The following is a 56,770-nucleotide window of genomic DNA, read 5'->3' as shown; positions in this document are numbered from 1 at the left end:
CGCCAGATGGGATGACGCCCTAGAAGCTGCCGATGTGATGGCCGGCGCCCGTCACGATGTTGCAGGAGTGGCTACGGCGGTCGTAGTCGAGATGCGCAACAGGGATGCAGCCGTAGTCAGCGCCTACGCCTGACCGGGCCCACAAACCACGGTAGGCTACTCTCATATCCCCATGCGGGAGCCAAGCCCATGAAACCGATGTCTTCCCTAAAGATTGCGAGACTGCTCCGCGATCATGAGGACGGCATCCGTCTAAAAGAAATAGCGCGAAGGTATGGAATCACGATAGGTCACATTGGGTTTCTGACCAGGCAATACTCGGGCCTCGATGCCAAATGGATTGAAACGATTCGACGGCTCGAACACCAACTCACGATCATGACCAGCCGTGTCGAGAAGCTGAGCAGCTATATCGATATCTCCAGACAGGTCATCAAGCGCATGCAGCCGGCCCAGCGGCCTCGCTCGGTCATGGCCGCGACCCTCCGTGCAAACTTCGGCATTCCTCACATCGCCGCCAACAGAATCGTTGGCCTTTCCCCTTCCGCCGGCAGCGGCAAGGTGGCTGCCATGGCCGACGCCAACCTCATCGCAGACATGAAGCGATACTTCGAGCAGAATCCTGGCCAAGGATTTCATAAGGTCTTCAATGCCATCTTGAAGGATCAGCCCAATAGCAGGAAAGCCTGCTGGTTGACGTACAAAGCTGCCAAACTGGAACTACCGGATCGCAGTGGCAAGGGCGTCCCCAAGCTTCCGCCCCCGGCTCGTGTTCGCAAACGCATGCAGGCGCAGACCGCCCCCAACGACATGTGGTCGATGGACTTCATGGCAGACGGGCTGTTCAGGGGAAAGCGCTATTGGATTCTGAACATCATTGACGACTTCAATCGGGAAGCGTTGCTCACCCATCCTGCGGTTAGGCAAACAACCTGCTTAGTGGTTCGCTGTCTGGAAAGACTGCATTCGTCTGGTCGAGTCCCCAAGGCCATACGGACCGACAACGGAAGTGTATTCAAAGCCTCCGAATACGTCGCCTGGATGAAAAGAATAGGCGCTCACAGAGTGTATGGCCGGCCCTATGTCAGTGCTGACAACAGCCTTATAGAGAGATTCAATGGAACTCTGCGAAAAGAAGTCCTGGATCGATATGAGCTACACAACATGATTGAAGTTAGCCGCATGCTTGAAGACTGGAGAACGAGGTATAACTTATCGAGGCCGCATTACTCCCTCGGTGGACTTTCCCCATTGCAGTACTCTGCGCTCGTGAAGCCTAAAGTACCGATGCAATTGTAAACAAGCGAACCCTCCAGCAGCCTTGACGCGTCCCTGCTTCGGGCCGTAAGCGGCCACTCACGTGCTGGCTGCTCTCCAAGCGCTATGGGACCGCTATCGGCCATGCGCAGTCTTTTGGGACCCTGGTTGTGCGTCCCTGCCTAGGCACCGCTTTCGACTTGCCGGCGGACCTGATCCGCGATCGGGTGCAGCAGGTTGGCGGCAACCGGGCCTACCAAGCTGTAGCCGATTCCACGGTTCGCCCAAGTGAAGCCGGCTACGGCCCCTCGGGAGTGCAGCTCCATGGCCGTGTCGCGATCGATCGTCATGGGGCGACTGAGCATGACCAGCCGGGTCCCGCGATCATCGTCGTACATGAAAAGAACAGCTGGCCCATGCGCGGTGGCTACCAGCCGTCCGCCCATGAACCGGTACCCCGACTCCGACAGATCGGGCACGATGACAGGGCGACCGATCCGCTGCGACGCCCAGCGGACCAGTTGCGCACGGTCGTCGGCGCGAAGCTCCACCGGGCGAACCCGATCCGGGGCATGGACTTCGTAGCTGTCCTCCGCTTCCTGGGCCAGGGCTTCGATGCCGACGGGAGCCGGACGAAGCTGGGCGTGCGAGAGCCAGCCGACCACGACGCCCACGCCCACTAGCAGTACTGCGGCAGCGGCCGTGGGCAGCGCCGCCCAGCGCGGGTGACGCTGGCGTTCGATCAGATGGTCGATGTTGAGGTCGGCGGGTACCGGTTCCTGCGCAATCGGCAACAGAGCCGAGCGCAACTGCTCGCGTTGCCGGCGATAAGCGGATACGCGCTGCGCCACGTCAGTGTGTTGGGCTAGATAGTCGGAAACCTCGTCGCGGCGTTCCGCATCTAGCACACCATCAATGTATGCGTGCAGGTCGTCCTCGGTGATGGGGCGGCCGCTCATTTGACGCTCCTCAACTTTGTATTTCCGGAAGACGCGTGGAATCCTTCATCGATTGAGCGCCGCAACCGCTCGCGCGCTCGCGCCAAGCGCGACATAACCGTGCCGATGGGGACATCCAGCACCTTTGCCGCCTCGGCGTAGCTCATGTCTTCCACCGAAACCAGCAGCAGAACGCTGCGCTGGTCGTCCGGCAGTGCCTGCATGGCATGGACCACGTCGCGATAGCGTAAGGCATTCTCCTGCTCGGGTGGACGAGACAGTGCGGTGTCCTCGCTATCGTCGAGCGGCACATGCAGGCCCCGGCGCTTCGCGCCACGCAGATGGTTGATCGCGAGGTTGTGCAGGATTGTGTAGGTCCAGGCGGCGACGTCGCCTTCGGCGCGACGCTGGTGCCAGCGGCCGACCACGCGTTCCAGGCAGTCCTGCACCAGGTCGTCGGCGGTGGACGCATCGCGCAGCATGGTGCGCGCATACCGCCGAAGGCCCGGAATCAGCGGCTGCACCATCTGCACTAGGTCGCTCACGGTCAGCGCGCCTCGCGTATCAGCTTCGGGCCGATGCTACGCCTCTTTGCCATCACGGCGATTGCAGCTGGGCCGGAGCACCAGGCTGCTCGGTGGTGCCAGGTGCGATGACCAGATAGCGTTGTGCTGCGCCTTCACCACCACGCACCAGCTGCCGGATCGGACCTACCGCGTTGACGATGGCGGAGCCGCGCGGGTTGGTCTTGAATGCCGCCAGCGGCTGCAACGCGCCGCTGCCATCCGGATGGGCGGACAGGGCGAGCACGTACGCTTGCTTCGGTTCGAGCCCTGTAACGGATGCCTGCAGCACCTGCGTCAGGCCTTGGTCGAAGAGCGAAACGCTGGTGGGCGCCGGAACTCGGGCGGAACCGGTGCCGAACAGTTCCAGTTGGGTTGCCGAGGTGGCCGTTCCCAGCGGCTGCAGTACGGTCGGGTTGCCGGTAGCGTGGTCCTGCGCCACGGCATTGGGCACATACACCACCGCCTGCGGCGCCTGCCCCACTGGGACGGTGGCCACGACCCGATGGTTCGAAGTATCGATCGCGGTGAGCGCATCGGCGTTCTCCAGGCCCACGTACATCCGGCGGCCGTCGCCGGACGGCCACAGGCCGTGCGGGAGTTTGCCGACGGGAATGGTGGCCACCTGCTGGAAGTTGTCGGTGCGGAAAACCTTGATCTGGTTGATGCCTCCCACCGTGACATATGCGAAGCCGCCCTTGCGGGTGAAGGCGAAGTTGACGTGGTTGGTGATCGGGCCGGTGTCGATCGTCTTCAGCACCGCGAACGGGGGGCGCGCATCGAACACCATGGTCTTGCCGATGTCCTTCAGCGTCAGCCACACCTGACGCCCATCGGGCGTTGCCGCGATGTTGGGGCAGAACGGACTTTCCTGTTGCACGTGCCCGACGATCGTGTGGCTGGCGACCTCGATGACGACGGTTTCCGGATTGAACGAGGAGCAGACATAGCCGTAGCGGCCATCCGGCGAGAATATCTGCATGCCGGGCCCGGCGGGGACCTGGATGCGCGTCTTCTCCTGGAACGTCTGAGCATCCAGCACCGCAACGTAGTCTTCGCCGCGCACTGTAACCCAGACTTCGCGGCCATCCGGGGTGAAAAAGGCCTCGTGCGGCGAACGGCCCAAGTAGGTCACGTGCTTGACCGCGTTGGTGGTGGTGTCGATGAAGCTCACCGAGTTGCTGCCAATCGACACTGCGGCAAGCGTTTTTCCATCGGGGGAGAAACCCAGTCCGTGCACGAGCACCTGCCCCTTGTACAAGGGGCTGAGGTTGCCCGGCAGCGGATCGCCTAGGCGGATGACCCCGAGCAACGTATTGTCCGCCGGGTCGGTCACCGAAACCGTGTTGGAGAACTGCTCGGCCGCATAGACGCGGTCGCTGTGGCTGATCGCAATGTCCTTGGCATCGGCCGCGAACGGCGCCTGCCCAGCAAGGGCGGTGCCGAATGCGCCGATCGACCCAGCGAGAAGGAGAAGTTGTAGCTGTAGGTGCTTCATGGTCTAGCCGTCTGTGGGGAGTGGTGATGTGGGGTCGCGTTCGCGGGCTTCGTGGGCGCCGATGTTGGTGGCGGCAAGGGCGCGCCGATCGCCAGGTACATGGCGGCGATCTCCTGCTGCTGGGTCACGATGATTTCCTGCGCGAGGCGGCGGATCTGCTCGTTCCTGCCGTACTGCAGGACCAACTGGGCCATGTCGATGGCCCCCTGATGGTGCGGCACCATCATTGCGACGAAGTCGCGGTCCACGTCACCGGTGGACTTCGCGTCCATAGCGGCCATCATTCGATCCATGGCCATGGCGTTCTCGGCCAGGAATGCCGATTCAGCGGGAGGCGGCGCGTGCTCGACAGGCTTTGGCGGCGCGGCGGAAATCTGCGTGGTAAACAGGCACAGGCATGCGGCGAACAGGGGCGCGATGAGCGGGGTGCGAGGTTGCATCGGGGCTTCCAGTGGGGTCGTTCACAAGATAAAGACACCGGGAGGCCGGGTTTATTCCACTCGCGTTTGCGAACTGCCCGTGCGCTGGCCGCGCGCCGTAATAGGGGGTATGCGGCGTTGGGCGCTATGCACCACTTGCCTGCTGTGCTCGTTTGTGTGCACTGGTGCCGAAACGGAAGGAAGCGACATCGCGTCAATGACGAACGTCTGCTTCTGGCTGAAAGCTGACATTGATGTCGATAGTCCGCTTGACTCAACGACGAATTGATCGCTCGTGCAGCCTTTCGAGAAAGTTTGCTATGTAGGTACGACTGACTCGCAAAGGGGTGCCATCCCGCAAGCGAATCAGAGCATCCCTATTCGGCAGGGCTTGCATTTCTGCCACGCAATCCAGGCGGACGATCGTGGAGCGATGCGCTCTGATGAATGTGGCGGGATCGAGCTGCCGGGCAAGGTCTGCCAGCGATTCGCGTAGCAAATGCTCTTTCCTGCCGCTGTGTAGGATCGCGTAGTCGCCGCTGGCTTCGATCCATTCCACATCGGCTGCATCGATGAAGGTCACGCGCCGCCCAGTACGGATAGGGAACCTTTGCCTGTGTCCGCCTTGGGTTAGATCCAGTGCCGTGGCTCCGCTACGATGGCGGGAAGCGATGGCTTCGCGTGCCCGATCCAGCGATTCTGAGAACCTGTCGTCGTCGATCGGCTTCAGGATGTAATCAAGCGCCTTCAGATCGAATGCACGAACTGCGAAGTTGTCATGCGCGGTCAGGAAGACGATCATTGGCCGTCGCTCCTGTGGGATTTCGGCAAGCAGCCCGAGTCCGTCCAAGTTCGGCATCTGGATATCGAGTAAGACCAAGTCGGGCGGGGTTTCGAGGATGCCATCGAGAGCCGCCTTGCCATCGGTGTACTCGCCAACGAGATGCATGTCCGGATGTCGTGCCAGACGCGCGCGTACGCCGCTCCGGGCGAGCGGTTCGTCGTCCACGACGGCGACTCGGATCATCGATGAAACTCCCAGTAGGTGCCCGGTGTCGTGGCGTCGCGCAAGGGAATGTCGATCGACACGTTGAACCCGCCGTCCGTCCTGGGCGTAGCTTGCAGGTTGTGCGCGTCTCCATACAGTCGACTCAGGCGCTCGGAGATGTTGCGCATCCCTCCAGCCAGAGACGATCCATTATGCGGCGCCCCCATGTTGCCGACTTGCCCATCGTTACCGACGAACACCCGCAGCGTTTCCCTTTCCTGCAGTAGCCCGATCTCCAGGGTGCCCGGCTCGCTGCGCAGCGCGATGCCGTGCCGGATCGAATTTTCGACCAATGGCTGCAGCAGCAGGTGCGGTACCCGCTTGTCGAGGATGTCTGCGCCGATGTTCCAGTGCACGATCAGACGGTCCCCGAGGCGGGCCTTCTCGATCGCCAGATACGTTTCCGTGAGAGCGATCTCCTCTGCAAGGGAGACCTCATGCGATATTCGCTCGTCGAGGGTCGCACGCAGGAAATCCGCGAGCCTTGAGATGACCTGCTGGGTACGCTCCACCTGGCCGGACACCACCAGCGAAGAAATCGCATTGAGCGTATTGAACAGAAAATGTGGCTGAAGCTGGTATCTGAGCGCCCGAAGCTCCGCCTCATGCATGAACGCTTTGGCTTCGGCGACCCGGGTCTTCTCGTGGCCAAGCTCGACGTAGTAGCAGACCACGGCGTGAAGCGCACAAAAGGCCACCAGCGCGAGCCAGAACGCATCGATGCCTTTGACCAGTCGTGCCAGTTCCACGGTTTGGTACGGTATCCAGCCAGCCGATCGCGCAACCAGTAAGTCCATGATGTTGCTGCCGACGGACAGCACATAGCTGGCGACCAGAAGGGCGGGCACCAGCAGCCACCAGGGCGCTCGCCTGCGCCAGAGCGCGCGCTGCAGAAACAAAAGTGGTAGACACAATAGGAGGTAGAGCGCCAGACAGAGCATCCGCCGCCATTCCGCGACTTCGTCGCCGATGGACGGCAGGGTCAACACCACCATGCACAACCCGACGGGAATGCTGGCCGCGACCGGCAGCCAGACGGGAGGAAGGGGGACCTCGGATCTGGCATGGTGGGTAGGCATCGCAAAGAGCCTCGTAACGAACGACCTAATATACGTTAGCCGAGAGGGGCCATGGCGAGGCGTTACGGGGGAAGGGGGCGAGTCTTGCTAGGCCAGCACGGGACCCAGCACCTGCCTGCGCACGTCACGCAGAGGAAGCCCGGGATGGGTGTCGGCATTGCACAGGCAGGCGTATGCCAGGCCGCTGGAGGGATGGCACGCGAGATAGGCGGCGAATCCGTTGATGCCACCATGGTGGCCGGCGACGGGCTTCCCGTCGATCGTGTGCGCGTCCAACATGAAGCCCAGTCCATACTGCGTATCGCCCATGCCTTGCGTTTGGGGATCGTGCCGTTTCGTTCCGGCCAGCACGCCATCACGAAGCCGTGCAGGCACTAGCATGGATTGCACGCTCGACGCGGGCAAGTAAGTTCCGCCGAACAACGCCGCTAGCCACCGACACAGGTCGTGTGCTGTTGACCGCATCGCGCCTGCAGCTCCGGCCAGCGCTACATCGAGGTACTCAGCATTGTTGAATGGTTGAGCCTCTGTGCCGGTCGGTGTGTAACCCGATGCGCGTGCCGTGACGACGTTGGAAGGCTGGTCAAACGCGGTGTGGGTCAGGCCGAGGGGTTCGAACAGCAGCTTGGAGGCGGCGGTCGCCAAGGGGAGTGCCGTAACCTTCTCGACGATGGCGCCCAGCAGGATGTACCCGGCATTGCTGTAACGCCAAGCGGTGCCGGGAGCGAAATCGAAGAGTGGCGTCATGCGCGCGATTCGCTCGGCCTGGGTGAGTTGGGACGATACGCCTTCGGTGCCGTACTCGCCGTCGCTTATACCTGCCGTGTGCTGCAGAAGCTCGCGTATTGAGAACGGGGCATGCTGGGGGAGGAAGGTTAGATAGCGCTGTGCGGGCTCGCCGAGCGAAAGCTTGCCTTGAGACTCAAGTTTCAGAAGCAAGGCAGCGACGAACTGCTTGGTGAGCGACCCAATGCGGAAGACGCTGTCGGCGGTCACATGGCTTGCCGTCTCCAGGTTGGCGTGCCCGGCATAGTACGAATAGACCTCTTGGCCACCTCGCCAAACCGCCAGTGCGACGCCCGGCACCTGCCGTGATGTCACCGCCGCGTCGACAATGGCCCTCAAGGTCGAATCTGACGTGGCCGGCGCCGTCGCACGCGCGAGGGCTCCCAAGGGGCCTGAGGCGAGCAGCATTCCACCGGTGAGTCCTGCGCCTACAGCGATCAGGCGGCGCCTTGCGATCTTCATGCTTTATGCCTCTCGGGTTAAAGGTGTGGTCGTGCGGATGATCCGAACGATGCCAGATGTCGGCGTCGCGACCTCCCGAGAACCCCGACTTGGCGCTGACCCGTGCATTGCGTGCGCCAGGACGCCGCCGCCCCGCGACGACCTGCGCGACCATATTTCCAGCCCGTCCGCGTGCCGAAACGTTCTCGAGCGCGCCCACGGCATGTCGCCCGGCCTTCCGTTTGCAGAGGGCCGCGCAGGTTACCCACGGATCATCCACGGAGATTGGGAGAGAACAGATGACGGGAAAGGCGCGCATCGCGGGCGCGGCGCTGATGTTGACGGGTCTTCAAGGATGCGCGGCTTTGGGAGCCTCCTCCGCCGTCAGCGATGAATCGCTGATACCCAGGACGGCGACGGCCATCTGGTTGCCGAGCAGTGAGTTCACGTGCACTCGGCCGCGCGGCCAAGCGCTGCTGAAGCGCGTCATGGCGCACTGCGGCGCACCCATGTCCACCACGTCTCCGAGGCTTGTCTGACCCATGAAATCCATCACTCTCTCGATTCCCCTGTTCCTCCTCGCCGTGGCGCCGGCCAACGCCGGCATGTGGATGATGGTCTACGCCGAGGGGCAGAAGCCTGACAGGACCGCCTACTACGCGGCCTTCGACGACGTCCAGAGCCGGACCTCGCCAGAAGCATTCCTCGAAGCTTTGCAGCGTACAGGTGACCCCATCAAGGCCGAAGCCGCCACGAAGATCAATCAGATCCGCGTCAATCAGATCCACGAAGCTGCCGCAGGACCTTGGTTGACGATGTTCACTCTTGAGTTTCAATGTGGCAGTCAGCAGATGCGGATCACCCAGCAAGAGCAGCACTACCGGCAGAACGGAAGGTCGCAACAGGTGTCTGGGCAGGACTGGGGGGCTATTACCGCGCCTTGGCAAGCCCAGGCCAGGTTGCTGGCCTGCGATGAAGCCCGCTGGAAGAAGGCGCTCGAAGCCGATAGACGACGAGGCCAGGGTCAGGACGAACTGAACAAACTGGGCCTGGTGGTGGTCGGTGACCACGTTCTCCCGATGGAGCTCAACGATCTCTCGTTCGCCACGCTCTGGCGCGATGGAACAGAGCCCGCGTTCACCACCAACAAGTCACTCGCCGAACTCGACCGCTTGAGGCGCGAGACGATCGCGCGTGGAGACGCCCTGGCGGCGGAGATGCGCGGAAAGGAACAGAACCTCCGCCAGGACATCGAATCGTCTCAAGCTGAAGATGCATTCATGGCCCAAGTCGACCGGAACTTCGCGGCCAAGAAGTACCCGAAACAGTTCAAAGATCTCGTCCACAGCATGAAGGGATTGACTGAACCGGAGATCATCGAGGTCATGGGGTACCCCGATGGCGAGCGCCGTGTGGGCGGGGACCGTCTCTGGGTTTACTACAGCGAGAAGGACGAGCGAGTGGCAAACGTCGTGTCCAAGTATGGCCATGTCGCTGTCACAGGGGAGCTGCGCGAATGTGAGCTCACGTTCATTCTTCGCGAAGGTGGCAAGAAGAGTGGAGGTCGCCTGTTCGACTACCAGATGGCCGGAGACAACTGCAATCTTTCCACCATGAAGAGGAGCTCGCGATGAGCGAACAAGGATCTGTAGTCGCTTCGTCTTCGCCCGTGGAATCAATCGAGGCAGGCATGCGCATCAACCATGCAGCCAAGGTTTCGCGGCGCTCGCGTACTCGAGATATCCTGCTGACATTGCTGTCCTACCTGCTCGCAGTCGGCATGATCGGAACGGCCAACGCTGAGTATCCCATCACCGACACTAGGCGCGCACTCGATACCGTAAAGCTGATGCTTGCTGCCGAAGAAAGGGGTGATCAGAGGGCTCTGGAAGGACTTCTTGCTCCGGAGTACCTGCGAATCTCGCCTGCAGGCGAGGTTGAAACTCGCAGCGACATTGTCGGCTCCTTGGCTGGCGCCGGGGCCTCTGAGGTGACGAAACTCGCTGATCACGCTGATATGGCCCTCTCTGAGGTGACCTTCGAAGAGACTAAGGACGGTATCATCATCGTTGCCCTGCGGAAGAGCACCCGAAAGCGCTACGGTGACGGGCGGCATGCTTCGCTGCGGGTGACCTTCCTGCTGGAAAGGAGGCAAGGGAGGTGGGTCATCCTGCTCACTCACTACACGCCCTTAGCCCACGCCGGATCATGATGCGCACCTCAATAGGCGTTGCCCTGGTCCTGATGTCTTCGGTCGCGGCAGCAAAGCATGTCTATCCTAAGAGCCTGAAGGTTGTGGATGCGGGTCAAACGTACACGCTTTTGGAAGACTACGTTTTCCAGGAGAAGGCTGCGACGTTCACCCTCTTTGCGGGGCAATATGTCCAGAAGTATGAAGACGCCAAGGCCGTCTATCTGATGGGTGATGCAGGCTGCTTCCAGATGAGTGTGGTGCCCCCCAGGAATCCGGAGGCGCGTTGGTCCGATCGCTGGGATTGTGGCGTGTATGTCCCCAAGGATGCGACCAAGGGTGCCGCGATGTTCGTGGTCCGGCGGACGCCCGAGACGCCGCATGAAGGCAATGGCGCAATCATCGACGGCATCATCCGGGCGGGCTACGGGAGCTTTGACTTCCCGACGTCGGAGAAAGATGATCTGATCCTGCGCAGCAAGCTCGTGCCCCAGCAGCAGGGCATGGATCTTCCATAGCGTCCGGGGTGCGGCGTTTCAAATGAGGGTGCCGACATGAAAAGGCCTGTTCTCGCCCTTGCGATCATCTTGATCGCGTGCGGCATGACCAAGAGTCCGAAATCGTTCGATCCCGTGCCAAGCCCGAGTCACTTCGTGCTTGAGGCGGACGTCATGGTGGCCAACAAGGTATCTTCCGGCTTGGCAAAGGGGAGCTACCAGGCCGTTTTTCAGAGCAAGGACCACGTCTACTACCTGGGCGAGCCGGGCGCTCTGCTCATGCCCAATGGTACGAGGGTCAATGGCGGCATCGCGCTGCCGAAGCACGCGTTGGCGCCCCCCTGTCATCTTTTCATTCAGATCGGAGACGACTCAGAGCAGGCGCGGGGTATGCGACTTGGAGCGCTTGTGGTGGCCCTTGCGAGGCTCGAGAAGGGGCGGATCAGGGAGTTCAAGAAAGATCCGGCCTGCAGCGAATTCATGACGAGAATCGCTATCGTCGGTGGCTGAGGAATGCCCGCATGCGCGTGGTGACCAGGATCTTTCAAGTATTTTCCGTACGTGATCTTGACGTCGCTTTGGATTCTCATCGAGGCAAGCGTGGCTTATCAGTCGCTTTGATCTCGAGCTTTTGGAGTACAAACATTACATAGTCCTTCACGAGGTCAGGCTATATGCAAGTGCGAAAGGCGAGAGAAACAGATCTCGACGGAATTATTCGACTATATGCCTGCCTGCACCTCCATCACGTGGCTGAGCCGCATTTCGAGACCAAATGCGCATGGCGAAAGATTGTTCACAGTAGGACATCAACAGTTTTCGTTGCTGAACTGGATGGGCTGCTAGTGTCAACATGCATGGTTGCAATTCTTCCAAGCTTTGCAAAAGGCGGACACCCTATCGGGGTGATAGAACACGTGGTAACGCTAGAGGAGTTCCGGGGACAGGGGTTTGCCCGCGATACTATGTCTGCTGCAATTTCTTATGCGTAGCGGAGATCTTGCGGTAAGTTGCTATTGCTGTCAGGCGCAAGCCGTCTGGGGGCTCACAAGATTTACGAGTCGCTTGGATTCGACGGCAATGTAGAGCGGGGCTTTGTGATGAAGGCGCCGGGCGCATTTCTCCCTACTCATGTCCAGTAGTCGTCGCGCACGGAGATCCGTGGCCGCTGAATCTCTCACCTCTGGTACAAGATATGCCAGGCGATTCAATCTCTGACCCTAAGGATCGATGGGCGTCTGATTCGGCTGGTTGCTGCCGCGGAGGTGATCGGGGGGATGAGCGAGTGCTGGACTCGGGCGCCATTGGGTGAAGCCTTGAGAAGAGCGGGCCTGGACGATACGCAGGTGCCGTGCGTGTTCGCCTTACTCATTGATATCGGTGCGCTTGCGGCAGTCTTGTACACCTGGCCGCTGTGCGCCTTTGCCCATCGAGCTAGTGATCCGGTCTATACGAAGCTTTGCTTCATGGATGGTTGATGTCCGCTTCCGACCCAAAGCGGACATTCGCTAACGTCTGAATTTAGCCGGGCCGCGAAGTGGCTTTGGCTTGAATGAATTGTTGGGCCACGCCATTACTTGCAATCTCTAGTGCCCTAGGGACCCGACCCCTGCCTGTTCAAGCAACTCAACAGGTGAGTATTCTCGCCCGCCGAGGAAGACTATCTTTATCTTGCGCACATTGTTGATATCGGCTGTCGGATCAGCGCCGAGTACGACAAGATCCGCTCGTTTTCCCACAGCAACAGTACCTGTCTCGCCGAGGAGCCTCAAAGACTCAGCGCCGTTACGCGTTGCGATCCGGATGACCTCGGCGGGGGGAATACCCGCTTGAACCAGCAGCTCCATCTCGTCGTGCAGACCCGCGCCGGGGATCACGTAGGGGTTGGGGAAATCCGATCCGGTCGTCAACAGTGCGCCGGCATCGTAATAGCGTTTCACAAGTTCCAGCATGCGCGGCCAAGCAGCCGCGCCCCGTGCAAACTCTTCGTCAGGCCAGTCATCGAGCCATCCATCCCACGTGGCGAGAACCTCGCGCGGCGCGACATCCAGATAGGGACTGTTCCGGTAGCGCGGATCGCGACCGCGGAACTTGGTGACGTAGGCTATCAGTGTCGGGTCCAGCGGAGTGCGCGACCGCGCGACCGCCTGAATCGAGCCTTGTACCTGCGCACTGTCCAGATCAATCCAGTTGAGCCAGTCGATCCTCGAACGCATGAAGCCTACCTGCTGTTGCCGCTTTAAATAGGCGTTGCGGCGTTCCTCCGGCAGAAGTCCGGTCGTCCAGGTTGCGCCATGCGTGATTGCATCGATCCCTGCAGCGACGGCTTCCTCGGGCGAGGTGGCTTGCAGATGCCCCACGACACGCAAGCCGCGCGCGTGCGCCGCGTCGGTGGCAGCGCGAACCAGGCTCGGCGGCATCCGCGCATACACCTTGATGTAGTCGACTCCGGCATCCGCCTGCCGGTTAACTTCGGCGCGCACTTGATCCGGGGTTTTCTCCTCACTCCAATTGATGGGCGGTCCTGCTGTAAGCATCCGCGGGCCTAGCACCTGTCCGGCTGCGATGGCATCGCGCAACTGCACCGCGGGTTCTTCTGGCGCCGCCGGATTCAGGATGGTCGTGATCCCGTGGGCAAGCAATATCTTGAGGATGCGCTCCGATGTGGCCGCATCGTATCCCGAAAAAGTATTGGGTTCGCGAAGGAAGGTCACATGAGCGTGCGTGTCGAACAGACCCGGAAGTACGAAGCTCCCATGCAGGCGCTGGACCCGCCAACCCGGCAGGATCGATACGTCCTGAGTCCGTGCGACTTGCACGATTTTACCTTGGGATACGACAACGGACATCCCAGTACGAGGCGCAACGCTTTCCCCATCAAAGAGCGTCACATCTTCAAGCACGATCGCCACCGCTGGAGACGGCGATCGGTCAACCTCTGCCGTCGGCGCACAACCTATGTGCGCCAAAAGCAGCGCCAAGACAACGACTCTGCCGATACGTAAGGTCCACGCAGATGCGCGCCACCCGTTACGAGATCTCATACCACGAACCCTCTGGAAAATGTGTCGCGATAAGCACTGCTCATCTTACTTCCGGATCGCAGACTGGACTCGCCGAGCCGAGTACGCAGCACCCGTGATCTGGGCTGGCGCTCTTCACGGAATGGCCTGTCCATTGCCGGGAAGCCGCATATCGGACACGGCACCCATTTCCGCTTAGGGTCGCATCACGCCCAACTTCCAGGCCTAGGCGAACGCTTGCCAACCCCTCTACTAGGAGTTGGCCATGGAAATTCTTCACACACCCTAATCCCACGAGCCTTGGAACAAGGGCAAGCTGGTTGGCCAGAAGGCCCCGCTGAAGCTGAAGGACATCTGGGCAATTAGGGTCAGGCTTCAGCTAGGCCACAAGGTTCGGGACCTGGCTCTGTTCAACTTGGCGATCGATTCCAAGCTCCGTGCCTGCGACTTAGTTAAGCTTCGCGTCTCGGATGTCTCTCATGGAGGACAAATGGCGTCGCGCGCCATGGTGATGCAACAGAAGACAGGGCGTCCCGTCCAGTTCGAGATCACCCAATCGACGCGGGAGGCCGTGCATGCTTGGATTAGCCATGCCGATCTCAAGGCCTCGGATTTCCTCTTTACCAGCCGGGTGTCAGACTCGCCTCATCTATCAACGAGGCAGTACGCCAGGATCGTCCACCGTTGGGTCGAGGATGCCGGACTGGAGTCGGGTTCCTACGGAACTTACACAATGCGCAGGACAAAGGCCTCCTTGATCTACCGCCGAACGAGAAATCTGCGCGCCGTGCAGCTGCTTCTCGGCCACACGAAGCTGGAAAGCACGGTCCGCTATCTTGGCATCGAGGTCGATGATGCCCTGGAGATTGCCGAGCAGACGGATGTCTGAGTCAAATGGACTACGCCTTGACCGTAGAGGTTCGAGAAGCGGCCATCTAGCGACAATCGACTTGTTCCAAACGCACCCCAAGCAATTCGCCGTTCGGAATGCTCGGCGGTTCGCCCTTCAGGCATGCGGCTCGATACTCCGTCGGCGTGCTTCCCATGATCGTTTTGAATGCGCGGTTAAAGGGCCCTAGCGAAGCAAACCCGCTCTCAGCACTGACATGCAGGATATTATCGACACCGACGGGCATTGCTAGCAGTTTGCAGGCATGGGCGACGCGATGCCGGTTGAGCAACTGGTTGAAATTCCGTTCGCCCAGTTGCCGGGTGATCAGCTTGCTCAGGCGATATTCGGCGGTACCCAGTCGGGCTGCCAGTTCGGCCACCCTCAGGTCGGGCTCGCGGTAAACCTGCAGGACTTCCAATTGGTGCCGCAACAGCGCCGCCAGCCGCGCGTCGTCTTCGCATGGGGTCTGGACCTGCTTGCCCGGGGCGGTAAGATCGCGACGATTGGATGGTGCGGGAACCTTGCGACGATGGCGGAAAGCGAGGTGGGTGAACACGATCATCGCGGATGCGCAGAGCGCAACGATGCCGGCGCGCCACGGAGCCAATGCCGGGAATGCATGCGCGAGTTCACCGAGGAGGGTAGTGGACAGCACGGAGCTGCCATAGACCACCATGAACGACAGACGCAGTCGTCGTTCAGCGGGCGTCCACTTCATCGACCAGCCGCGCAAGGGCTCGAGGAAACTCAACGCCAGTAAGGATGTGCTCGTCAGGGTGAGCATGGCATCGATTGCCACCATTAGCATCGATGGCGAAGCGTTCGCTTGCATGGCGGTGCCGCGGTGGAGGGCGATCAGGAGTGCGACCCCAGCCGCCAGCAGGACATGCCGGAGGCGGACGCCATGGTCACCGCGGAACAGGACCCTCGACACGAGCCAGAAACCGTTGCAGGTTGCCGAACCCCCGATCGCGACGGTCCATTTGATCCATTCCGGCGCATTTCCCATCCAGGGCGACATCAAGGACAGCGCCAGCGATCCGCTGACCACCGCAAATAGAACCTCGGCGTCCCGCTTGGCCCGTCGCAGCAGCAAGATGAGCAACGACAGCAGCGACATCGTCACCGCTATCGCGGTCATCGCAATCGCCCCTCCCTGCATCGCCATGTTCTCCCGAGCGCCCGGGCAGGGATGGTAACAGACAGACTGGACTGCATCCGCCATCGGTCGCGGCTAAACGGCGCTTGAACGACGATTTCCGATCGTGCAATTCGGTTGGCCGATTCGCGAAACGGCGAGATGCACGCGGGGTTACCCGGCAAGGTTCTGCCCATCCACCATCCCGACGCCCCCGAATGACCCTAACCCCCACCTTTTCCCCCACGCGCGCCCTGCAAGTGGGCGCCTCGGCTTGGTTTGTTGCCGCAACACTGGGCCAGTGGGCATTCGTCCTGTTCATCCTGGCGTTCTTCGGCGGGCACACCTTGGGCGGCGACCTGGCCGGCCTCAACGACAAGCCGCACGTGACCGGCTACGTCCCCGGGGATACGTTTGGCAACCTCCAATTCATCGCACACGCTCTGATGGGAGGCATCGTGACCTTCAGCGGCACATGGCAGCTCGTTCCTGCATTACGTCGCCGCTGGCCGCACATCCATCGCTGGAATGGACGCCTGTTCCTGGGCATCTCCCTGCTGGGCGCATTGTCCGGGCTGTATCTCACCTGGATCCGCGGATCCCGACTGGGGACGGGAAGCAACGTATCGATCACCCTGAACGGGCTGCTGATCCTCGCCTTCGCCACGATGGCCTGGCGCAGCGCACTGCAACGCGATTTCGTTCGGCATCGCAGGCACGCCCTGCGCGCCTTCCTGCTGGTCAACGGTGTCTGGTTCCTGCGCATTGGCATCATGCTCGCCGGCTTGGTGCTGGCTCCGCTCGGGGTCGAGATCAATTACCAAGGGATGGTCTTCGTCGGCGTCAGCTTCGCCAGTTGGGTGCTTCCGCTGGCGGTGCTGGAGCTGTACCTGCGCGCCGAACGCTCGCAGCGGGCTGCGCCCCGATACGCCATGGGCGGGACCCTGGGCGTGCTCGCGCTGTTGATGCTGGCGGGCAGTGCTGCGGCCGTCGCCTTCATGTGGCTTCCGGCGCTGAGCCCGGGGAGCGCGCCGTAGTTCGCGCAGAACACGTTGTGTCGGTCCCGATTACGCGCTTCCCCCCTCCGCGAAAACGCATGGCCGATCGCTGGTCGGCTGGCCCGGGACCAGACCAGAACTTTCTTTGTGGAATACCAGGAGATTGAAAATGAAACGCAATGCTGCGACGACAGCGGTCCTTTTCCTGCTGCTTGCCGGTGGCGGTCCCACTACCTCGAACGCCGATGCCCGCGATGCGGAAACGCGGCCGGATGCCGGCGGATCCGGCGGTACGGATGCGATCGATGTCAGCGACAAGGCCGCGAGGAAGATCTCGATGGCACTCGGCGAGGAAATCAATGATTTCGTCGTAACCGGGCAGGAAGATGTCGAGTCGGCCGCAGGATCGAATGCCACCCAGTACACGGTGAGGACATCCGGCGGCAGAAACTACAAGTGCCAGATAATCGAGCCTTCCCGCGCTGGAAAGTTCTTTTCGTTCGGCACCGCTGCGGGCGCGGATGCGCTGTGCACCGAATTCGGCGACTCGAATGTCAACGAGACGCGAACGGCGAACACCTCGGGTGGAAAAGGCGGAAGTTCCGGCTCAAGGTCAGAACCCGTTGCCCCGGTCACGATCAGCGATAAGGCCGCGAAGAAGATCTCGATGGCGATCGGCGAGGATACCGACCGCTTCGTGGTGACAAAGCAGGAAGACGTGGAATCTTCCGTGGGCATGAAAGGCACCGAATACACGGTCAGGACGAACGGCGGGAGGACCTATAAATGCCAGGTCCTGGAGCCTTCGAAGCTGGGCAAGCTCGTGAGTTTCGGGACCGCCGGTGGCGCGGATGCCCTATGCACCGACTTCACCAAAGGTTCCCGTGACCAAGGCAAGACCAACCAGGCCAACTGCAACGCCCTACTGCGTGCGGCGCACAAGTGCGACTAACCTGCAGCGCGGCGCCGATACTATCGAGAACGCGATGAAATCAGCCAAGATACTGTTGCCGTGCCTCGTCGCAGGGCTGGTGTTTCCCACGCCGGTCTTCGCCTTGAGCGTGATCGTGCAATACCAGGGCGCAATCGACAATCGCGAGGCGTATTTCGCCGACATGCGTTCGTTTGCTAACCAGGCCCCGGCGGACATGGGGGGAACAGGGACGCAGGTCCGCGCCCTCCCCGTCACGGTAGTGTACGAAAACGCGAACAAGCCTGAGTTCGTGCACATGGAGTTGTTCTTCAAATGCCCGGAGCGGTTCACTCTGGATCAGGAGAAGCGGATAACCTCCGAAGACAAGAACGCCATTGGCACGGGCGACGCAGTGACATTCCGGATTGGTCCCGGCAGCTACATGCTGCGGCGTACCGACTTGAAGGCCGAGGACGTGCCCCAGAGTGACTGGAAGACGTCGAACGCCCCCATGCTCTCGAAGGCCGGCACCTTGGCCTGCAACCACATCGAGATCGATCAGGCAATGCGCGCAGCCATCAAGGACGACAGCTTCGACTTCGACGGCTTCGGCAAGCGCATCGCAAAACTGGGCCTACCGGCCGACATGGCCGTCATCGGCGAGCACTTGCCATCGGAGTACATGGATTTCGCCTGGGAGACCTTCTGGTGGGACAAGGTCCTGGCCAAGAAGCGCCCCGACCCCACCGGGAAATGGGCTCAGTCGCTCTCCAAAGCTGACGGCCACGCCGTCATGGAGGCGGTAAAAAAGGAGCAGCAGGGTCCCGATGCCGGTACCGCATCGATCCAGGCCAGTCTGCTGGACAGCATCAAGAAGCGTCGGGCGGACACGACGGCGGACCTGCAGGTGGCCCAGAACGCAGGCAAGCATCCGGACGGCTCGAAGATGAACAAGCGCGAGAAAAGACTCATGGCCGTCTTTGGCGGCCGGCCCGAGCAGGAGGTGGTCGCGACCATGGGCAATCCCGATGACTTCTACCAGGGCGCGGGCTCGCGCTTCCTTCGCTACAGCGCTTGGTGGGAAGAACAGGGCGTCACCGTCTACGGCGCCTACGGCGTTATCGGCGGCGAGTCGGGGGGTTATGCCGAGTGCTACGCCGAATTCAACACGCGCCAAGATGCCTACGGCGAATGGCGCGTGCACGACATTGTCGTCCAGGGAGACTACGACGGGACGGGGTCACGCGAGATCCGGCTTGTTTGCGACGACGCCACGAGGCCGAAGCGCTGATGCCCCGGCCATTCCCACCCCACTCGGCAGGGTTTTGTCACCCTAACCCGCCGTCCTGTAGCGACCAAATGCTTGACTCGAAGGGACTTATGACGATGATCAAACGTGTCGTTCTGGCAGCCGGCTTGCTGGCCGCAACGGCGTCCATGCAGGCGTTCGCCCAGGTGGAGGGCGGCTCATTCGACGTACTGGCATCCGTCATGGAAACCCACGACACGGAGATCAATGCCAACGATGTCCTCGACTCGAACCGGAAGCAGGCGCAGCAGTACCGGGAGAAAGTAATCGCCGGCTGGTGGGAGTTCATGCAGGCCAGTTCGAAGGCCGGGCCGGGCGAGTATTGCGCGGCGTCATTCCTGCGTGCCAAGCGCCAGACAAGACCCGGCAAGGGCGACGGGCTGAAGGAGGGAATCGTCGTAACCTTGTTCGGTCCCGGCGGAAACTACCGAGGTGCCTTGCTGGCCTTTTCGCCGTTGGGCAAAGACTCCGTCGCGGCGTTCCCCAAACTGGACAGTGGGAAGCCGGTTCGCGTCACGCTGACGCAGGGCGACATCAAGCCCGTGACGCTCAATGCGATCTACGTGCAAACCGGCCCCAAGTCGCCGCCGCTGCTGGCGTTCGCCGTGCCCAGCATCGATGCGCTGATGGCCGGCATGGAAGACAATTGGAGTTTCGATGTCAGCTATGACGGGAAATCGATCACCAACATCGAGTGGCACGATGGACTCATGGCCCGCGATGAACTCAAGAAATGCCTCGCCGGCAAGCCTTTCGACAATGAACGTCACTGGAAAGATTGAAGTCGATAAAATCGTGCAGTGGGCTCATTTAGGGTCGCGGCGTATGCACAAGGCCATCAACATCGGAGGCAAGATCTCCGCTAACCCAACGGTTGCCGACCAAATGAGCCGCGCCGCCCAGCAGGAACGTGTTCTAACGGCGCTTCCAGAAGGCAGCTTTAACTCTGGACTGAAGGATCGCTCCGGATTGCTCGCCGAGAAACCGCAATCCGCCACACCGCAGGGAGCGCAACAAGCGAAAGTCGTCAACAGGCTGGTGCGGTCTAACTGCGCATGGGAAGCTCCTCCTCCAGATTTACCGATGGTGAGAACCATCATGGTCCTTCAAGACCGAGCGGTTATCCGCAGGGATGGGGAGCTTCCTTTTTACTCGTTCAAGCCGATTCGCTTCGCGGCCTCGGCGCTGGCGCTGGCGCTGGCGCTGGCGCTGGCGCTGGCGAACAAGATTGAATCATCGTCGCGTCGGCTGCGCAGCCTAGCTTAACTCAGGTGTTAAACGGCAAGGAGATTTTGTGGACCATTCGACTAAGGTGACGCAAAGGCAGGTTGTGACGAAAAGTCTTGTCGTTTCGATGATGACGGCATTCTCTGGCGTTCTTGTTCAAACAGCAGAGGCAGAGCAAAGCATCCCCGCCTACGCTGACACATTGCGCCGAGCGGTCGTCTTTGAGAATGAGTCTGGCAACAAGCTGTCCCTTGCCGATCGCATGGAGCGATGGAAAGTCCCGGGCATAAGCGTTGCTGTCATCGACAACTGCAAGATTGTTGATAGACATGGCTTCGGCATCACCCGGAAGGACGGTGCCAAGGTCCAGAGTGACACACTGTTTCAGGCCGCATCGGTGACAAAGCCGGTGGCTGCGTTTGCCGCTCTCCGACTTGTCGATCAGGGGTTGCTATCGCTCGACAGTGATGTGAATGTCGAATTGCAGAGTTGGAAGGTGCCTGCGAGCCCATTTCTTGAGGGGCACCCAATTACGCTGCGAGGCATTCTCAGTCACAGCGCTGGCCTGATCCCCGGCGGGTATGGCGGGTATTCCCACGGTGAACTGATACCAACGCTGCTCCAAACCCTTAACGGAGTCGAGCCAGCCCGGCCGAAACCAGTGCAGGTCGCTTATGTGCCAGGTTCGGACTGGCGCTACTCCGGGGGCGGCTATCTCGTTGCGCAACTGCTGATGACCGAAAAGACCGGTCAGAGCTTCGACAAGATCGTCCATGATCAAGTCTTGGTGCCGACCGGAATGATCGAGAGTGGCTTTGCGGAACCCTCCGCGAGTGCGAAGGCCGACGTCGCCGCAGGCCACGTTGCAGATGGCACGATGGTTCGGGGGGGCTGGCACGTTTACCCGGAGCTGGCTGCGGCTAGCTTGTGGAGCACGGCACCCGATCTGGCCAGTTTTGGTTTGGCGGTGATGAAGGCCGTCCGCGAAGAGCCTAACGCCCTGCTCAGCCCAGCACTCGCCAACCAGATGGCTACTGTGCAATCTGGACCACGCAGCCTAGGCTTTGAAGTTGGTGGTGAAGGCAAAGCCCGCCACTTTGGACACGATGGCACGAACGAAGGTTACAACTCGTCACTCATCCTCTATCCAGAAACGTGTCAAGGCGCGGCAATCATGGCCAACTCGGACAATGCAAAGCCGCTTATCGCGGAGCTTCTTCGAAGCATCGCCGATACCTATCACTGGCCTGACGCCATGTCCTCAACTGTGATGAAGCTCGATCCGCAAAGCCCAATTGCAGTCGCTAGATTCCAGGGGACTTACAGCTTTACGGACATCTCCGGTGTCGCGCCATTCAAGATCATCTCGACCGGAAACGGCAGTTTTACCTTCCACCGCGGCGATGGACACCGCGAGCCCTTGTATACGTCAAACGAAGAGCTGGTGGGCCCCGATAGCGGCATCATCATTAAAGCCATTTCACCGGCAAGTGGTCCGGCTGAGATCATCACCTATTCCCGGATCGGCGGTCGCGGCGCCGCTAAGGCGAAACGCGTAGAGCCAAAGCGATGAGTGCAAACGCTTTGCCGCATAGCAATTCGTTCAAGCCGAGTCCGCTTCGGGTCGAAAGTGGCCCTTCTCTGATTGGCAGCGCGCTCAACAATCAGACAAAGCCCGCAATAAGCGGGCCTTGTCCTTCCAATGTACTGGCCGCACAGGTTTTATGACTCTCGACGTTTCGCCTCTAAGTGTTCATTGACCTGGTCCATGGTCCAACCTCGTTGCTCTGCCAGACTCATTTTCATGTAAGTGATACCGGCAGGCTCACGGCCTGCCGTCTCAATCCATTCGAGCGCTTGTGAGGTGGAGTCCACCTGGTCGTAGTACTTGCAGGCCGGAAACGAAATCAGCTCGTACTCGTATTCATCCCACCAGGGCGCGCTTTCCGGAAACCGAATGAAGCCATTCTCGATTTTTGGAGTCTGATTACGAAGCCGGATGACCTTGTCGCCGATGGGCTTGATGCCTTTGACCTGCGGAACCTCGCCGGATCGCAGCTCCTGAATCAGCTGCGTTCCCGATGCCTTATCCTCGATCAGTACGACCTTTGCACTCCACAGCTTGCACTGTTCGATCACTGCCCGTTTCAGATCCGGATACTCCATCCGCTTGCGAAAGACGTGTAGCAGCCAGGTTTCCTTGCCTTTCATGCCCCATGTGGTGCACACGCTGTAGTCCGATAGCTCCTTGGCGGTATTGGCCGTATCCCAGCTTTGGATGATGCGGTCGAACTTTTCGGGCCGCTCCTCTTCGCGGTACCGATGCAACCATGCCGTCTTGACGATGGCCCCTCCCGGCGGGACCGGCGACTGGAGATACTGGGCGGCATAGGTATAGCTACCTAGATTGTGCTGGATGGCTTCCAACTCGGCCCGCCCTTCCCGCCCCTCATGCAACAGGTCGCCTGGTTCCCTTATTTTGACCTGGGGACCGGCCAGGGTATTGAATCGCCAGACCTCAGGCTCTTGTGCCACGGCCGGCAGGCTAACCACCTCCCAGGACTCTTTGCTGAGGACATGGCCCACCAGATCGTCCAGATGCAGGCGCTGCATGATGATGACAATCGCACCTTCCTTCTTGTTATTCAGCCGGCTATACAGAGTGTTGTCGTACCAAGCGTTGGCCGACATCCGCTTTGCCTCGGATAGAGCCTCATCTGGCTTAACCGGGTCATCGATGATGACGATGTCACCCCCACGCCCGGTCAGCACTCCCCCTACCGAAGTGGACATGCGCCCACCTCGAGCGGTGGTTTCAAAGTCGAAGGCTGCCGAGCGACTGGAGAGCCGGGTCGTGAAGGCTCGCTGATAGAACGGGGACAACATAATGGCCTGGCAGTCCCGAGCCATCTTCTCGGACAGGTCCTGACCGTAACTGACACAGATCAGGCGCTTGCTCGGGTCCTTGCCAAGTACCCAGGCAGGAAACGCCACCGAAGCCGCCATAGATTTTAGGCTGCGAGGCGGCACGTTGATGATCAGGCGCTTGAGCTTGCCTTCGTGCATCTGGGTCAAGCGATCGGCGAGTAGGGCCAGATGCCAGTTGTTGGCGTATTCAGTATTGGGATCTAGGTGCTGGAACACCCGCTGGATGAAGGCGCTGAGGTCGTTGCGAAGAATCAGGTCGAACTGGTTCGGAGTCATTTGCATTTGCGGGGCTTCCTAATTGATTTGGGTTGGGGGTCTACAACTGGCGGCGCGAATTGCTGGAGGAGGTTGGCCAGGACGGCCGATTCGTTCTGATCGAGGGTGGGTGTCGAGGCTGCGGTTTCGACGCCGACAAGCGGGCCGAGGCCGAGCATCTGCTGCATCGCGCGGGAATCGCCCTGGACGGCCCGGTTGACCATCTGAATCACCGCGGCATCGAGCTTGGTGATGGTCTTGCGACGGCCGTGCTCGACGACAGTGATCTTTTCCCGCAAGGCGCGATTGATCGCAGTGGTAAGGTTCAACGAGCCTTTCGGCCGGCCCTTCGGATTGCCCGATTTCCCTTTCATGAATCGACTGTGTTCGGGTGGTTTGGCGTAACCCACCTCGTACGAGTTAGAGGGCTTGTCCTTCATGGGCACCCTCCCCTACCAGCGACACCGACTCCCGCTCCTCGAAGGTTTCGCCTGTGCTGCCATGGATAGCTTTTCCACCCGTCAGGCGCTGCCATCGTCGGATAGAGGTATCCACATACTTAGGATCCAGTTCGATGCCGTAGCCGACTCGGCCGGTTTTCTCGGCCGCGATGATCGTGGTGCCACTGCCCAGGAAGGCATCCAGAACGATGGAACCGCGTTCGGACGCATCCAGAACGGCGTCGGCGACCAGGGCTACCGGTTTGACGGTCGGGTGCCAGGCGAGCAGATTTCCCTCATCGGACTTGCGGGAGAAGGAATTGGCCCCGTCGTACGCCCAGACATTGGTGCGGTTGCGACCGAAGCGACCCAGCTGCACATTGTTGACATGGGCCTCGTCGCTGCCATTCTTGTAGACGAAGATCAGCTCGTGCTGACTGCGATACAGCGACCCCATGCCACCGCAGTTCTTGGTCCACACGCACAGGTTCTTTAGCTCAAGTCCCTGACTCTCCCCTGCCGTCGACAGCTCGACCAAGTGGCGCCAGTCCATACAGACATAGAGCAACGCACCCGGTACGCAGTTGGTCTTGATGCCCTGAATGGTCTTGTCGAGGAAGGCGGTGAACTCCAGCCGCGACATCTCCCCGGAGGCCATGACGAACTCGGCGTGCTGGATCTTGCCCTTCCCACCCACATTGCCGGCGATCTTGACGTTGAACGGTGGGTCGGTGAACGTGATGACCGCTTTCCGGCCCTGCATCAACCGCTCGTAAGTCTCAGCCTCCAGCGCATTGCCGCAAATGATCCGATGCCCTCCCAACTGCCAGACATCCCCTAGCTGGGTGACGACCGGCAGATCTTCCGAGGGAGAATCAACGTCGGGACCCTCGTCGCTACCGAACTCGTCGAGGCATTGGATCCGCAAGTCGATTTCGGGCAGATCGAAGCCGATGGCATCCAAGTCGAAATCCAGCTCGGCCTCTGACAGGGTCTTGAGTTGCTGACCTAGCAAACGTGGATCCCAGGTGGAACACTCGCTGAGGCGATTGTCAGCGACGCGAAATGCCTGGATCTGCAGTGGCGTGAGGTGTTCCAAGGTGATGGCTGGCACCTCCGACCAACCCAGTTGCTGGGCGGCTAGCAGCCGTCCGTGGCCGGCAATGACGTTACGCTCGGCATCCACCAACAAGGGAACGCAGAACCCGAACGCCGAGATGCTCTTGGCGAGCTGTCTGACCTGCTTATCGCTGTGGGTTCGTGGGTTGCCCGGATCGGGCTTGAGCAGGCGGAGGGGCTGTAGGTGAATCGAAAGATGAGGACCCGCCTCACTTGCGCCCTGTACCAGCGGCTTGGTCTTACTAAGTGACTGCATTGCGTTTCTCCGAGATCGCTACCAGGGAAATTCCTGGCCCGATCAGGGAACCGCAGTGGGTCCTTTTAGAGAATTGGCAGCGTCGGTCGTGAACGTTCTTCGCGCAGGATGCGTCGAACGTAGGCTATGGGCTCACCCAATTGCCGGGCAATCAAGCCGCCGCAGTCCCGGCCGCGCGCCCGATACTTGGGTATCAGAGCAAGCACACGGCTGGCGCGTGCTAGCGCGATGGCCTGGCGAGCAGAGACACCGGCTTCGGGTGGTGGCGGCTGTTTGAATGCCTCGTACAGCCTTACCCGAACCGCGGCCCGCGCCTGCGCCTGATCCCAGAGGACAGGCGACATCTCCATATCAGCGCCTCCCTTGCCGCCACGTCGATAGATGAGCTTCTTGGCCCGCCCCCGCAGCTTGCGCTCGGTCCTGTAGACCGCGATGCAGCCGGTTCGGCGCATCGTATGAAATCGTGCTTCCTGCTCGGCACCCAAAGGAATAGGTTTTCGCTGAGCCGCGCGTACCGCTGCGAGGGCGTCCGAGCCCATTTCCTCCAAATCCTCAGTAAGGAGGGTTCGCGACTTGCCTAGCCAGGTACCCGGCGTTTTGCCCTTGATGTGCAGGGGTGGCAATTGGATCAGGTGCATCATGTCGGTCATCCGGATTGGCGGAGGAGGTGCGCGCTTGGTGTTGCTAGAAACTTTGCGCCACCTCCCTCTTGTAGAACCGTACGGACCCCCTGTCAAACTAAAAAGAGATCACAATTTGTTATGCCGTTCATTACTGCGCCACCCCCGCACAAATCCAGCCCTAGCGACTTGCTTCCATTTCGACCGCCATCGCCTTGTGTGAATTATTTACGTTGCCAACTGGCTCGGTACGTATGCAGGATGCGTGGCGACAGCGATATCGCGCTGTACTCGCGGTTTCAGCATTGGGGAATGCTGGCTCCGACCGAGACCGCGGCCAAGCTTGCCGAGTCTTTGAAGGACAGTTGATTCAAGTAAGTCAGGGGACCTATGGCTACTTTCACGATTTATCTGCTGCGCGACAGCGTCGCTACTGCAGAAGATGCTGTGGTAGCAGGTACCACCAGGCACCTTATTGCTGAGGGCCCCTCAGAGTACGGCGTCCTTTTCACCAAGCAGAATCCTCCCAAGCCGCCTAAGTGGGCAAAGCTGTTCGCAGGCTATGTCGCAATTAAAGACCTAGGCAAGGTCCAATTATCGTCTGCAGTCTTTATCGTCAAGGTCGATAAAAGACTGTTCGCACTGACCTTTGGCCAAGGCAGATTTATCATCAAGCCTGAAGCTTACGAAGAACGATTCGGCCTTCTGGTAACTTTGAATTCAGTTAAGTCCGATGCGCTCAGAAGCATAGATAAGCGCACCTTCGTCGACGACCAGAATAGCCGGGTTCAAACTAGCCAGGCATCCGCCGCTCTGGACTTTGGGGTGGACATTGAGCGAGATCTGATACGGGGAATAGTAGGTCGACCCGACAAGGAGGAGCTTGGGCGCAAGATGGCGGGGGCAGACGCTCTCACCGTGACAGCCGATGTAGACATTCCAGCGCTACGCAAGCTATTACGCCATTATCTGAAGGCATTTCAATCAGACGATTACAAGAAGACCTTCCCTTGGGTAGACCAAGTTCGACAACTCCGTCCTAAAGGCGAGCTCGCCGCGCTGCTCAATGACAGGCTAGTTGAGATACTTAAGGCCGCCTGGCAAAACAACGGGTTGGCCGATGACTGCTGGCTCGCAGTGCCCGATATTGTCGATTGGAGCGTCGTGCATGGCTTCAAGTTCACCCGCCTGGCCAACGAAGGCGTGTCGACAGATCTTCACCTTCCTGGCCTAGTGCACCAGTTCCCAGACGAGACACCCAGCATAGAGTTTCTTCGGATGCATCATGCGATGTCGGTCAATGAAGAAGAACATGTCATCGACCGCTGGCCAGTTTATCGTTGTATCCACTGTGAGTTAGAGGTAGACGGAAAGTCGTACGTGCTATCGGCTGGCCATTGGTTTGAGGTGGATAAGGATTTCGTAAAAACTGTAGCCGACTATGTTGATGCGATTCCACGCTTAGAACCCTCACTGCCTATCTACAACCATGCCGACGAAGACCACTACAACAAAGATCTAGTAGATACAAGCAACGGCCACTGGACGTTGATGGACAAAAAAATGCTCCCCGTAGGCGGAATTTACGACAAAGTGGAATTGTGCGACGCCTACGCCAAGAACGTTTTTCTCCACGTAAAGCACTATGGCAGTTCCAGTGTATTAGGCCACCTGTTTAATCAAGGGCTGGTATCAGGCGAGCTTCTTAAAACACATGAAGAGTTTGTAGAGCTAGCCAATCAGAAGCTTGGCGCCACCCACCAGCTTGTGCTCCCCAAGGATGTGCCACGAGATGTTACCGACTATGTGATCGTATTCGCCATCATCAGCCAGTCTCAGAAGGCCGGCCTTCATATGCCGTTCTTCGCTAAGGTTGTGCTTAAGAGTGTCTGCACAAGGCTGTTGGGGCTGGGATTCGGATCAGTCATGCTTTCAAAAATCTCCTGCGATCCAGATGTTCTCATTAAGAAACTCAAACCTGGAAAGCAGCCTAAGAAGAGGGCGAAAGGCAAGTTTCGCTAGGCAGCAGCTTGATCCGACCCTCCCACCACTCGATGAGTTAGTGCGTGCCGTACCCCAAGCTTAAAGCAACACCCCTATCCCACTTTCGCAAGGATCTATCTGATGGCCACTAAGCAAACCGGACCCAAAGCCGCCAAGGCGGCCTCCCAAGTGCTTAAGTCTTCCAGCACGGGTAAAAACTCCAAGATTGCTGCCGGCAGTGCGCTGACCCAATCCAAGACCGTGCGCGAGAGTACTTCCGCTCGTGCCGCTACGGCAGCGTCTCAAGTACTGCGTGATGGACGCACTTCGAAGGCGTCAAAGTCCGCTGCGGGCAGTGCTTTAGCACAGGCCCGCAGCAAGAAAAAGAGTCCCTCAGGGACGTAGGTAACTATCGGCGTCGCAGACCACGGCACCGTTGGGGAGGATTTGGGTGGCCGGACAATGATCCACAAGTAGTACGTCTTCCGCGCGTACTGCGACAAATTCTCCACGCCTTGAGATCACGCACCATGCTGAGCTGCACTCGAGCAGAATTCCACTTTGCGTGGATGGTTCACCTCTTAGGTGAGCGATGGCGCGCGCATTCCCCACTGTGATGCTGGAAGATTGTCTTACGTATTTGACGGTCTGCTCAGCCGCATATTGACCCGCGCTATTGGCAGCCGCGACAAAGACCGCCAAGAGAAGAATGGCCAGCAAGAAAGTGAGGAAGGCGCCATTAATCCACTGCCCAATAATCAAAAGCGGCCGTCCGATTTGGACATGCCATTTGTCTTCGTTGGCCTTCCAGCTACGAAGCTTTTTCTCCATCGAATGCACAAAGCGCGTCAATCCGGTACCCAACCATCGACGCAGCGACACCACCAGGGCCAGTATCAGAGCCAACCCCAAAGTAGTGAGCAACCACGCGCCAAGCGGTCCCAAGGGCAGCCAATTAACTAAGCGAAACAGCCCGTTGGTAATCGCGACGAACCCGGAATAGAGATAGCCCTCCACCGGGTAGTCCAGCAGGCTATAAGGGATTTGCAGCTTTGCCCAGTAGGCTTCCTTGTACACCCGCCCCAGCACATACAAAACGGGTATGCCTATGGCAAACACGGGGACCACATAGGACAAGGCCGTGGTGAGCCATTTCTGCAAACTGCCTGGGGTGCCAGACTCAGCAGACATCGCTTTTCTCCCACGGAAACCCCGCCTCGGCTGGATGACAACACGCAACGCCTAGCCCATATCGCTCGTAGGTGTAACCGGACCGCAGATTGGCAATAAATCCCCCAATATCCTGGCTTTTACTCACTGACCTTCCTTTGCTTGACTACTTGCTCCCGAAGAGCGTCCATAGGTCGTCACCGAGAGCCGGAAGGCTCAATGCGCCTAAGCACATTATGGGGATCGGCTCCGACAAGCCTGCACAGTTCGAGGAACTCGACCACGTCGATCCGACGCTCCCCATTTTCCGTCTTGGAGACAAAGGACTGGGGTCTGCCGAGCTTGTCGGCCAGTTGCTGCTGGGTGAGACCCGCGTCCTTGCGCGCCTGGACCAAGACGGACAGTAGGGTCCGGTAAGAACGCTCGTAGATTGATTTCAACTTGGAAGACCGGTTTGAAAGCCGGTCTACCAATTAATCCCAATATAGGTTTATCCCAATTTAGGATAATATCCCAATGACTCAGGAGCCTCTATGCAAAAGCTACTTATCGCCTTAGTGATGATTCTTGCTGCCGGTGCTGCAACGGCCGCCCAGCCTGCCCGACCCACCGTCACCATCCACGGCGCCACTCTGGATCAAGTCAAGAACGGATTCACAGCTTGGTGCCTTACCCATGACATGGACATCGTCGAAGCCGAATCCAATCGGGTGGTCTGCACCAAACCGGTTCCCGGTGGGCGAGGCTTCCTGGTGCGGATGTTGAATGGGGCGGGGGCTGCCCCCTTGGTGCAGCTGGAAATTTCTTTTGCCTCCACTGGAGAAGCCGTCATTGCCACGGCCAAACAGCGGTTGGAAACCACCTCCGACACTGGGGTGGTGAGTCGGGAAGAGTTCAAGCAGCCGGAGGTGATTGCGGGAACTCAAAGCGTGCTTGATGAAGTGGCCGGTACGTTGAAACCGCCGGCCTCCGCTGAGGCATTACCTACTTCGCCAGCCAATTAAGCGGCTCGACCCCTCATTTCCAGGAGCTCATATGAAGAAGCTAGCCATCATCTTTCTCGGTGTAATCGTGGTGGTGTGGGCACTGTCCAAGCTGTCCGGAGGCGCGGCAAGCGCACCCTCGCCCAACGCTGCGGCCGAGCAAGTTCAAGCCCAGCAGTTTGCGCAGGCCGTTGCGGCGCGCCTAAAGACCAGTGCTAAGTGGGAAGGGATCAGCGTCAAAAAGGCCACCAAGAACGACTATCAGCTGGTACTAACCTATCAGTCCGCTCCCGCTAACCAAGCCGAAGTGCGCCGAGATACTAAGGCCGTTGCACAGGCAGCCATTGATGAGCTCGTGAAGCAGGGCCGGCAGCCGGCACCGGAGCACATCTATATCGGAGTCTGGGCGCAGAAACCTGAGAAGGGCGCCAGCGGCCAGGCGCTCACCCGCGTTTACGGGCGTTCGGTCTACGACTACAACAACGACTCCATCGAGTACAAAGCCAAATAGCAGGGCTGGATTACCGCGTTAGCGGGCAGGTTTTCTCTACGGGTTTTGACTTGACTGTATGGCCGGCAAGAGCGTGCATGGTGCAAAGGAGGCACCATGTCCAAACCCGCCAAGAACCCAGCTACAGCGCCTTTCATAGAGAAGCTTCCGACGCCCAGCCGCAAAGACCTTGAGGCTCAGTGGCAGGCCGCGTTCGGGCGGCCTTTATCGCCCAAAATGCGGCGCCCGCTAGCCGCCCAACTGCTTCGTTTCCATGCTCAGGAAACCGCCTACGGCGGGCTTCCGGCCGAAGTAGAGGCCTACCTGGCCTCTCTGCTCCCCAGGACCCGCGGATCAGGGCCACAAACCGCTCCTGTGCCGGCCCGGCGGCTGAAGCCTGGCACGCGGCTCCTGCGGACTTGGCGTGGTCGGACCTATACGGTCACAGTCGCAGACCCCGGCTTTTTGTACGAAGGCAAGACCTACAGCAGCCTGTCAGTGCTGGCCCGGGAGATCACCGGCACACCTTGGTCGGGACCGGTCTTCTTCGGGCTGAAGAAGGCCAAGCCCGCGAAGGCGCCGGCATGAAGACCAAGGGCAACACTGTCCCCCTTCGCTGTGCCATTTACACCCGCAAATCGACTGAAGAGGGCCTGGACCAAGCCTTCAATTCGCTAGATGCCCAGCGGGAAGCCTGTGAGGCCTATGCGATCAGCCAACGCCACGAGGGCTGGCAGGTCTTGCCTACCCGGTACGATGATGGCGGGTTCTCGGGTGGGAATCTGACCCGCCCTGCCCTGCAGCGACTGCTGGCCGATATCAATGATGGCAAGGTTGATCTGGTGGTGGTCTACAAGATCGATCGCCTTACTCGATCTCTCATGGACTTCTCCAAGCTGGTCGAAACCTTTGATCGCCACCAGACGTCCTTTGTGTCTGTAACCCAGCACTTCAACACGACCTCCTCTATGGGGAGGCTGACTCTCAACGTGCTTCTGTCCTTCGCCCAGTTCGAGCGCGAGGTCACCGGAGAACGTATTCGCGACAAAGTTGCCGCCTCCAAGCGCAAAGGCATGTGGATGGGCGGGCCGGTGCCGCTGGGATATTCCCTGGTCGACAAGGCCCTGGTGGTCAACGGACCAGAGGCCGTTTTGGTGCGGCATATCTTCGAGCGGTACTGCCAGCTGGGCTGCGTGCAGGCTCTTATGGAAGAACTGGACCATGCCAACACACGGGGACGCTCCCGCCTACAACGGGATGGGGCTACAGAGACTAGGGCCTTCTCACGGGGCGGCCTGTACGCCGTCCTCAACCGTCGCCTCTACCTCGGCGAGGTCCACCACAAGGGAGAATTCTTCGAGGGCCAGCACGAGGCAATCGTTCCCGCTGATCTATGGGCAAAGGCTCAATCCAAACTACAGAACAACCGGCATGAGCGGCGTACGGGCAGACGTGCCACCAACACCAGTCTGCTGGCCGGCATGGTGGTGGACGGCGCCGGGAATCGGCTGATCCCGTCGCATTCGACCAAGGGCGACAAACGATACCGTTACTACGTAACCCGTCCTGGCTGTGCAGGCAAGAAACGGCTCTGCTTGCCTGCACACGACGTAGAGCGAATTGCGACCGAGCAGTGGCTGCAGATGCTGAGCGCAGATGATCTGGATGTTCAGCTGGACGTCGAAGACCCCACTCTTAGTGCTTCGCTGCGGGCGAGTGCAGAGCGCTTGGCAAAGAAATGGCGATCACTGGATACTCCCGAGCAAAGGGAAATCTTGCTGCAAGCCAATGTTCGAGTCACCGTCAACGATCGGAGAATAGAACTCTCGTCAGAACCGGGCCGGTTGTCCGCGCTGCTACTGATGGCGGACAAGCCCTTAGGCACAAAGGCGGCGCCAAGGAGGACCGCAAGAGTGATCAGAGCCGTCGACGCTTCCTTCATCAAGGCAGCCGGTGAAACAAGGATCTTGGCGGAGGAAACGACTGCCATTGCAGCAGCTATGACGCCCGGTCATAAGACGCTTCTGAAGGCAATTGCGCAGGGTCGTGATTGGGCAAAAGCACTGATAGCAGGAGAAGTCACATCAGCGAAAGATATCTCAGCCATCACAGGCCTTTCGGCCGCTCATGTAGCCAGAGGCATTAAGTGCATGAGCATTGCGCCAGGCGTAGTTGAACGGCTCGTGGCGGGAAAAGGTTCTTCAGAACTTACATGGGCAGCACTTCGTCGATTGAACTCCCTGCCCCGATAGCCCCCCGAGCAAGTAAACACTTGCCTCAGCTTTGCAGCCTAGGCCTGTATTACTGACTCGCGTTCACTTTCGGCTTGGAACGGACATCGCTGGAACGCAGAGTTAACCCCGTTGTCTCTACTGAGGGAAGGACGCACTGAGCCTTCCGAGAGCGGTAACAATCTGCTCAACAATGGCAATCTCAAAATCCTCCCCATCGCCATCATGGGTGCCTTTGTTCAAGTAACGCCATGGCACATCCAACAACTCACTGAAAGCATCTTTGCGCTGCACCCAAGCGTTGCCAGGTAGGCGGTCTTGCTCAATCCCCTTAGTGATGGCTTTGAAGAGCCCATCGACAATATTTCTAAGTTCGGGCTCCCCTCCCGGACCCCGAAGCAGGAGGTTTATTTGGCCAAGGTCCTGATCTCGATTGGTCAATGAACGCCACGTCTTAGCAGTGAGATTCTCTAGCGCTTGACGACCGGACGCCAATGCTTGGCGTTCGTCGCCATTCTCGAGACGCTCTATGGCACGGCGTAAGTAGTGTCGATCGCTACCATTCATTACGCGTGGCTGATGGTCACCAGCGTGGTGTTTCAGGATGTATAGAGTGGAAACACCTTGCGCGAGTCCGTTTTGAACCTGGGTAATGAACTCGTTGCTGTGGCAGGTAATGATCATCTGCTTGGCACTGAGACGATCGTCCCCGAATAACGTGTCCCGGATACCTTTACGGTGGTCATGGTCGATAGCATTCACCGCGTCGTCAAAGACGATAAGCGGAAGGCCCAGCTTGATGTTCTTGGCTAGCAGAATGGCGAGGCCTAGACATCGCAAATGGCCTTCGCTGAGAACACCCAACGCGTCAAGGAAAGTCTCTGGTGCTCCACCGAATGCGACTTGGATACGCTCGCCACCTCGCAACGGCAGCCTCAGGCCCGCTAACAAGTCGTTGGCATGGTCGCTGGCGTTGAACTGGTTGTAAAGGTCCTTTGTGGTTTCGTTCAAATCAGTTAAAAGCCCCGCAGGTAGCCCGTCGCGATAACGCTTAATGGACTCCAGAAAGTTCTCATATCCATCTTGGATACGGATTTCCAGCTGACGGGCGGTGGTCTCCACCGCCACCTCTGCGATCAGCTCAGTGTTGGCTGCGTCGAAGCCATCAATCTTGGCCTGCTCATCGATGACCTGCCGGGCATGCAAGTTCCGCCGAACGCGCAACTCGTCGGCACTGGTTTTGAGCTCCTCTAATCGCCTGCCCTCTTCCGCCAGTGCGGCAAGCCGCCCCTGGCGCTCACGAATACCCGCGTCACCTCTTTCAAGCCCCTTCAGCTTCTTGAGCAGCACTTGCCACACGGTTTTCGTCAGCAAGTCATCAGCCCAAGCGGGTACAGGCTCTTCTTGTTCTACCCACGCCACCAGCGGTGCCAGGATGGGATGGCCGAAGGCCTCATAAGCGTGTGCGGCCGAGACCTTGGCATGCAACTGTGTGGACAGCTGGCTGCACTCTTGCTGCAACCGCGCCTTGGTGATTTCCAAAGTGGCAAGGTCTTGCAGAAGTGCCAGCCCTTCCGCGGCGCGCTCGAAAGGGTTGCGCACGACGTTGGCCAAAGGCGTTTCGCAGGCAGGGCACGTAGCCGGATTTTCGGCCTGCAAAGCCTGGACGGAGCGATACAGCGCTAGGAAAGACACTTGGCCAGCGCGCTGCTCCAACTGGGTGCTGCACTCGGACAACTCGCCAAGTTTCTTTCGAATTCCCTTACGCAGTTCCGCCAAAGCGGCCACCGTCTGTCCGGATTGCGCCGGGATTTGCTCCTGCAGGGCGGCACGGACTTCCTGCAAACGTCCGTCTTGTCCATGCATGCCTAACCGCTCGAGCAACTGGGCAAATGTCAGCCCCGCCTCAAACGCGTTGGCGATGGCTTCTTGGTCAATATCGAACGCGGTTTCCGCGGCGGCGTTGCCATCTACCTTCTGCCTGGCCGCCTCCAGTGCTGCGCGCTTAAGAGCCAGTGCGTCCTGCTTGGGCGTGGACAGCCGTAGATTGTTGCCCAGCGTGGCAGTGAAGTTGCCCACGAAAGTGTTAAAGCCATCAAGCCCGAACAGCGACGCAATCAGCGCGCTTGCTTGTGCAGGCGTTCGGGCGGCCAGCCGGGCAAAGCCTTCAATGCGATTTTTTTCAATGATGGCAAAGCGCAGCAGTTCGGGGTTGGGTTCGACAGGAACTCCATCAACGCCGCCCACGGACCACAACTGCGGCGGGATATGCTGGCCTTCATGAATGTTGTTGAAGTAGTCGTCCAAGTCGTCAATGCGCTTAGCGGTGGCTTCTTCCACGTGGCCCAGCAAGGCCCACTCGATGGCTTCGCACAGACTGCTCTTGCCGCTGCCGTTGGGGCCTTGGAAGAGCACTATGTTGTTGGACAGGTCGAACTGTTCTTCGCGGCGGAAGCCGCGGAATGGCCCCACCGAAAGCCGCTTGAGGCGTGTCCAGGGCAACAGTGCGGCGGCGCCATTTTCGGCAGCCGCTTCGATGGCATCAGAAGTAGCGGCGAGGTCTCGCCGAAGCATTGGCGTCAGGATCGTGGCCCGCTGCCCGCCATTGCTCACAGTGGGGATCAGGGCATCCAGATTGGCGTGGACAATATTGGCAATCCGTCTGGCGTCTTCTGTTTCTCCCGGGATGCGTAGCCACTGCAAAAAACGGCCGTATTCCTCGTGTAACGCTGACATTGATCGACGCCCCCATCCCAACCAAACGAACCTGAGCTTGTGTTGCAGGAACCCTGTTCACGCTGCACCCATCAATACTAGCCTTTAACCAGATGCAAGTTGGCCCTGCTCGGCTTGGCCTCACCCATTTTTGGTGCGCCACCTTTCAAAACATTCAACATTAATCCAAACGTGAGCTCATTGATTTCTTCAGAGAAGATGGCCAACTGCTGAGCAACATCAGCTTTTGATAAACCTTCTTCGCGTAGCGCGCTGAATACCTTTTCCAACACAAGCGACTTCTCGTAAGGAACGCTTTCAGGCTCCGACTTTCGGTAGCCTGCCTGGGCCAACTGGATACAAAGCGTGCGGTAAGTCCAATCCGTCGTAAGGCCAAGCGCATGCAGCCGGTAATTCAAAGCCGCGACAGAAACAGCCCAATGCTTCTTGTGACGAATGAGACTCAATAGCGTTGGCGCGCGTGGCGCCATGGCAAGAACGCTTGCCCGCGGCATGAGGAATGCTGACGCAAACGCGTTCGCCTCACGCTCCAGGTCGGGACCATGAGGTTGGGCATGCTGATGCAATACAAGATGGCCCAACTCATGGGCGGCATCGAACCGGCAGTGTTCGGCTGACTTGAACGTATTGAGGAAGACGTAAGGCCGGCCGCCGCTCCACATGGAAAAGGCATCCACTTCCTTGGCATCAATCGCCAAGGAATAGACCCGGATGCCCTTGGACTCCAGCAGGGCAATCATGTTCTTGACCGGCAACTCGCCAATCCCCCAGTGAGCGCGCAGCATTTCGGCTGCCGTTTCCGGGTTCTGGGAAGAAGACGACGTTGGATAGGCTTCTGGCTCTCGTGCGCGCTTATCCACCGTCACGGGGCGACTATCCCCACCCTCGCGCCCCAGGTCGGGCACGTCGGGATTGGGCAGGTCAAAACGAGATTCAATCCATTGATTCAAAAGCAATGCAACAGCGCCCGCACCTAGCGCTGTGTCGCGCTGGCTGGCGGTCATTTTGGAAAGCGAACGAAAGCTGGCCACATCGGGATCGGGAACTTCCGGATCCACACCAAAGAAAAAGGCTTCGGGGAACCGGAGCGCTTCTGAAAGTCTTCTGAGCGTGTTGGCCTCAGGTTCTTGGGAACCCGTTTCATAGTTGGAAACGGATTTTTCTGTTACCCCAACCTTCTCGGCCAACTCACGCTTCTTCATCCCTCGCCGTTTGCGGGCGAGGGTGAGCCGTAGAGCATTGAACATAGCAGCCTCGTCACGCTTTGCGGCGGATTTCTATGTCGATGTCAGGACCACCCGGCTGAAGGATTTCCACCAGGTCGTCGTCAAACGAAATGCTACCGAGCAAGATGCGCTCAGACCACGAAGTGATCTTGCCATCGTTGCCGATGTCAGCCGGCAGCGAGAGCTCAAAACGGATTTCACCCTTGGCCGTATCCGTGTGGTGCATCAGGATCCATGTCTGGTTGCCTTCAGCATCTTCCTTGACTTCTTGCATGAACTCTTCAAAGAGCAGCACCATCTGACGGTTCGCCTCGATGGCCTCCACGGTATAGCGGCCCTTCTTCGAGCGATTGGAGGGAGAGCCATACGGATTACCCGTAGCTTCGTCTCCGGAGGCAACGGCGATGGCGAGGTTCAACGACTCGTTGACGGTCACGGGGAAGCTGCCCACGTCCTGCCGGATCCAATCCAGCGGCCTCAGCTGGTCCCGAAGCGCTGCAACGACTTCACCCCACATGACCAGCCCCGGAAAGTTGCGGGGATGGTTCAAGGTCAATCGGGTGCGCTGCAGGTGCCCCTGATAGATGGCTTCGCGGAGCGCCACCTCGGTGACCCCCAACTGTTCCAAGCGGCCGGCGATTTCTTCGGGGTTGTCGTAAAGGATGCTCGGGATCATTGGTGTCTGCCTCAGGGGGGACTTCCGATTATCCTCCCTCATTTGAGGAAAGAAAACAAGAAGTTTGAACTATAGACTGGCACTGCCGACCACGTGCCTCCAGCATGCCCCTCGCCGAGCCTGCCGCGAAATCCCCGAGCTCGCGAGCGTCTCGCCTTCCAGCAGAGTGCACCTGTGTCTTCGGCAAAGAGAGCTGGCAATGACGCTTCTCATAGAAGGTCAACAACGACGATTTATGGTCGGCTTAAAGTGACATCAGAGAATAGCCGAGGCTAGAACCACCACGTCCATCAGCAATTTACTCTCTGCTCCGAAAGCTACCGGCAATCCCTTTGATTTTCCAAGGACTTTAGAGCAAAGGCGGCAGAGAGAGCTGCAGGAAGTGGACTAGATGGTGGGCCGTGATGGATTCGAACCATCGACCAAAAGATTAAAAGTCTTCTGCTCTACCAACTGAGCTAACGGCCCACATGAAACCCCCGGCATTGCGCCGGGGGACGCATTCTAGCGCACCCGGCGCCCGCTGAGAAATCAGGCGTAATGCGTGGGGTCCGGCACCCCTGCATCGGCGAAGCCGGCGGCGCGCAGGCGGCAGGCGTCGCAATGGCCGCAGGCGCGGCCTTGCTCGTCGGCGCGGTAGCAGGAAACGGTCTGGGCGAAGTCCACGCCCAGGCGCATTCCCTCGCGCACGATGTCGGCCTTGCTCATCCTCAGCAACGGCGCGCGGATGCGCAGGCCCGCGCCTTCCACCCCGGCCTTGGTGGCCAGGTTGGCCAGGTTCTCGAACGCGGCGATGAATTCGGGCCTGCAATCGGGATAGCCCGAATAATCCACCGCATTGACTCCGCAGAAGATGTCGGTGGCGCCCAGCACTTCGGCCCAGCCCAGCGCCACCGACAGCATGATGGTGTTGCGCGCCGGCACGTAAGTGACCGGAATGCCCGCCCCGCCCGCTTCAGGCACCTCGATGCCGGAATCGGTCAAAGCGGAACCTCCGATGGAGCGCAGGTCGACATTGACGGTCTTGTGCGCGGCCGCGCCCAGAGCCTGGGAGACGCGATCGGCCGCCTGCAGTTCCGAGGTATGGCGCTGGCCGTAGCTCACGCTGAGCGCATACGCGGAAAAGCCTTCCTCGCGCGCCAGGGCGAGAACGACGGCCGAATCCATGCCGCCGGAGACCAGGACCACTGCGTTTTTCATGGGCTTTCCAATGTTGGGCTGGCCGTAGGAGCTGCGTAAGCTGCGACCGGAGATTCAAAACGTAAGAATATTTTATCGGAGCTGGAGCCGCACGGTCGCAGCTTACGCAGCTCCTACAAAGCGCGGGACTAGCGGCCCGGTTCGTCGTTCCACAGCAACTTGTGCAGCTGCATCTGGAAGCGTACCGGCAGGCGGTCGGCGACGATCCAGTCGGCCAGATCGCGCGGGGACAATTCCGATTTGCTGGGGGAAAACAGTACGTCGCAGCGCTCGCTCAATTTGTGCGTGGCGACCACGTCGCGCGCCCACTCGTAGTCGCCGCGCCCGCACAGCACGAACTTGACCTGATCGCGCGCGGTCAGCAGCGGCAGGTTCTCCCAGCGGTTGCGCGCGACTTCGGCCGATGCCGGAGTCTTGATGTCCAGCACCCGGGAAACGCGCGGATCGACGTCGGCGATATCGATGGCGCCGGAAGTCTCCAGAGACACGTCGTAGCCCGCATCGCAAAGCGCACGCAGCAGTATCAGGCAGCGTTTCTGGGAAAGCGGTTCGCCGCCGGTGACGCAGACGTGGCGTACGCCGTGCCTGGCCACTTCGGCCAGGATGTCGGCGATGTCCCACCACTCGCCCCCGTGGAAGGCATAGGCGGTATCGCAGTACTGGCAGCGCAACGGGCAGCCGGTCAGGCGCACGAACACGGTGGGCCAGCCCACGCTGGCGGCTTCGCCCTGCAGGGACAGGAAAATCTCGGTGATCTTCAGGCGGTCCGAGGAGGACTGCACGATCTCGCTGGGGACGGCGGCGTTCATGGGCTAGAGGTTACGCGGCTCGCGGCAATACTTGTAGGAGCGCCCCATGGGCGCGAGCTTTTAGTGCATGCGCAAAGGCTCGCGCCCATGGGGCGCTCCTATAAAAGCGGGTCAGCGGATGCTGCGGCCCAGCTGCATGGATTTCAGGCGGTCGTCGGCGGTGCGGGCGACGTCGCTGCCGGGGTAGCGGGTGATCACGTCGTTCAAAGTGCGCTCGGCTTCGTCGACTTTGCCCAGGCCGTATTCGGACAGGCCCAGCTTGAGCAGCGAGCCCGAAGCCTTGTCGTGGGTCGGGTAACGCTCAAGCAGGGTGCGGAACTGCTGTGCGGCCAGCTGGTAGTTCTGGGTGACGTAGTAGCTTTCGCCCAGCCAGTACAGTGCATTGGGGGTGTAAGCGCCGTTCGGGTACAGCTCCAGGAAACTGAGGAACAACTGCGCCGCATCGGCGTAGTTGCCGCCTTTCAGCGCATCGAAGGCGACGTTGTAGGCCGCACGCTCATCGCCGGACTGGGCCATGGCTCCGACATCGCCATGTACCGACGGTGCGCGCTCGGCGGCCGGCGCGGCAGCGCCGGTGGCCGGAGGCGGCGTGACCGGAGGCGTTGTAGCGGGTACCGCCGGAGCGGCTCCCCCTTCGATCCGGTTCAAGCGGCCGTCAAGGTCCAGATACTGGTCCTTGGCCGTCTGCTTGAGCTGTTCGTTCTCGTTCTGCAACTGCTCCACCAGCGCGCGCATCTGCTGCAGTTCGGTGCGCAGCTGCGTCATCTGGTTCAACAGATCGGTGTTGCCGCGATTGTTGGCGGCCTGCGTTTCCAGCGCAGCCACGCGATCGGCCAGGCTCTGGCGCTGGGCATGAGCGGGTGCGGCGGCCACCAGGGCCGCCGCGATGATCGTACCGATCAGGAGTCGCTTCACTTGCGTGTTTCCGTCTTGCGCTTACTTGGCGGTGTAGATGATTTCGACGCGACGGTTGCGGGCCCAGCAATCCTCGTTGGACTCGGTGCAGACCGGGCGCTCTTCGCCGTAGCTGACCACCGAGATCTGGCTGCCGGAACCGCCCTGCGCCTGGATGGCCGAAGACACGGCGTTGCCGCGGCGTTCGCCCAGACCCAGGTTGTATTCGCGGCTGCCGCGTTCGTCGGCGTTGCCTTCCAGGTTCATGCGCGAGGACGGACGGTCGCGCAGGTACTTGGCGTGGCAACCGACGATGGCCTGGAATTCCGGCTTCAGGGCATCCTGGTCCAGATCGAAGTAGACCACGCGCTGGCGCAGGCAGGCGTCGGTATCCAGATCGTTCGGGCCGTAGGCGCCGCTAGCGGTGGTGTTGTCGACCACGGTACCGGTGCTGCCAGTGGTGCCGGTGTCGACCGGTTCGGTCGGCTTCACGGTCTTTTTGCAGCCGGCCAGAACTGCAACGGAAAGCAGGGAGAGCATTAAAACGCGGGTGGTGTTGTTCATCGGGGGTTCCTCGTGCGTGGCGCGGGGTGGGAAACTGGGTCCGTAATATTAACAGTGCAAACGGTTTCAACGGGGCGAGCGGTAAGGCGACCAGGCCGGTTCGCGCACGTCGCCATCGGCCAGAACCAGCCGCTGGCGCACGCGGGCATCGGCCGATACGGCATAAAGCACCCCGCGGCGGCCTTCGCGGGCGGCGTACAGCACCATGCTGGCGTTGGGAGCGAAGCTGGGCGATTCGTCCAGCGAACCCGGCGACAGCGTGCTCCAGCGCGGCGACCCCAGGCTGCTGTCCATCATCGCGATGCGGTAGTTGTTGCCGCTGCCCTGGGCCACGGCGATCTTCTTGCCGTCGTAGGAAACGGTGGCGGTGGCGTTGTAATTGCCCTGGAAGGTGACCCGCGTAGCGCTGCCGCCACTGGAAGGCACGCGGTAGATCTGCGGGCGGCCGCCACGGTCGGAAGTGAAGTAGATGGCGCTGCCGTCGGCGCTCCAGGTCGGTTCGGTGTCGATGCCGAACTGGTTGGTGAGCTGGGTCAGCTGCTTGCTGCCCAGGTCCATCACGTAGATCTCCGGATTGCCGCTACGCGACAGGGTCAGCGCCAGGCGGCGGCCGTCGGGCGAGAAGGTGGGCGCACCGTTGATGCCGCGGAAACTGGTGACCAGCTCGCGCGCGCCGGTGGAGATGTTCTGGATGTAGATCGAGGAATTGCCGCGCTCGAAGCTGACATAGGCCAGCCTGCTGCCGTCCGGGCTCCACGAGGGCGACAGCAGCGGCTCGGCCGAACGCACCACGGTCTGCGGGTTGTAACCATCGGAGTCGGCGACCATCAGCGCGTAGCGCGCCTGTTTGCCCAGGCCGGTCTGGGTGATGTAGGCGATGCGGGTCCAGAACGCGCCGCGCACGCCCAGGATCTTTTCGTAGATGGCATCGGCCATCTGGTGGGCGACGTCGCGCATGGCGTTGGAACGGGCGGTCAGCGCCAGACCCAGCATGCGTTCCTGCTTGGCCACATCGAACAGTTCGTACTCGACGCGATAGCTGCCCGCGCCGGCATCGACCACGCGGCCGACGACCAGATAATCCTGCTTGAGCGCGCGCCAGGTCGGGTACTGCACCTCACCACCGCGGGTGGGCCGCTCCACGATGCTGGCCTCGGGCAAGGCGCGGAAGGCGCCGGAGCGCTCCAGATCCGCACGCACCACCGAGGCCACATCGGTCCCGGGCGCCGCGGTCGAACCCTGGTAGGGCATCGGCACCACGGCGATGGGCAGGGCCGACGCGTTGCCGCCGACGATATCGATCTCCAGGCCCTGCTGCTGCGCCGAGGCGGCGAACGGCAACAAAACGAGCGCGAGTACGGCCAGCCAATGCGGCAATCTTTTCATGGGCACTTCAAGGTTTTGGGGTGGGAGAGGGATAACAGGCTTAACGTGAACATTTTCGCAATCGTGAACGAAAGCCTGTGTGATCAATGGTCCTGGGCCGTGAAATTGAAGATCAGGGTCCGGTTGAACACGCTCTCGAAGCCCCGGTAGGGCAACGGTTGAGCCTTCAGTACCGCGCGCTCCAGCGAGTCCTGGCCAGCCTGGTCCATGGCGCAGCCGGGCTGGACCTCGGCGCTCATCACCTGCCCGCCGGGCAACTGCTTGATGACGACGCGGCAGCGGGTGCCCAGCGGGACCGTCTCGGGCCGGGTCCATTGCGCGCTCACCGCAGATTGGATTGCCGCCCGGTACTTGGCCAGCAAGCCCTCGTCCACACCGCCCTCCCCGGCCGCCGGCGAGTTCGCGGCTGCGCCGTATTGCGCGGCATTGGCCGAAGACGCGCTCTGGGCGCGCGCCTCCGCTATCTGGCGAAGCTTCTGCTCGGCCAGATTCTTCTGCCGATCGAGCTCGGCGCGCTGACGGCGGATCTCCGCCAGCTTCTTCTGCTTGTCGGCTTCTTCCTGCTGCGCGGCCAGGCGCTGCTTGTTCTCGGCTTCCTGCTGGCGCTGGCGTTCGGTCAGATCGATCTGTTCCTGGCGACGCTTGGCTTCCTGCTCCTGCTTGGCCTTTTCCTGGGAAATGGCCAGGCGGCTGGCCTCTTCCTGGTCTTCGGTGTCGGGCACCGGAATGCGTTCTTGCGCCAGCTGCTGCTGCGGCGTGGGCGAATCCTGCGGCCGCGGCTCCTCGATCGGCTGCGGCGGCGGCACGGTTTCTTCTTCGGCCGTTTCGTCGACGGGTTGCGGCAGCGGCTTGGGTGCGTCGCGCAGGAGTTGCTCGGCGGCGCGGATATCGGCGGCCGACATGGACAAGCTGGCTTCCACCGCGGGCGAACCGGCCGCCGGCTCGCCCGAGTCGGTGTTCCAGTCGAGCCAGGACGACAGCACGATCAGCAACAGAACGAGCGAATGCAGGCCGAGCGCCAGCGCCACGGCCGGCCCCCAGCGGTCGCGTTCGTCGGCAAGCGCGTAGTGAGGGGCTTCAGCGTGCATTGCTTCCCGGTTGGCTCATCAGGCCGACCTTGCTCACTCCGGCTTTCTGCAGCAGCACGGTGGCGGTGATCACCTGCTGGTAGCTTGCGTCCTTGGGCGCGGCCAGGAACACGGGCACGTCCTTGTTCTCGCTGACGAAGGCGCGCAGCTTGGCCTCCAGGGTTTCCGGAGCCAGCGGCTCGACGGCCGAGTCCTTCAATTTGAGGAAGAAGCGGCCTTCGGCGTCGACGGTGACGATGATCGGATCGGCCTTGCTTTCCACCGAACGCGCATTCGATTTGGGCAGGTCTACATTCACCGACAAGGTCAGCAGCGGCGCGGTGACCATGAAAATGATCAGCAGCACCAGCATCACGTCGATGTAGGGAACGACGTTGATCTCGGATTTGAGCTTGCGGCGCTTGCGATGGAAGATGGCGGTGGCCATGGCGGACTCCGCTTACTCTTCGGATGGGGTTTGGCGTTGCAGGATGGAACTGAATTCCTCGGCGAAGGATTCGTACCGCACCGAAAGACGTTCCACCCGGGTGGTGTAGCGGTTGTAGGCCCACACCGCGGGGATGGCCACGAACAGGCCGATGGCGGTGGCGAACAAGGCCTCGGAAATGCCCGGCGCCACGGCGGCGATACCGGCCTGCTCGCCGCTGTTGAGCATGTCGTGCATGGTCACCATGATGCCGAACACGGTGCCGACCAGACCCACGTAAGGTGCGGTGGAGCCGATGTTGGCCAGCAGTTCCAGATTGCGCTCCAACTTGTCCACCTCGCGCGTGTAGGCCACGCGCATGGCGCCCTGCGCGCCTTCCAATTGCGCACGGCTGTCGAGCTTGCGCTTGTCGCGCAGGCGGGCGAATTCGCGGAAACCGGCTTCGAACACCGCCTCCAGCCCGGTCACCACGCGGTTGCGGTCGACCGCGGCCGAGTACAGTTTGTTGAGATCGGCACCGGACCAGAACCGGCCCTCGAATTCGTCCGCATCGCGGTTGGCGCGGCTGAAGATGCGCGCCTTGCGGAAGATGATGACCCAGCTGATCAGCGATCCGGCCAGCAGCAGCAGCACGATCAGTTTCACCGGCAGGCTGGCTTTGAGCATCAGGTCCAGATAGTTGATGCTGCTGTGGGTGGCTTCTGCGGTCGCTTGCGCGGCGGCGTTGGCGACGTCTTCGGGCAGGGCTTCAACCACGGTGTCCTGCAGGGCCAGGAGCAGTGCGATCATCCGGTATTTCCTCAAATTTCCGATTCGGGGGTGGGTCTAGCTCGGCAACTCACGGGTTCGGCATTTCCAGCGCCTTGAATTCCTCGTACAACGCATCAGGTGCGGCTTTGGGTCTGAAGCCGCTGGCAGTCAGCACGGCGACCCGCACCTCGGCGGTAAGCAGCACTTCTTCGCCGCGCAGGATGGATTGCGCGAATACCACGCTGGCGCGCTTGCAGGCGCGGATTTCCACGGTCACCGTCAGCAGGTCGTCCAGCCGCGCCGGGCGCAGGAAGTCCAACCGCATCGCGCGGACCGCGAAAACCAGGTCGTGGTCGTGGCGCAATTGTTCCTGTCCGTGGCCGCGATGCCGCAGCCATTCGGTGCGCGCGCGTTCCAGGAAAGCCACATATTGCGCGTGGTAGACCACGCCACTTGCGTCGGTATCTTCCCAATACACGCGTGTCGGCCAACTGAATAGCCGGGAATGGGGAGTGGGGAGTGGGGAATCGGAAGTCAAAAGCGTGTCTCCGGTCGCGTCACGAACGACATCCCTTCGTAGGCTCAAAACAGTCCCTCCGATTCCCCGTTCCCCATCCCCGACTCCCGCATCTTGGGCCGTAGCCCAAGATGCATATAGGCTTTGGGCGTAGCCATACGGCCACGTGCGGTACGCACCAGGAAGCCCTGCTGGATCAGATAGGGTTCGATCACGTCTTCCAGCGTGCCCCGCTCCTCGGACAACGCGGCGGCCACCGATTCGACCCCCACCGGGCCGCCGTCGAAGTTCTCGATGATCAGGCGCAGCAGGCGGCGGTCGAGTTCGTCGAAGCCTTCCGGGTCCACGTTCAGCATCACCATCGCGGCCTTGGCCACTTCGTGGTCGATGTGGCCCTGGGCCCGCACCTGCGCGTAGTCGCGCACGCGGCGCAGCAGGCGGTTGGCGATGCGCGGGGTGCCGCGGGAACGGTTGGCGATCTCTGCGGCGCCTTCGGCCACGCAATCGATATTCATGATCTTGGCCGAACGCCGCACGATCTGGGTCAGTTCGGGCACGGTGTAGAACTCCAGCCTTTGCACGATGCCGAAACGGTCGCGCAACGGCGCGGTGAGCAGGCCGGCGCGGGTGGTGGCGCCGATCAGGGTGAACGGCGGCAGGTCCAGCTTGATCGAGCGGGCCGCCGGGCCGTCGCCGATCATGATGTCGATCTGGAAATCCTCCATCGCCGGATACAGCACTTCTTCCACCACCGGCGAGAGGCGGTGGATCTCGTCGATGAAGAGCACGTCGTGCGGCTGCAGGTTGGTCAGCAGCGCGGCCAGGTCGCCGGCTTTCTCGATCACCGGACCGGAAGTGACGCGCAGGTTGACGCCCAGTTCGTTGGCGATGACATGGCTGAGCGTGGTCTTGCCCAGGCCGGGCGGCCCGAAGATCAGCACATGGTCCATGGCCTCGCCACGGCCCTTGGCGGCCTCGATGTAGATCGAAAGCTGGTCGCGGACCGGCTTCTGGCCCAGGTATTCGTCCAGCTTCCGGGGGCGGATGCTGGCTTCCAGCACGTCGTCTTCGCGGGTGGCCGCGGCGGTGAGGATGCGGTCTTCGGTCATGCGGCCATTATGCGGGATAGTCAGGCTCCCTCTTTGAAAAAGGGCGCGAAGGGGGATTTGCTCCGGCTCCAGGGCGAGATCGAGAGCAAACCCCGTAGCCCCTTGTCCAAAAGGGGGCAAAGCTGGATGGCGTCAAATCACCACGCGCCGGCCGATCTCGATCAGGCGATTGTCCGGAATACGGAAAAACGCAGTCGCCGGCATCGCATTCCTCGCCAGATAGGCGAACAGCAGATCGCGCCAGCGTGCCATGCCGGTGCGATCGCCGGCGATGATGTTCTCGCGGCTGGTGAAGAAAGTGGTCTCCATCAGTTCGAAGCCCAGCCCCCGCACCGCGCAGGCATCGAGCGCGGTCAACACGTCCGGGCTTTCGGCGAAACCGAAGCGCGCCTGGATGCGATAGAACTCGCCGCCCAGGTCTTCGACGCCGACCCGCTGGCCCGGTGGGGCATCGGGCTCATCCAGCATTTCAACGGTGACGATCACATTGCGTGCGTGCAGGACCTTGTTGTGCTTGAGGTTATGCATCAGCGCCTGAGGCACCGAAGTGGGATCGGTGGTCAGGAATAGCGCGGTGCCGGGCACGCGGGTCGGCGGGTACTCTCTCAAAGAAGCGATATAGGGCTCCAGAGGTACGCCCTGGCTTCGGATCTGCGCCGCCAGCAATTCGCGGCCACGGCGCCAGGTCACCATTACGGTGAATACGACAGTACCCAGCGCCAGCGGGAACCAGCCGCCGCTGCCGAGCTTCATCAGATTGGCGCCAACGAACGCCAGGTCCACGACCAACAGCAGCACCGCCAGCGGAATCACCGCTGCCAGCGGCCAATGCCAGGTTCGACGCGCCACTACCAGCGCCAGAATCGTGGTCATCAGCATGGTGCCGCTGACCGCGATGCCGAACGAGGCGGCGAGCGCGCTGGAGGAGCGGAAACCCAGCGTCGCGGCCAGCACGAGCACCATCAGGATAGTGTTGATGGCAGGCAGATAGATCTGTCCGCGAACCTGCGAGGAGGTCTGCAGTACACGCATCCGCGGCAGATAGCCCAGTTGAATGCCTTCGCGGATCATCGAGTACGCGCCGGAAATAACCGCCTGCGAGGCGATGATGGTGGCCAGCGCCGCCAGCCCGATCATCGGGTACAGCGCCCACCCGGGCACCATCCGGTAGAACGGTCCCGCCGCCGCCAGGGGATCGCCCAGCAACAGCGCGCCCTGGCCGAAATAGCTGAGCAGCAGGCATGGCAGCGCCACCGTGGTCCACGCGAAGCGGATCGGACGCGCCCCGAAGTGGCCCATGTCCGCATAAAGCGCCTCGGCGCCGGTGAGCACCAGCACGGTGGCTCCCAGGGTGGTGAAGCCGGCAAAGCCATTGCGCAGGAAAAACTCGAGGGCGTGGTGCGGGCTCAGTGCGGCGAGCACTTCCGGGCGTTTCAACAGCGAGGCCAGGCCCAGCAGCCCGATCACCAGCAGCCACACCAGCATCACCGGACCGAACCACTTGCCGACCCGCGCGGTGCCGAAGCGCTGCATGGCGAATAGTCCGACCAGGATCAGCACGCTCACCGGAACGATCCAGGCCTCCAACCCGGGCGCGGCCACCTTCAATCCTTCGACCGCGGAAAGCACCGAGATGGCCGGAGTAATCACGCTGTCGCCGAAGAACAGCGATGCGCCCGCCAGACCCGCCATCACCGCCCACCAGCGCAGGCGCGGCTGCTCACGCAACGCGCGCTGCGCCAGCGCCAGCAGCGCCATGATGCCGCCCTCGCCCTTGTTGTGGGCGCGCATGATGAACAAGACATATTTCAGCGACACCACCCCGACCAGCGACCAGAAGGTCAGCGACAGCACGCCGAGGACGTTGGCCTCCGTCGGCCTGACTCCATGCGCGCCGAACGCTTCCTGCAGCGCATAGAGCGGGCTAGTGGCGATGTCCCCGAAGACGATGCCCAGCGCGGCCATGGCCAGGGCCGGCAACGCCTGCAGCGGTGCGGCCGCGTGCGTCGCATCGATCCGCACCGCTGCATCGGTGCCGTTGCTTTCTGCCATGAAGGGGCCCGGATCTCTGGAATCAGCGCCTAGTGTGGTCCAACCCGGCGCAAATTTTCCGTAAAGAAACGCACTGGTGGCTAGGGCCTGTTAACGCTATTGGAATATGTCCTAGATCTCGACCTGCGCGCCCAGTTCGACCAATCGGTTGCCCGGAATACGGAAGAATCCCGTAGCCGGCGCCGCGTTCCGGTGCATGACCGCGAACAGCTTGTCGCGCCAGACCGGCATGCCGCGGTGGGCGCTGGCGACGATGGTCTCGCGGCTGGCGAAGTAGGTCGTATCCATCGGATCGAAATAGACGCCGCCGGCATCGCAGGAACCCATCAGCGCTTGCGGCACATCCGGGGTTTCCATGAATCCGAAGCGGATCAGCACGCGATAGAAATCGTCCCCGATCGCCTCGATCTTCAGGCGCTTTTCTTTGGGAGCATGCGGTACGGTCAAGGTTTCGACCGTGAGGAATACGTTGCGCTCGTGCAGCACCTTGTTGTGCTTGAGGTTGTGCATCAACGCGTGCGGCACCACGCCCTTGTCGGCGGTCATGAAGATCGCGGTACCGGGCACGCGCACCGGCGGCGCCAGCATCAGCCCGGGCAGGAAGCTGTCGAGCCTGATGCCTTCCTTGCGCACTTCCTCATGCAGCAGCTCGCGTCCACGCCGCCAAGTGCGCATCAGCGTGAACAGAAGCAGGCCCAGCAGCAGCGGGAACCAGGCGCCATCCATGAATTTGACGATATTGGCGTAGAAGAACGCGACATCCACCAGCACGAAAAACGCCGCGAGCGGCCAGAACAACCAGGCCGGCACCCGCGAGTTGGCGCGCAGATAGATGATCATCAGGATGCTGGTGATCAGCATCGTGCCGGTCACCGAGACGCCGTATGCGGTGGCCAGCGCCGTGGAACTGCCGAATCCGACCACCGACACGATCACCAGCGCCAGCAGCATCCAGTTCACCGTCGGGATATAGATCTGGCCGATGGTCTGGCGCGAAGTGTGTTTGATCTGCATGCGCGGGACGTAACCCAATTGCATCGCCTGCCGCGCCACGGAGTAGGCGCCGGTGATCACCGCTTGCGAGGCGATAACGGTCGCGGCCGTGGCCAGGCCGATCATCGGGAACAGCGCCCACCCGGGTACCGATTCGTAGAACGGGTTCTTCACCGCCGCCGGATTCTCCAGCAACAACGCGCCCTGGCCGAGATAGCACAACATCAGCGCCGGCAACACGAAGAAAGTCCAGGCATAGCGGATCGGCCACTTGCCGAAATGCCCCATGTCCGCATACAACGCTTCGCCGCCGGTCACCGCCAGCACCACTGCGCCGAGCACGAACACGGCATGCCAGTTGTGCTCCATGAAAAAGCGCACTCCCCACCACGGGTTGAGCGCTCTGACGACTTCCGGGGCTTCGATGATATTCATCACTCCGATGGCCCCCAGGGCGAGGAACCACAGGATAGTGATCGGACCGAAGGCTTTGCCGACTTTGTCCGTACCGAAGCGCTGGCCGACGAACAGGATCACCAGCACCAGCAGCGTGATCGGAACGATGAAGCGATGCAGCTGCGGAGCGGCGACTTCCAGGCCCTCGACCGCGGACAACACCGAAATCGCAGGCGTAATCACTCCGTCGCCGAAAAACAGCGAGGCGCCGAAAATGCCCAGCAACCCGACGATGTACGCGCCGCGCGCGCTGTTCTTGATGGTTCGCTGGGTCAGTGCGGTCAGGGCCATGATGCCGCCCTCCCCTTCGTTGTCGGCGCGCATGATCACGACCACGTACTTGAACGTGACCACGATCATCAGCGACCAGAACACCAACGAAAGTATGCCGAGCACGGTGTGCTCATTGGGCACCAACCCGTAATGCGGAGAAAAGGCTTCCTTCAGCGTATACAGCGGGCTGGTGCCGATGTCGCCGAACACGACCCCGATCGCGCCGACGATCATGCCCGACATGCCGACCTTGCCATGGCCATGCTCGCCGGTGTGAGTGTTGTTCGTTTGCGGGGATGGTTTGGCTGACATGGCTGCCTAAGCGTAGCGCGATGAATGTGAGGGGAAGCTCTAGGAGGTCGAAGCTCTGAAGCCTGCGTTCAACGCAGCGCCGATTGCAGAGCCTTGCGGATGATCATGGCGGCATCGTCGCCCGGCGCCGCGGCCTCGCGCGCCATGCGCACGGCTTCGGCGGGCTTGTAACCCAGCTGCTGCAAGGCGATGGTGGCTTCGGATTGCGGATCGTTGGGAAGGCTGGGCGAGCCCAGCGGATTGCTGCCCAGATCGACCACGCGGTCGCGCAGTTCCACCACCATGCGTTCGGCGGTCTTCTTGCCGATGCCCGGGATGCGCGTCAACGCGGCCACGTCGCCGGTCTGCACCTGGCGCGCGAACTCGTCCACCGACACCCCCGAAAGTACCGCCAGCGCGATCTTGGCGCCGATGCCGCTGACTTTCTGCACGTCGCGGAACAACCGGCGTTCGCTCTCACGCAGGAAGCCGTACAGCGACACGCTGTCCTCGCGCTGCGCGTGGTGGGTGAACAGGATCACTTCGCGGCCTACGTCGGGCAGGTCGTAGAAGGTGCTCATCGGCGCTTCCAGCTCATAGCCCACGCCGCCCACATCGATCACCAGCCACGGCGGTTGCTTGTAGGCCAGGATGCCGCGCAGACGTCCGATCATGCCGATGGGTCCTTGTGTACCTGTCTTTCCCCTGCGGAAAAAGCGAGGCCTATGAAAAAGGGAAAGCCCGCTTGTCTTCCCCCTTTGAAAAAGGGGGATCGAGGGGGATTTGCTCTTGGCGCCAAGAGCAAATCCCCCCTGCCCCCCTTTTTCAAAGGGGGGAAAAGCGTTGCGCCGTCATTGATATCGCTTGGGCTGCATTGGAGATGAGGGAAGCTCATTTCCTGCTCCACGCCTGGCGAACGTCGACACCGAGTCTATTGGCGGTCGCGCGCACATGCGCATGGGTGATGGCCACGGCCAGCGCGTCGGCCGCATCGGCCTGCAACTTGCCCTTGAGGTTGAGCATGATGCCGACCATGTGCTGGATCTGCACCTTGTCCGCGCCGCCCTTGCCCACCACCGCCAGTTTCACTTCCTTGGCCGCGTATTCGTGCACCGGCAGATCGCGCAGCACCACCGCGCAGATCGCCGCGCCGCGCGCATGGCCCAGCTTCAAGGCCGAATCGGGGTTGCGCGCCATGAACACCTGCTCGATGGCGACCTCGTCCGGCCGATAGGTTTCCATCACTTCGGCCAAGCCCAGCAGCAGACGCTTGAGCCGCTGGGCGAAATCGCCCTCGCCCAGCAGCAGCAGCGGCGCGTGGTAGACATGGGTGGTCTTGCCCGCCGCATCGACATCGATGATGCCGACGCCGGTGCGCTGGGAACCGGGGTCTATTCCAAGTATCCGGGTCACGATGCAGTTCCCGGGTGTCGGTTTTCCGACCGACCTGAACGCAGGACGCGGAGCGGCCGAAGCCGAAGGGTGCCGGGGATGCGGATCACAGCGCCAGTCTACGCGTAAGCGTCCTGACCCAGATCGGCGTTGGAATAGACGGCCTGCACGTCGTCCAGGTCTTCCAGCATGTCCAGCAGCTTGACCACCTGCGGCGCGGTTTCGGCGTCCACGGCGATGTCGTTGTCGGCGCGCATCGTGATCTCGGCGTGGCCGGGGGCCATGCCCGCGGCCTCCATCGCTTCCTTCACCGCCAGAAAAGCGTCGGGCGAAGTCAGCACGTCGATGGCGCCGTCTTCCGGATACACCACCACATCGTCGGCGCCGGCTTCGATGGCCGCTTCGGTGACCGCGTCTTCATCGGCGCCAGCACCGTAGCTGAGTACGCCGAGTTTGCGGAACATGAAAGCCACCGAGCCTTCGGCGCCCATGTTGCCGCCGCATTTGCCGAAGGCATGGCGCACCTCGGCCACGGTGCGCACACGGTTGTCGGTCAGGCAGTCCACGATCACCGCCACGCCGCCGGGCGCATAGCCCTCGTAGCGGATCTCCTCGAACTCCACGCCTTCCAGCTCGCCGGTGGCTTTCTTGATGGCGCGTTCGATCACGTCCTTGGACATGTTCGCCGAGAGGCCCTTGTCCACCGCCGTGCGCAGGCGCGGATTGTTGGCCGCATCGCCGCCGCCGGCGCGCGCGGCCACGCCGATCTCGCGGATGATCTTGGTGAAGATCTTGCCGCGCTTGGCGTCGGTGGCGTTCTTGCGGCCTTCGATGGAGGGACCACGACCCATGGCGACTTCCGGTTGCTTTGGACAAGCCGCTAATTATACCGGTGCGGAACAACCCCTGTAGGAGCGGGCCCTGCCCGCGAAGCTTTTCACCGGTTGCTGCATTTTCGCCGGTTGCTGCAAAGGCTTCGCGGGCAGGGCCCGCTCCTACAGGGGGTTGGGCGCGAAATGGCCGTGATTCAGGAAATGCGCGGCCTGCAGGGCCGCTGCGGCCGAGAACACCAGCCCGCTATGGCTGGAAGCCACCACGCAGTGGTCGGTCAGTCCCGGAAGGCGGGTTTCCCCCAGGGCGACGGTGCCGTCGGATTCGTCCTCGAAACGTGCGAAATAGCGCCCCAGGCCATGCGGCACATTGCCCGCGACCATGCCCACTTGCTGCTTGCCTTCCCACCGCTCGAATCCGCGCTGCAGCAAGCCGGCGCTGCGGCCCAGCGCCGGCGAAGTCCAGAACCGTCCCGCCAGTCCACGGGCCGCATGGCTGCCGCGCAAGGGCGAACCCAGGCAGACCACCCGCGTCACCGGCAGGTCCGGCTCCCGGCTCAGGGCTTCCAGCGCGATCAACCCGCCCAGGCTGTGGCCCAGCAGCGCCACCGGTCCGCTGTCCCGCAATCGGGCGATCAGGAGCGGAACCGCCACGTCCGGCCCGCCGAACACGCTGGGATAACCGAAGATCTCGACCGCGAATCCAGCCGCGCGCAACCGCGCCGCCAACGGACCCAGCCAGACCTTGGCATTCCAGATGCCGTGCAGAAGCAGAACGCGTTGGGGGGAAGCCGGATCGTCGGACGTCATGTCCCGCAGTCTGTCCGAATCCCTACCCCCACGGCCAGCGCTCAGCCTTTGGGCGCGGGCTTGGCCACCACCTTGGCGCCCGCCTGCAGCAGGGCGTTGGGCGCCAGCACCACCTGGTCGCCGGCGGCGATGCCATCGAGTATCTCCATCTCCGGGCCCAGATTGCGACCCAGCTTGACCGGCCGGAATTCCAGCCGCGAACCCGCGCCCAGCCGCACCACCTGCGACCCGCTCGCACCGGCGATCACCGTCGACACCGGCACTATCACCGTCGGCGCCGCACGCGGTACCTGCAGGGTCACCTCGCCCACCATGCCTGCCGGAATGCGGCCCTCGGGGTTGGGCAGGCGCAGTTCCACCCGCATGCCGCCGGCTTCCTCGGAGATGCTCTGGGCGATGCGCACCACTTCGGCCTGGAAGCGCTCGCCTGCAAGTTCGGGGAAACCGACCTCGGCCTGCAGCCCCGGACGCACCTGCAGGACGGCGCCCTGCGGTATGTCCACCAGCACCCGCAACGGATCCAGCGCGTTGATCCGGAACAGGGGCACGGCCGCAGCGGAATCGCCGATCACCCGGTCGCCGCGCTCCACGTTGCGCGCGGCCACCACGCCGGCGAACGGCGCGCGCACCACCTGGAAGGCCTGCCGTTCGCGCGCGCTGGACAAGCGCGCCTGGGCCGCGGCCAAGGCCGCTTCGGCGGCATCGCGGTTGGCGCTGCGGTCGCTGTACATCTCGGCCGAGACCGCACCCGATTTCACCAGCACCGCGGCGCGCTCGTAGTTGACCTTGGCCAGTTGCAGATCGGCGCGCAGCCTGCCCACTTCGGCGGCCGCCTCGCGCACGGCCTGGTCGGCTTCCGGCGCCGAAATCACCGCCAGTACCTGTCCGGCGGTCACGCGATCTCCCAGGTCCGCCCGCCGCTCGCTGATGAAGCCGGTGGCTCGCGGATACAGCTGCGCCGATTCGCCGGCGACGGCGCGCGCGGGCAGGCGCAATGCGTAGTCGGGCTCCGCTGCGCGCGCCTGCGCGGTCAGCACCTGCGGCAACGCGGTGGCGATCGCCGGTTCGGCGGCGCCGCGGCTGCAGCCCGCCAGCAGCGCCAGCAATGCGCCGCCAATCAATGCGGCCGTTGTCGTTCGTGCCATGTTTGTAGTGTTCACGAGGAAGCTCCTGCGCCGACGGGCTGGCCATCGGTGGTTTCGGAATCGGATTGAGCGATGCGGCGATTGTGGCGGCGGCCCAACACGGCCAGCAGCGAGGGCACCAGCAGCAGCGTGGCCGGCGTGCCGAACAGCAAACCGCCGATCACCGCGCGGCCCAGCGGCGCGTTCTGTTCGCCGCCCTCGCCCAGGCCCAGCGCCATCGGCACGATGCCCAGCACCATCGCGCTGGCGGTCATCAGCACCGGGCGCAGGCGCACCGCGGCGGCTTCGTAGGCGGCGGCTTCGCGGTCGTGGCCGGCGGCGATCAGATCGCGCACGAAGCTGGTCACCAGCACGCTGTTGGCGGTGGACACGCCGATCACCATCATCACGCCCATCAATGCGGGCACGCTCAACGGCGTACCGGTGACGAACAACGCCACCGCGGCGCCGGCGACCGCGACCGGCAAGCCGGACATGGCGGTCAACGGCAGGATCCACGACTGGAAATTCACCACCAGCACCAGGAAGACCAGGATCGCCGACATCACCAGGCCCACCGCCAGTTCGCCGTAGGCGCTTTGCATTTCGCCCGCCTGGCCGGCGATCTCGATGCGGTTGCCTGGCTTGAGCGTGGCGTTCAATTCCTGGGTGATGGCGGTAAGCCGGTCGTACACGAAACCCAGGTCGCGTCCCTGCACGTTGGCCAGCACGCTCAGGGTCGGCGCCAGCGTGGTGCGGCCGATGCTGGCCGGCACGCTGCGCGGGCTCACCGTGGCGATATTGCGCAACAGCACCGCTTCGCCGTCGGCGCCGATGCGCAGCGGCGTGTTGAGCAGGGTTTCGATGCTGTCCAGACTGGCCGGTGGCGCCTGTACCTGCACGGTGTAGGACTGCGCGCTCGCCGTGTCCACCCAGTACACCGGCGTCACCGTGCCGGCCGAGCCCAGCACGGCCAGCACCGCGCGGCTGGCGTCCTGTGCGGTGAGGCCCAGTTGCGCGGCGCGGCTGCGGTCGATGCTGACGTGGTATTCGGGCAGGTCCAGCACCTGGCGCAGGGTCACATCGACCGCGCCGGGAATGTCGCGCAGTTTGGATTCGATCTGCCGCGCAACGGCCAGGTTGCCCGGATCGCGGCCGATCACCCGCACTTCGAACGCGCCCACCGCCGAACCGGCCAAGGTGCGGCTGGTCGCATCCGGCGGCCGCTCGAAGATTTTCACGTCCGGGAATTTCTCCGCCACGCGTTGGCGGATCGCGGCCAGGTAGCCGGCGCTGGAGGCGTGCGGCGAGCGCAGTTGCAACATCACTTCGGCCTCGAACGAACCGACCACCGCGCTGTCCACCAAAGCCAGATTGACCGCGTCGGGGGCGCCGATCTGTTCGTACACGGTCTGCAGTTCGGCCGGCGGAATAATGCTGCGGATCTCGCGCTGGATATCGGCCAGTCGCGCCGCGGTCTGTTCCAGCCGCGTGCCGGTGGGAAAGCGCACCTGCAGGCGCAGCTGGCCGGCGTCGACCTGCGGGAAATATTCGCGGCCCAGCAGCATCGCCGATGCCGCGCCCAGACCCAGCAGCACGAAGGCGGCGATGGCCAGCACGCCGCCGTGGTGGCCCAGCCTGACCAGCAGCGCATGGTGGCGTTCGCGCAGGTTCTCCAGCACGTGTTCGACCTTGCCGTTGACCGCCAGCAGCGCGCGCTCCGCCGCCCAGCGCGGGCGCTTGCGGCTTTCCACGTCGGCCGGCAACAGCAGCAGGCACAGCACCGGGATCAGCGTGCGCGAAAGCAGGAACGAGGCGCCCATGGCGAAGATCACCGCCAGCGCCAACGGCGCGAACACCCACGCCGACAGCCCGGTCATCAGCAGGATCGGCGTGAGCACGATGCAGATGCAAATGGTCGAAACCAGTTCCGGAAACACCACTTCCGTCGCGCTGTGCAGGATGGCCTCGCGCACCGGCCGCCCTTCGGCGATGTTGCGGTTGGTGTTTTCCACGTCGACCACGGCGTTGTCGACCAGAATGCCGATGGCCAGCGCCAGGCCGCCCAGGGTCATCACGTTGAAGGTGTAGCCGAGCAGATTGAGCATGGCCACCGAAGCCAGCAACGCCAGCGGAATGGCCGATAGCACGATCAGGCTGGAGCGCCAGGAACCGATGAACACCAGCACCACGAACGCGACCAGCAGGCCGACCAGGAAAGCTTCGTGGCGGATCGAACCGATGGCATTGTCGACGAACACCGACTGGTCGAAGATCGGCTCGATGCGCATGCCCGGCGGTGCCGAAGCCTCGATTTCCGGCAGCTTGGCCCGCACCGCACGCACGATCTCCACCGCCGAGGCGCCGCCCAGCTTGATCAGCGCCACCGACACCGCGCTGGCGCCGTCCATGCGCGCGACATTGGTCTGCAGCGCGCCGCCGTCGCGTACCGAAGCCACGTCGCGCACGTAGATG

56 protein-coding genes and 1 tRNA gene (2 of these 57 only partly in view) are annotated in these 56,770 nt (G+C 61.5%); 19 read left to right on the top strand and 38 right to left on the bottom strand.

From position 1 onward, the window contains the following. Both CSC73_RS08325 and CSC73_RS08320 read left to right on the top strand, forming a co-directional pair. Positions 1-133: the 3' portion of a hypothetical protein gene (locus CSC73_RS08325; protein ID WP_163839979.1), read on the top strand. 80 nt of this gene lie to the left of the window's left edge; only the last 133 of its 213 coding nucleotides appear in the window; its start codon lies off the left edge, out of view; it ends in the stop codon at positions 131-133. Between the two features lie 56 nt (positions 134-189). After that, entirely contained in the window at positions 190-1,299 is a 1,110-nt protein-coding gene (locus CSC73_RS08320) for an IS3 family transposase (RefSeq protein WP_163839978.1), read from the top strand. 140 nt (positions 1,300-1,439) lie between these two features. On the opposite strand, the gene CSC73_RS08315 is transcribed toward CSC73_RS08320, so the two are convergent. From CSC73_RS08315 to CSC73_RS08280, 8 genes are all read right to left on the bottom strand, one after another. Then, a complete protein-coding gene (locus CSC73_RS08315) occupies positions 1,440-2,216 on the bottom strand; it encodes an anti-sigma factor family protein (protein ID WP_163839977.1) in 777 nt (258 codons plus the stop codon). Continuing rightward, on the bottom strand, positions 2,213-2,740 hold the full coding sequence (locus tag CSC73_RS08310; RefSeq protein ID WP_163839976.1) for an RNA polymerase sigma factor: 528 nt from the start codon (positions 2,738-2,740) through the stop codon (positions 2,213-2,215). The genes CSC73_RS08315 and CSC73_RS08310 overlap by 4 nt, the downstream gene beginning before the upstream one ends. Before the next feature lie 52 nt (positions 2,741-2,792). Further along, entirely contained in the window at positions 2,793-4,256 is a 1,464-nt protein-coding gene (locus CSC73_RS08305; RefSeq protein ID WP_163839975.1) for a YncE family protein, read from the bottom strand. Then, the gene (locus CSC73_RS08300) at positions 4,253-4,696 is read right to left on the bottom strand and encodes a DUF305 domain-containing protein (protein WP_163839974.1); all 444 of its coding nucleotides are present in this window, start codon (positions 4,694-4,696) and stop codon (positions 4,253-4,255) included. Before CSC73_RS08300 ends, CSC73_RS08305 begins: the two co-directional genes overlap by 4 nt. 253 nt (positions 4,697-4,949) lie before the next feature. Then, positions 4,950-5,702, bottom strand: a complete 753-nt coding sequence (locus CSC73_RS08295) for a LytR/AlgR family response regulator transcription factor (RefSeq protein ID WP_163839973.1) — start codon at positions 5,700-5,702, stop codon at positions 4,950-4,952. Then, a complete protein-coding gene (locus CSC73_RS08290; protein WP_211840845.1) occupies positions 5,699-6,802 on the bottom strand; it encodes a sensor histidine kinase in 1,104 nt (367 codons plus the stop codon). The genes CSC73_RS08295 and CSC73_RS08290 overlap by 4 nt, the downstream gene beginning before the upstream one ends. 87 nt (positions 6,803-6,889) lie before the next feature. Next, positions 6,890-8,050, bottom strand: coding sequence for a serine hydrolase domain-containing protein (locus tag CSC73_RS08285; protein ID WP_163839971.1), 1,161 nt, complete (start codon positions 8,048-8,050; stop codon positions 6,890-6,892). Positions 8,051-8,378: 328 nt separating this feature from the next. Beyond that, a complete protein-coding gene (locus CSC73_RS08280) occupies positions 8,379-8,582 on the bottom strand; it encodes a hypothetical protein (RefSeq protein ID WP_163839970.1) in 204 nt (67 codons plus the stop codon). Between CSC73_RS08280 and CSC73_RS08275 the strand changes: the two genes are divergently transcribed. The 5 genes from CSC73_RS08275 to CSC73_RS18655 all read left to right on the top strand — a co-directional run bounded on the left by CSC73_RS08275 (position 8,572) and on the right by CSC73_RS18655 (position 11,709). After that, complete coding sequence (locus CSC73_RS08275; RefSeq protein ID WP_163839969.1) at positions 8,572-9,663, top strand: hypothetical protein; 1,092 nt, start codon at positions 8,572-8,574, stop codon at positions 9,661-9,663. The two genes, CSC73_RS08280 and CSC73_RS08275, sit on opposite strands and share 11 nt — an antisense overlap. Beyond that, on the top strand, positions 9,660-10,241 hold the full coding sequence (locus CSC73_RS08270; protein ID WP_163839968.1) for a nuclear transport factor 2 family protein: 582 nt from the start codon (positions 9,660-9,662) through the stop codon (positions 10,239-10,241). Before CSC73_RS08275 ends, CSC73_RS08270 begins: the two co-directional genes overlap by 4 nt. Further along, positions 10,238-10,738, top strand: coding sequence for a hypothetical protein (locus tag CSC73_RS08265; protein ID WP_163839967.1), 501 nt, complete (start codon positions 10,238-10,240; stop codon positions 10,736-10,738). The genes CSC73_RS08270 and CSC73_RS08265 overlap by 4 nt, the downstream gene beginning before the upstream one ends. Before the next feature lie 36 nt (positions 10,739-10,774). After that, the gene (locus CSC73_RS08260; protein ID WP_163839966.1) at positions 10,775-11,227 is read left to right on the top strand and encodes a hypothetical protein; all 453 of its coding nucleotides are present in this window, start codon (positions 10,775-10,777) and stop codon (positions 11,225-11,227) included. A gap of 164 nt (positions 11,228-11,391) precedes the next feature. Then, positions 11,392-11,709 (top strand): GNAT family N-acetyltransferase, encoded by a 318-nt coding sequence (locus tag CSC73_RS18655; RefSeq protein WP_163839965.1) that lies wholly within the window; start codon positions 11,392-11,394, stop codon positions 11,707-11,709. A 594-nt stretch (positions 11,710-12,303) separates the two neighbouring features. Here CSC73_RS18655 and CSC73_RS08250 read toward each other — a convergent pair. Next, complete coding sequence (locus CSC73_RS08250; RefSeq protein ID WP_163839964.1) at positions 12,304-13,698, bottom strand: amidohydrolase family protein; 1,395 nt, start codon at positions 13,696-13,698, stop codon at positions 12,304-12,306. A gap of 358 nt (positions 13,699-14,056) precedes the next feature. Here CSC73_RS08250 and CSC73_RS08245 point away from each other — a divergent pair, with 358 nt between their 5' ends. Then, positions 14,057-14,629, top strand: a complete 573-nt coding sequence (locus CSC73_RS08245; protein ID WP_163840024.1) for a tyrosine-type recombinase/integrase — start codon at positions 14,057-14,059, stop codon at positions 14,627-14,629. 46 nt (positions 14,630-14,675) lie between these two features. Here CSC73_RS08245 and CSC73_RS08240 read toward each other — a convergent pair whose 3' ends face one another. Continuing rightward, entirely contained in the window at positions 14,676-15,800 is a 1,125-nt protein-coding gene (locus CSC73_RS08240) for a helix-turn-helix domain-containing protein (protein ID WP_163839963.1), read from the bottom strand. A gap of 188 nt (positions 15,801-15,988) precedes the next feature. Here CSC73_RS08240 and CSC73_RS08235 point away from each other — a divergent pair, with 188 nt between their 5' ends. From CSC73_RS08235 to CSC73_RS08210, 6 genes are all read left to right on the top strand, one after another. Continuing rightward, entirely contained in the window at positions 15,989-16,807 is an 819-nt protein-coding gene (locus tag CSC73_RS08235; RefSeq protein ID WP_163839962.1) for a DUF2306 domain-containing protein, read from the top strand. A 130-nt stretch (positions 16,808-16,937) separates the two neighbouring features. Continuing rightward, positions 16,938-17,720 (top strand): hypothetical protein, encoded by a 783-nt coding sequence (locus CSC73_RS08230; RefSeq protein ID WP_163839961.1) that lies wholly within the window; start codon positions 16,938-16,940, stop codon positions 17,718-17,720. A 34-nt stretch (positions 17,721-17,754) separates the two neighbouring features. Next, entirely contained in the window at positions 17,755-18,972 is a 1,218-nt protein-coding gene (locus CSC73_RS08225; RefSeq protein ID WP_163839960.1) for a hypothetical protein, read from the top strand. A gap of 89 nt (positions 18,973-19,061) precedes the next feature. Beyond that, entirely contained in the window at positions 19,062-19,772 is a 711-nt protein-coding gene (locus CSC73_RS08220; RefSeq protein ID WP_163839959.1) for a hypothetical protein, read from the top strand. Continuing rightward, positions 19,750-20,256 carry a hypothetical protein gene (locus CSC73_RS08215; protein WP_163839958.1) on the top strand — a complete coding sequence of 169 codons (507 nt, stop codon included), beginning with the start codon at positions 19,750-19,752 and terminating at the stop codon, positions 20,254-20,256. Before CSC73_RS08220 ends, CSC73_RS08215 begins: the two co-directional genes overlap by 23 nt. A 28-nt stretch (positions 20,257-20,284) precedes the next feature. Continuing rightward, positions 20,285-21,790, top strand: coding sequence for a serine hydrolase domain-containing protein (locus CSC73_RS08210; RefSeq protein WP_163839957.1), 1,506 nt, complete (start codon positions 20,285-20,287; stop codon positions 21,788-21,790). A gap of 149 nt (positions 21,791-21,939) precedes the next feature. On the opposite strand, the gene terL is transcribed toward CSC73_RS08210, so the two are convergent. The 4 genes from terL to CSC73_RS08190 form a co-directional block, all read right to left on the bottom strand. Further along, positions 21,940-23,421 carry a phage terminase large subunit gene (gene terL, locus CSC73_RS08205; RefSeq protein WP_211840844.1) on the bottom strand — a complete coding sequence of 494 codons (1,482 nt, stop codon included), beginning with the start codon at positions 23,419-23,421 and terminating at the stop codon, positions 21,940-21,942. Continuing rightward, the gene (locus CSC73_RS08200) at positions 23,418-23,840 is read right to left on the bottom strand and encodes a DUF5681 domain-containing protein (RefSeq protein ID WP_163839955.1); all 423 of its coding nucleotides are present in this window, start codon (positions 23,838-23,840) and stop codon (positions 23,418-23,420) included. The genes terL and CSC73_RS08200 overlap by 4 nt, the downstream gene beginning before the upstream one ends. Beyond that, a complete protein-coding gene (locus tag CSC73_RS08195) occupies positions 23,821-25,215 on the bottom strand; it encodes a site-specific DNA-methyltransferase (protein ID WP_163839954.1) in 1,395 nt (464 codons plus the stop codon). Before CSC73_RS08195 ends, CSC73_RS08200 begins: the two co-directional genes overlap by 20 nt. Before the next feature lie 65 nt (positions 25,216-25,280). Next, positions 25,281-25,856, bottom strand: a complete 576-nt coding sequence (locus CSC73_RS08190) for a hypothetical protein (protein ID WP_163839953.1) — start codon at positions 25,854-25,856, stop codon at positions 25,281-25,283. A gap of 369 nt (positions 25,857-26,225) precedes the next feature. Between CSC73_RS08190 and CSC73_RS08185 the strand changes: the two genes are divergently transcribed. After that, positions 26,226-27,857 carry a DUF6119 family protein gene (locus CSC73_RS08185; protein WP_163839952.1) on the top strand — a complete coding sequence of 544 codons (1,632 nt, stop codon included), beginning with the start codon at positions 26,226-26,228 and terminating at the stop codon, positions 27,855-27,857. A gap of 354 nt (positions 27,858-28,211) precedes the next feature. Here the strand turns inward: CSC73_RS08185 and CSC73_RS08180 are convergent, their stop codons facing one another. Beyond that, the gene (locus CSC73_RS08180; protein WP_163839951.1) at positions 28,212-29,009 is read right to left on the bottom strand and encodes a hypothetical protein; all 798 of its coding nucleotides are present in this window, start codon (positions 29,007-29,009) and stop codon (positions 28,212-28,214) included. Between the two features lie 176 nt (positions 29,010-29,185). Then, positions 29,186-29,383, bottom strand: a complete 198-nt coding sequence (locus CSC73_RS08175) for a helix-turn-helix domain-containing protein (protein ID WP_246197439.1) — start codon at positions 29,381-29,383, stop codon at positions 29,186-29,188. 138 nt (positions 29,384-29,521) lie between these two features. On the opposite strand from CSC73_RS08175, the gene CSC73_RS08170 reads away from it, so the two are divergent. The 4 genes from CSC73_RS08170 to CSC73_RS08155 all read left to right on the top strand — a co-directional run bounded on the left by CSC73_RS08170 (position 29,522) and on the right by CSC73_RS08155 (position 32,713). Then, the gene (locus CSC73_RS08170; protein ID WP_163839949.1) at positions 29,522-29,992 is read left to right on the top strand and encodes a hypothetical protein; all 471 of its coding nucleotides are present in this window, start codon (positions 29,522-29,524) and stop codon (positions 29,990-29,992) included. A 31-nt stretch (positions 29,993-30,023) separates the two neighbouring features. After that, positions 30,024-30,482 carry a hypothetical protein gene (locus tag CSC73_RS08165; protein WP_163839948.1) on the top strand — a complete coding sequence of 153 codons (459 nt, stop codon included), beginning with the start codon at positions 30,024-30,026 and terminating at the stop codon, positions 30,480-30,482. Positions 30,483-30,578: 96 nt separating this feature from the next. Beyond that, the gene (locus CSC73_RS08160; RefSeq protein ID WP_163839947.1) at positions 30,579-31,049 is read left to right on the top strand and encodes a DUF2924 domain-containing protein; all 471 of its coding nucleotides are present in this window, start codon (positions 30,579-30,581) and stop codon (positions 31,047-31,049) included. Beyond that, entirely contained in the window at positions 31,046-32,713 is a 1,668-nt protein-coding gene (locus tag CSC73_RS08155; RefSeq protein ID WP_163839946.1) for a recombinase family protein, read from the top strand. The genes CSC73_RS08160 and CSC73_RS08155 overlap by 4 nt, the downstream gene beginning before the upstream one ends. Positions 32,714-32,830: 117 nt before the next feature. On the opposite strand, the gene CSC73_RS08150 is transcribed toward CSC73_RS08155, so the two are convergent. The 22 genes from CSC73_RS08150 to CSC73_RS08045 all read right to left on the bottom strand — a co-directional run. Next, on the bottom strand, positions 32,831-35,428 hold the full coding sequence (locus CSC73_RS08150) for an AAA family ATPase (protein WP_163839945.1): 2,598 nt from the start codon (positions 35,426-35,428) through the stop codon (positions 32,831-32,833). A 77-nt stretch (positions 35,429-35,505) separates the two neighbouring features. Beyond that, the gene (locus tag CSC73_RS08145) at positions 35,506-36,675 is read right to left on the bottom strand and encodes a helix-turn-helix domain-containing protein (RefSeq protein ID WP_163839944.1); all 1,170 of its coding nucleotides are present in this window, start codon (positions 36,673-36,675) and stop codon (positions 35,506-35,508) included. A 10-nt stretch (positions 36,676-36,685) separates the two neighbouring features. Next, positions 36,686-37,330, bottom strand: a complete 645-nt coding sequence (locus CSC73_RS08140; RefSeq protein WP_163839943.1) for a hypothetical protein — start codon at positions 37,328-37,330, stop codon at positions 36,686-36,688. Positions 37,331-37,722: 392 nt separating this feature from the next. Continuing rightward, positions 37,723-37,798: transfer RNA gene (locus tag CSC73_RS08135), tRNA-Lys, on the bottom strand. 63 nt (positions 37,799-37,861) lie between these two features. Further along, positions 37,862-38,530 (bottom strand): 7-cyano-7-deazaguanine synthase QueC, encoded by a 669-nt coding sequence (gene queC / locus CSC73_RS08130; RefSeq protein WP_163839942.1) that lies wholly within the window; start codon positions 38,528-38,530, stop codon positions 37,862-37,864. 128 nt (positions 38,531-38,658) lie between these two features. Further along, positions 38,659-39,339: a 7-carboxy-7-deazaguanine synthase QueE gene (queE, locus tag CSC73_RS08125; RefSeq protein WP_163839941.1), complete on the bottom strand. Its 681-nt coding sequence runs from the start codon at positions 39,337-39,339 to the stop codon at positions 38,659-38,661. Between the two features lie 111 nt (positions 39,340-39,450). Then, positions 39,451-40,254, bottom strand: coding sequence for a tol-pal system protein YbgF (gene ybgF, locus CSC73_RS08120; RefSeq protein ID WP_211840843.1), 804 nt, complete (start codon positions 40,252-40,254; stop codon positions 39,451-39,453). A gap of 21 nt (positions 40,255-40,275) precedes the next feature. Then, entirely contained in the window at positions 40,276-40,797 is a 522-nt protein-coding gene (gene pal, locus CSC73_RS08115; protein WP_163839940.1) for a peptidoglycan-associated lipoprotein Pal, read from the bottom strand. Between the two features lie 66 nt (positions 40,798-40,863). Beyond that, a complete protein-coding gene (gene tolB / locus CSC73_RS08110) occupies positions 40,864-42,183 on the bottom strand; it encodes a Tol-Pal system beta propeller repeat protein TolB (RefSeq protein WP_163839939.1) in 1,320 nt (439 codons plus the stop codon). Positions 42,184-42,266: 83 nt separating this feature from the next. Beyond that, positions 42,267-43,271 carry a cell envelope integrity protein TolA gene (tolA, locus tag CSC73_RS08105; protein WP_163839938.1) on the bottom strand — a complete coding sequence of 335 codons (1,005 nt, stop codon included), beginning with the start codon at positions 43,269-43,271 and terminating at the stop codon, positions 42,267-42,269. Then, positions 43,261-43,698 (bottom strand): protein TolR, encoded by a 438-nt coding sequence (gene tolR / locus CSC73_RS08100; protein ID WP_163839937.1) that lies wholly within the window; start codon positions 43,696-43,698, stop codon positions 43,261-43,263. The genes tolA and tolR overlap by 11 nt, the downstream gene beginning before the upstream one ends. Before the next feature lie 12 nt (positions 43,699-43,710). Beyond that, positions 43,711-44,487, bottom strand: coding sequence for a protein TolQ (gene tolQ / locus CSC73_RS08095; protein ID WP_163839936.1), 777 nt, complete (start codon positions 44,485-44,487; stop codon positions 43,711-43,713). 49 nt (positions 44,488-44,536) lie between these two features. Continuing rightward, positions 44,537-44,986, bottom strand: a complete 450-nt coding sequence (ybgC, locus tag CSC73_RS08090) for a tol-pal system-associated acyl-CoA thioesterase (RefSeq protein ID WP_163839935.1) — start codon at positions 44,984-44,986, stop codon at positions 44,537-44,539. A 44-nt stretch (positions 44,987-45,030) separates the two neighbouring features. Beyond that, the gene (gene ruvB, locus CSC73_RS08085) at positions 45,031-46,074 is read right to left on the bottom strand and encodes a Holliday junction branch migration DNA helicase RuvB (RefSeq protein WP_163839934.1); all 1,044 of its coding nucleotides are present in this window, start codon (positions 46,072-46,074) and stop codon (positions 45,031-45,033) included. A gap of 132 nt (positions 46,075-46,206) precedes the next feature. Beyond that, a complete protein-coding gene (locus CSC73_RS08080) occupies positions 46,207-48,126 on the bottom strand; it encodes a potassium transporter Kup (RefSeq protein WP_163839933.1) in 1,920 nt (639 codons plus the stop codon). Positions 48,127-48,237: 111 nt separating this feature from the next. Then, on the bottom strand, positions 48,238-50,091 hold the full coding sequence (locus CSC73_RS08075; RefSeq protein WP_425502292.1) for a potassium transporter Kup: 1,854 nt from the start codon (positions 50,089-50,091) through the stop codon (positions 48,238-48,240). A gap of 137 nt (positions 50,092-50,228) precedes the next feature. Beyond that, the gene (gene ruvA, locus CSC73_RS08070) at positions 50,229-50,813 is read right to left on the bottom strand and encodes a Holliday junction branch migration protein RuvA (RefSeq protein ID WP_163839932.1); all 585 of its coding nucleotides are present in this window, start codon (positions 50,811-50,813) and stop codon (positions 50,229-50,231) included. A 217-nt stretch (positions 50,814-51,030) separates the two neighbouring features. Further along, positions 51,031-51,552 carry a crossover junction endodeoxyribonuclease RuvC gene (gene ruvC, locus CSC73_RS08065; RefSeq protein WP_163839931.1) on the bottom strand — a complete coding sequence of 174 codons (522 nt, stop codon included), beginning with the start codon at positions 51,550-51,552 and terminating at the stop codon, positions 51,031-51,033. Between the two features lie 98 nt (positions 51,553-51,650). Further along, on the bottom strand, positions 51,651-52,382 hold the full coding sequence (locus tag CSC73_RS08060; protein ID WP_163839930.1) for a YebC/PmpR family DNA-binding transcriptional regulator: 732 nt from the start codon (positions 52,380-52,382) through the stop codon (positions 51,651-51,653). 144 nt (positions 52,383-52,526) lie between these two features. Continuing rightward, on the bottom strand, positions 52,527-53,171 hold the full coding sequence (locus CSC73_RS08055) for an esterase/lipase family protein (protein ID WP_163839929.1): 645 nt from the start codon (positions 53,169-53,171) through the stop codon (positions 52,527-52,529). A 41-nt stretch (positions 53,172-53,212) separates the two neighbouring features. Further along, entirely contained in the window at positions 53,213-54,331 is a 1,119-nt protein-coding gene (locus tag CSC73_RS08050; RefSeq protein WP_163839928.1) for an efflux RND transporter periplasmic adaptor subunit, read from the bottom strand. Further along, positions 54,328-56,770: the 3' portion of an efflux RND transporter permease subunit gene (locus CSC73_RS08045; RefSeq protein ID WP_163839927.1), read on the bottom strand. Its footprint extends 758 nt past the window's final position; only the last 2,443 of its 3,201 coding nucleotides appear in the window; its start codon lies beyond the right edge, outside the window; its stop codon occupies positions 54,328-54,330. The genes CSC73_RS08050 and CSC73_RS08045 overlap by 4 nt, the downstream gene beginning before the upstream one ends.

The organism is Pseudoxanthomonas sacheonensis, from assembly GCF_010093305.1.
GTDB lineage: Bacteria > Pseudomonadota > Gammaproteobacteria > Xanthomonadales > Xanthomonadaceae > Pseudoxanthomonas_A > Pseudoxanthomonas_A sacheonensis.
Note: the sequence above shows the minus strand (reverse complement) of the source record. Positions and strands in the feature narration are given on the sequence as shown.

Bases quoted from the DNA above. Each gene is read 5' to 3' on its own strand.
- CSC73_RS08320 (WP_163839978.1), top strand. From the start codon at position 190: ATGAAACCGATGTCTTCCCTAAAGATTGCGAGACTGCTCCGCGATCAT.
- CSC73_RS08315 (WP_163839977.1), bottom strand. From the start codon at position 2,216: ATGAGCGGCCGCCCCATCACCGAGGACGACCTGCACGCATACATTGAT.
- CSC73_RS08305 (WP_163839975.1), bottom strand. From the start codon at position 4,256: ATGAAGCACCTACAGCTACAACTTCTCCTTCTCGCTGGGTCGATCGGC.
- CSC73_RS08300 (WP_163839974.1), bottom strand. From the start codon at position 4,696: ATGCAACCTCGCACCCCGCTCATCGCGCCCCTGTTCGCCGCATGCCTG.
- CSC73_RS08295 (WP_163839973.1), bottom strand. From the start codon at position 5,702: ATGATCCGAGTCGCCGTCGTGGACGACGAACCGCTCGCCCGGAGCGGC.
- CSC73_RS08290 (WP_211840845.1), bottom strand. From the start codon at position 6,802: ATGCCTACCCACCATGCCAGATCCGAGGTCCCCCTTCCTCCCGTCTGG.
- CSC73_RS08285 (WP_163839971.1), bottom strand. From the start codon at position 8,050: ATGAAGATCGCAAGGCGCCGCCTGATCGCTGTAGGCGCAGGACTCACC.
- CSC73_RS08275 (WP_163839969.1), top strand. From the start codon at position 8,572: ATGAAATCCATCACTCTCTCGATTCCCCTGTTCCTCCTCGCCGTGGCG.
- CSC73_RS08280 (WP_163839970.1), bottom strand. From the start codon at position 8,582: ATGGATTTCATGGGTCAGACAAGCCTCGGAGACGTGGTGGACATGGGT.
- CSC73_RS08270 (WP_163839968.1), top strand. From the start codon at position 9,660: ATGAGCGAACAAGGATCTGTAGTCGCTTCGTCTTCGCCCGTGGAATCA.
- CSC73_RS08265 (WP_163839967.1), top strand. From the start codon at position 10,238: ATGATGCGCACCTCAATAGGCGTTGCCCTGGTCCTGATGTCTTCGGTC.
- CSC73_RS08260 (WP_163839966.1), top strand. From the start codon at position 10,775: ATGAAAAGGCCTGTTCTCGCCCTTGCGATCATCTTGATCGCGTGCGGC.
- CSC73_RS18655 (WP_163839965.1), top strand. From the start codon at position 11,392: ATGCAAGTGCGAAAGGCGAGAGAAACAGATCTCGACGGAATTATTCGA.
- CSC73_RS08240 (WP_163839963.1), bottom strand. From the start codon at position 15,800: ATGGCGATGCAGGGAGGGGCGATTGCGATGACCGCGATAGCGGTGACG.
- CSC73_RS08235 (WP_163839962.1), top strand. From the start codon at position 15,989: ATGACCCTAACCCCCACCTTTTCCCCCACGCGCGCCCTGCAAGTGGGC.
- CSC73_RS08230 (WP_163839961.1), top strand. From the start codon at position 16,938: ATGAAACGCAATGCTGCGACGACAGCGGTCCTTTTCCTGCTGCTTGCC.
- CSC73_RS08225 (WP_163839960.1), top strand. From the start codon at position 17,755: ATGAAATCAGCCAAGATACTGTTGCCGTGCCTCGTCGCAGGGCTGGTG.
- CSC73_RS08220 (WP_163839959.1), top strand. From the start codon at position 19,062: ATGACGATGATCAAACGTGTCGTTCTGGCAGCCGGCTTGCTGGCCGCA.
- CSC73_RS08215 (WP_163839958.1), top strand. From the start codon at position 19,750: ATGAACGTCACTGGAAAGATTGAAGTCGATAAAATCGTGCAGTGGGCT.
- terL (WP_211840844.1), bottom strand. From the start codon at position 23,421: ATGACTCCGAACCAGTTCGACCTGATTCTTCGCAACGACCTCAGCGCC.
- CSC73_RS08200 (WP_163839955.1), bottom strand. From the start codon at position 23,840: ATGAAGGACAAGCCCTCTAACTCGTACGAGGTGGGTTACGCCAAACCA.
- CSC73_RS08195 (WP_163839954.1), bottom strand. From the start codon at position 25,215: ATGCAGTCACTTAGTAAGACCAAGCCGCTGGTACAGGGCGCAAGTGAG.
- CSC73_RS08190 (WP_163839953.1), bottom strand. From the start codon at position 25,856: ATGATGCACCTGATCCAATTGCCACCCCTGCACATCAAGGGCAAAACG.
- CSC73_RS08185 (WP_163839952.1), top strand. From the start codon at position 26,226: ATGGCTACTTTCACGATTTATCTGCTGCGCGACAGCGTCGCTACTGCA.
- CSC73_RS08180 (WP_163839951.1), bottom strand. From the start codon at position 29,009: ATGTCTGCTGAGTCTGGCACCCCAGGCAGTTTGCAGAAATGGCTCACC.
- CSC73_RS08170 (WP_163839949.1), top strand. From the start codon at position 29,522: ATGCAAAAGCTACTTATCGCCTTAGTGATGATTCTTGCTGCCGGTGCT.
- CSC73_RS08165 (WP_163839948.1), top strand. From the start codon at position 30,024: ATGAAGAAGCTAGCCATCATCTTTCTCGGTGTAATCGTGGTGGTGTGG.
- CSC73_RS08160 (WP_163839947.1), top strand. From the start codon at position 30,579: ATGTCCAAACCCGCCAAGAACCCAGCTACAGCGCCTTTCATAGAGAAG.
- CSC73_RS08155 (WP_163839946.1), top strand. From the start codon at position 31,046: ATGAAGACCAAGGGCAACACTGTCCCCCTTCGCTGTGCCATTTACACC.
- CSC73_RS08150 (WP_163839945.1), bottom strand. From the start codon at position 35,428: ATGTCAGCGTTACACGAGGAATACGGCCGTTTTTTGCAGTGGCTACGC.
- CSC73_RS08145 (WP_163839944.1), bottom strand. From the start codon at position 36,675: ATGTTCAATGCTCTACGGCTCACCCTCGCCCGCAAACGGCGAGGGATG.
- CSC73_RS08140 (WP_163839943.1), bottom strand. From the start codon at position 37,330: ATGATCCCGAGCATCCTTTACGACAACCCCGAAGAAATCGCCGGCCGC.
- queC (WP_163839942.1), bottom strand. From the start codon at position 38,530: ATGAAAAACGCAGTGGTCCTGGTCTCCGGCGGCATGGATTCGGCCGTC.
- queE (WP_163839941.1), bottom strand. From the start codon at position 39,339: ATGAACGCCGCCGTCCCCAGCGAGATCGTGCAGTCCTCCTCGGACCGC.
- pal (WP_163839940.1), bottom strand. From the start codon at position 40,797: ATGAACAACACCACCCGCGTTTTAATGCTCTCCCTGCTTTCCGTTGCA.
- tolB (WP_163839939.1), bottom strand. From the start codon at position 42,183: ATGAAAAGATTGCCGCATTGGCTGGCCGTACTCGCGCTCGTTTTGTTG.
- tolA (WP_163839938.1), bottom strand. From the start codon at position 43,271: ATGCACGCTGAAGCCCCTCACTACGCGCTTGCCGACGAACGCGACCGC.
- tolR (WP_163839937.1), bottom strand. From the start codon at position 43,698: ATGGCCACCGCCATCTTCCATCGCAAGCGCCGCAAGCTCAAATCCGAG.
- tolQ (WP_163839936.1), bottom strand. From the start codon at position 44,487: ATGATCGCACTGCTCCTGGCCCTGCAGGACACCGTGGTTGAAGCCCTG.
- ruvB (WP_163839934.1), bottom strand. From the start codon at position 46,074: ATGACCGAAGACCGCATCCTCACCGCCGCGGCCACCCGCGAAGACGAC.
- CSC73_RS08080 (WP_163839933.1), bottom strand. From the start codon at position 48,126: ATGGCAGAAAGCAACGGCACCGATGCAGCGGTGCGGATCGATGCGACG.
- CSC73_RS08075 (WP_425502292.1), bottom strand. From the start codon at position 50,091: ATGTCGGGCATGATCGTCGGCGCGATCGGGGTCGTGTTCGGCGACATC.
- ruvA (WP_163839932.1), bottom strand. From the start codon at position 50,813: ATGATCGGACGTCTGCGCGGCATCCTGGCCTACAAGCAACCGCCGTGG.
- CSC73_RS08060 (WP_163839930.1), bottom strand. From the start codon at position 52,382: ATGGGTCGTGGTCCCTCCATCGAAGGCCGCAAGAACGCCACCGACGCC.
- CSC73_RS08055 (WP_163839929.1), bottom strand. From the start codon at position 53,171: ATGACGTCCGACGATCCGGCTTCCCCCCAACGCGTTCTGCTTCTGCAC.